At 63.8% G+C, this 55536-nt stretch carries 57 protein-coding genes (2 of these 57 running past the window's edge); 28 read left to right on the top strand and 29 right to left on the bottom strand.

All coding sequences use genetic code 11. The features are described 5' to 3' along the window. From CK221_RS11585 to CK221_RS11575, 3 genes are all read right to left on the bottom strand, one after another. Positions 1-77: the 5' end (the start) of a DUF2865 domain-containing protein gene (locus CK221_RS11585; RefSeq protein WP_095777789.1), read on the bottom strand. 1132 nt of this gene lie to the left of the window's left edge; the window shows 77 of its 1209 coding nt (coding positions 1-77); the start codon lies at positions 75-77; its stop codon lies off the left edge, out of view. A gap of 120 nt (positions 78-197) precedes the next feature. Then, the gene (locus tag CK221_RS11580; protein ID WP_095777788.1) at positions 198-2519 is read right to left on the bottom strand and encodes an NADP-dependent malic enzyme; all 2322 of its coding nucleotides are present in this window, start codon (positions 2517-2519) and stop codon (positions 198-200) included. A gap of 159 nt (positions 2520-2678) precedes the next feature. Next, on the bottom strand, positions 2679-3458 hold the full coding sequence (locus CK221_RS11575; protein ID WP_095777787.1) for an SDR family oxidoreductase: 780 nt from the start codon (positions 3456-3458) through the stop codon (positions 2679-2681). A gap of 117 nt (positions 3459-3575) precedes the next feature. On the opposite strand from CK221_RS11575, the gene CK221_RS11570 reads away from it, so the two are divergent. Together CK221_RS11570 and CK221_RS11565 are read left to right on the top strand one after the other, a co-directional pair. Beyond that, complete coding sequence (locus tag CK221_RS11570; RefSeq protein ID WP_082980470.1) at positions 3576-4406, top strand: UDP-2,3-diacylglucosamine diphosphatase; 831 nt, start codon at positions 3576-3578, stop codon at positions 4404-4406. Between the two features lie 142 nt (positions 4407-4548). Then, on the top strand, positions 4549-5763 hold the full coding sequence (locus CK221_RS11565) for an MFS transporter (protein ID WP_095777786.1): 1215 nt from the start codon (positions 4549-4551) through the stop codon (positions 5761-5763). Here CK221_RS11565 and dgcA read toward each other — a convergent pair. Further along, positions 5734-6717, bottom strand: coding sequence for an N-acetyl-D-Glu racemase DgcA (gene dgcA, locus CK221_RS11560; RefSeq protein WP_095777785.1), 984 nt, complete (start codon positions 6715-6717; stop codon positions 5734-5736). The two genes, CK221_RS11565 and dgcA, sit on opposite strands and share 30 nt — an antisense overlap. Positions 6718-6793: 76 nt before the next feature. On the opposite strand from dgcA, the gene CK221_RS11555 reads away from it, so the two are divergent. From CK221_RS11555 to CK221_RS11540, 4 genes are all read left to right on the top strand, one after another. After that, the gene (locus CK221_RS11555) at positions 6794-7981 is read left to right on the top strand and encodes an ABC transporter permease (RefSeq protein ID WP_095777784.1); all 1188 of its coding nucleotides are present in this window, start codon (positions 6794-6796) and stop codon (positions 7979-7981) included. A gap of 1 nt (position 7982) precedes the next feature. After that, positions 7983-8801 carry an ABC transporter ATP-binding protein gene (locus CK221_RS11550; protein WP_066995274.1) on the top strand — a complete coding sequence of 273 codons (819 nt, stop codon included), beginning with the start codon at positions 7983-7985 and terminating at the stop codon, positions 8799-8801. A 14-nt stretch (positions 8802-8815) separates the two neighbouring features. Continuing rightward, positions 8816-10189 carry an MlaD family protein gene (locus tag CK221_RS11545; protein ID WP_095777783.1) on the top strand — a complete coding sequence of 458 codons (1374 nt, stop codon included), beginning with the start codon at positions 8816-8818 and terminating at the stop codon, positions 10187-10189. Between the two features lie 88 nt (positions 10190-10277). Next, positions 10278-10868: an ABC-type transport auxiliary lipoprotein family protein gene (locus tag CK221_RS11540; RefSeq protein WP_095777782.1), complete on the top strand. Its 591-nt coding sequence runs from the start codon at positions 10278-10280 to the stop codon at positions 10866-10868. A 33-nt stretch (positions 10869-10901) separates the two neighbouring features. Here the strand turns inward: CK221_RS11540 and CK221_RS11535 are convergent, their stop codons facing one another. Next, positions 10902-11516 (bottom strand): 3'-5' exonuclease, encoded by a 615-nt coding sequence (locus CK221_RS11535; RefSeq protein ID WP_095777781.1) that lies wholly within the window; start codon positions 11514-11516, stop codon positions 10902-10904. 106 nt (positions 11517-11622) lie between these two features. Continuing rightward, entirely contained in the window at positions 11623-17826 is a 6204-nt protein-coding gene (locus tag CK221_RS11530) for a kinesin (protein WP_095777780.1), read from the bottom strand. 291 nt (positions 17827-18117) lie between these two features. Here CK221_RS11530 and CK221_RS11525 point away from each other — a divergent pair, with 291 nt between their 5' ends. From CK221_RS11525 to CK221_RS11515, 3 genes are all read left to right on the top strand, one after another. Then, complete coding sequence (locus tag CK221_RS11525) at positions 18118-18486, top strand: Hpt domain-containing protein (protein WP_066992375.1); 369 nt, start codon at positions 18118-18120, stop codon at positions 18484-18486. Between the two features lie 107 nt (positions 18487-18593). Then, positions 18594-18914, top strand: coding sequence for a 2Fe-2S iron-sulfur cluster-binding protein (locus tag CK221_RS11520; protein ID WP_066992377.1), 321 nt, complete (start codon positions 18594-18596; stop codon positions 18912-18914). Between the two features lie 93 nt (positions 18915-19007). Then, positions 19008-20039, top strand: a complete 1032-nt coding sequence (locus tag CK221_RS11515) for an NAD(P)/FAD-dependent oxidoreductase (RefSeq protein ID WP_066992380.1) — start codon at positions 19008-19010, stop codon at positions 20037-20039. A gap of 5 nt (positions 20040-20044) precedes the next feature. Here CK221_RS11515 and CK221_RS11510 read toward each other — a convergent pair whose 3' ends face one another. Both CK221_RS11510 and CK221_RS11505 read right to left on the bottom strand, forming a co-directional pair. Next, a complete protein-coding gene (locus CK221_RS11510; protein WP_095777779.1) occupies positions 20045-21532 on the bottom strand; it encodes an MDR family MFS transporter in 1488 nt (495 codons plus the stop codon). Between the two features lie 220 nt (positions 21533-21752). Further along, positions 21753-22373: a DUF922 domain-containing protein gene (locus CK221_RS11505; protein ID WP_066992386.1), complete on the bottom strand. Its 621-nt coding sequence runs from the start codon at positions 22371-22373 to the stop codon at positions 21753-21755. 84 nt (positions 22374-22457) lie between these two features. On the opposite strand from CK221_RS11505, the gene folP reads away from it, so the two are divergent. The 3 genes from folP to folK are packed head-to-tail and all read left to right on the top strand — an operon-like array spanning position 22458 to position 24167. After that, entirely contained in the window at positions 22458-23309 is an 852-nt protein-coding gene (gene folP, locus CK221_RS11500) for a dihydropteroate synthase (RefSeq protein ID WP_095777778.1), read from the top strand. Positions 23310-23311: 2 nt separating this feature from the next. Further along, a complete protein-coding gene (gene folB, locus CK221_RS11495) occupies positions 23312-23671 on the top strand; it encodes a dihydroneopterin aldolase (RefSeq protein WP_066992392.1) in 360 nt (119 codons plus the stop codon). Further along, positions 23655-24167 carry a 2-amino-4-hydroxy-6-hydroxymethyldihydropteridine diphosphokinase gene (gene folK, locus CK221_RS11490; protein ID WP_095777777.1) on the top strand — a complete coding sequence of 171 codons (513 nt, stop codon included), beginning with the start codon at positions 23655-23657 and terminating at the stop codon, positions 24165-24167. The genes folB and folK overlap by 17 nt, the downstream gene beginning before the upstream one ends. 65 nt (positions 24168-24232) lie before the next feature. On the opposite strand, the gene CK221_RS11485 is transcribed toward folK, so the two are convergent. Both CK221_RS11485 and CK221_RS11480 read right to left on the bottom strand, forming a co-directional pair. Continuing rightward, positions 24233-24781: a DUF924 family protein gene (locus CK221_RS11485; protein WP_066992399.1), complete on the bottom strand. Its 549-nt coding sequence runs from the start codon at positions 24779-24781 to the stop codon at positions 24233-24235. A gap of 10 nt (positions 24782-24791) precedes the next feature. Next, positions 24792-26627: a monovalent cation:proton antiporter-2 (CPA2) family protein gene (locus tag CK221_RS11480; RefSeq protein ID WP_095777776.1), complete on the bottom strand. Its 1836-nt coding sequence runs from the start codon at positions 26625-26627 to the stop codon at positions 24792-24794. Between the two features lie 207 nt (positions 26628-26834). On the opposite strand from CK221_RS11480, the gene CK221_RS11475 reads away from it, so the two are divergent. After that, positions 26835-27167, top strand: coding sequence for a hypothetical protein (locus tag CK221_RS11475; protein ID WP_245430616.1), 333 nt, complete (start codon positions 26835-26837; stop codon positions 27165-27167). Between the two features lie 69 nt (positions 27168-27236). Here the strand turns inward: CK221_RS11475 and CK221_RS11470 are convergent, their stop codons facing one another. From CK221_RS11470 to CK221_RS11455, 4 genes are all read right to left on the bottom strand, one after another. After that, on the bottom strand, positions 27237-27764 hold the full coding sequence (locus CK221_RS11470) for a hypothetical protein (protein WP_245430617.1): 528 nt from the start codon (positions 27762-27764) through the stop codon (positions 27237-27239). A gap of 126 nt (positions 27765-27890) precedes the next feature. Continuing rightward, positions 27891-28970: a TIGR01620 family protein gene (locus CK221_RS11465; RefSeq protein WP_095777774.1), complete on the bottom strand. Its 1080-nt coding sequence runs from the start codon at positions 28968-28970 to the stop codon at positions 27891-27893. Next, the gene (locus tag CK221_RS11460; RefSeq protein WP_095777773.1) at positions 28967-30436 is read right to left on the bottom strand and encodes a YcjX family protein; all 1470 of its coding nucleotides are present in this window, start codon (positions 30434-30436) and stop codon (positions 28967-28969) included. The genes CK221_RS11465 and CK221_RS11460 overlap by 4 nt, the downstream gene beginning before the upstream one ends. A 63-nt stretch (positions 30437-30499) precedes the next feature. Beyond that, entirely contained in the window at positions 30500-31003 is a 504-nt protein-coding gene (locus CK221_RS11455; RefSeq protein WP_066992417.1) for a histidine phosphatase family protein, read from the bottom strand. 255 nt (positions 31004-31258) lie between these two features. On the opposite strand from CK221_RS11455, the gene dksA reads away from it, so the two are divergent. Continuing rightward, positions 31259-31675, top strand: coding sequence for an RNA polymerase-binding protein DksA (gene dksA / locus CK221_RS11450; RefSeq protein WP_040972254.1), 417 nt, complete (start codon positions 31259-31261; stop codon positions 31673-31675). A gap of 84 nt (positions 31676-31759) precedes the next feature. Here the strand turns inward: dksA and CK221_RS11445 are convergent, their stop codons facing one another. Then, positions 31760-32470, bottom strand: coding sequence for a flagellar biosynthetic protein FliO (locus CK221_RS11445; protein ID WP_095777772.1), 711 nt, complete (start codon positions 32468-32470; stop codon positions 31760-31762). A gap of 208 nt (positions 32471-32678) precedes the next feature. On the opposite strand from CK221_RS11445, the gene CK221_RS11440 reads away from it, so the two are divergent. Together CK221_RS11440 and CK221_RS11435 are read left to right on the top strand one after the other, a co-directional pair. Then, positions 32679-35258, top strand: coding sequence for a PAS domain-containing sensor histidine kinase (locus CK221_RS11440; RefSeq protein ID WP_067319741.1), 2580 nt, complete (start codon positions 32679-32681; stop codon positions 35256-35258). A gap of 176 nt (positions 35259-35434) precedes the next feature. Continuing rightward, the gene (locus tag CK221_RS11435; RefSeq protein WP_095777771.1) at positions 35435-36142 is read left to right on the top strand and encodes a purine-nucleoside phosphorylase; all 708 of its coding nucleotides are present in this window, start codon (positions 35435-35437) and stop codon (positions 36140-36142) included. A gap of 85 nt (positions 36143-36227) precedes the next feature. Here CK221_RS11435 and CK221_RS11430 read toward each other — a convergent pair whose 3' ends face one another. Continuing rightward, positions 36228-36620, bottom strand: a complete 393-nt coding sequence (locus CK221_RS11430; RefSeq protein ID WP_095777818.1) for a hypothetical protein — start codon at positions 36618-36620, stop codon at positions 36228-36230. A gap of 382 nt (positions 36621-37002) precedes the next feature. On the opposite strand from CK221_RS11430, the gene CK221_RS30755 reads away from it, so the two are divergent. Continuing rightward, a complete protein-coding gene (locus tag CK221_RS30755) occupies positions 37003-37299 on the top strand; it encodes a hypothetical protein (protein ID WP_245430615.1) in 297 nt (98 codons plus the stop codon). A gap of 274 nt (positions 37300-37573) precedes the next feature. Next, positions 37574-37750 carry a hypothetical protein gene (locus tag CK221_RS11420; RefSeq protein ID WP_095777770.1) on the top strand — a complete coding sequence of 59 codons (177 nt, stop codon included), beginning with the start codon at positions 37574-37576 and terminating at the stop codon, positions 37748-37750. A 108-nt stretch (positions 37751-37858) separates the two neighbouring features. Here CK221_RS11420 and CK221_RS11415 read toward each other — a convergent pair whose 3' ends face one another. From CK221_RS11415 to CK221_RS11370, 9 genes are all read right to left on the bottom strand, one after another. Continuing rightward, a complete protein-coding gene (locus tag CK221_RS11415) occupies positions 37859-38113 on the bottom strand; it encodes a hypothetical protein (protein ID WP_095777769.1) in 255 nt (84 codons plus the stop codon). Between the two features lie 206 nt (positions 38114-38319). Continuing rightward, positions 38320-39123 carry a DUF72 domain-containing protein gene (locus tag CK221_RS11410; protein ID WP_095777768.1) on the bottom strand — a complete coding sequence of 268 codons (804 nt, stop codon included), beginning with the start codon at positions 39121-39123 and terminating at the stop codon, positions 38320-38322. 30 nt (positions 39124-39153) lie between these two features. Further along, positions 39154-39618 carry a GNAT family N-acetyltransferase gene (locus CK221_RS11405; RefSeq protein WP_095777767.1) on the bottom strand — a complete coding sequence of 155 codons (465 nt, stop codon included), beginning with the start codon at positions 39616-39618 and terminating at the stop codon, positions 39154-39156. Between the two features lie 35 nt (positions 39619-39653). After that, entirely contained in the window at positions 39654-42575 is a 2922-nt protein-coding gene (gene uvrA / locus CK221_RS11400) for an excinuclease ABC subunit UvrA (RefSeq protein ID WP_095777766.1), read from the bottom strand. Positions 42576-43325: 750 nt separating this feature from the next. After that, positions 43326-43592, bottom strand: a complete 267-nt coding sequence (locus tag CK221_RS11390) for a hypothetical protein (RefSeq protein ID WP_095777817.1) — start codon at positions 43590-43592, stop codon at positions 43326-43328. An 81-nt stretch (positions 43593-43673) separates the two neighbouring features. Beyond that, positions 43674-44279, bottom strand: a complete 606-nt coding sequence (locus tag CK221_RS11385; protein ID WP_066992448.1) for an ATP-dependent Clp protease proteolytic subunit — start codon at positions 44277-44279, stop codon at positions 43674-43676. 23 nt (positions 44280-44302) lie between these two features. Continuing rightward, positions 44303-44794 (bottom strand): SRPBCC domain-containing protein, encoded by a 492-nt coding sequence (locus tag CK221_RS11380; protein ID WP_095777764.1) that lies wholly within the window; start codon positions 44792-44794, stop codon positions 44303-44305. Continuing rightward, complete coding sequence (locus CK221_RS11375; RefSeq protein WP_066992453.1) at positions 44791-45105, bottom strand: metalloregulator ArsR/SmtB family transcription factor; 315 nt, start codon at positions 45103-45105, stop codon at positions 44791-44793. The genes CK221_RS11380 and CK221_RS11375 overlap by 4 nt, the downstream gene beginning before the upstream one ends. Before the next feature lie 44 nt (positions 45106-45149). Beyond that, positions 45150-45530 carry a cupin domain-containing protein gene (locus tag CK221_RS11370; protein ID WP_066992456.1) on the bottom strand — a complete coding sequence of 127 codons (381 nt, stop codon included), beginning with the start codon at positions 45528-45530 and terminating at the stop codon, positions 45150-45152. 195 nt (positions 45531-45725) lie between these two features. On the opposite strand from CK221_RS11370, the gene CK221_RS11365 reads away from it, so the two are divergent. The 3 genes from CK221_RS11365 to CK221_RS11355 all read left to right on the top strand — a co-directional run bounded on the left by CK221_RS11365 (position 45726) and on the right by CK221_RS11355 (position 47206). Then, complete coding sequence (locus tag CK221_RS11365) at positions 45726-46244, top strand: single-stranded DNA-binding protein (protein WP_067319755.1); 519 nt, start codon at positions 45726-45728, stop codon at positions 46242-46244. A 34-nt stretch (positions 46245-46278) separates the two neighbouring features. Next, complete coding sequence (locus CK221_RS11360) at positions 46279-46677, top strand: DUF2306 domain-containing protein (protein WP_095777763.1); 399 nt, start codon at positions 46279-46281, stop codon at positions 46675-46677. A gap of 103 nt (positions 46678-46780) precedes the next feature. Next, positions 46781-47206 carry an OsmC family protein gene (locus CK221_RS11355; protein WP_095777762.1) on the top strand — a complete coding sequence of 142 codons (426 nt, stop codon included), beginning with the start codon at positions 46781-46783 and terminating at the stop codon, positions 47204-47206. A 17-nt stretch (positions 47207-47223) separates the two neighbouring features. On the opposite strand, the gene CK221_RS11350 is transcribed toward CK221_RS11355, so the two are convergent. The 3 genes from CK221_RS11350 to CK221_RS11340 form a co-directional block, all read right to left on the bottom strand. Further along, positions 47224-47853 (bottom strand): MarC family protein, encoded by a 630-nt coding sequence (locus tag CK221_RS11350; protein ID WP_066992466.1) that lies wholly within the window; start codon positions 47851-47853, stop codon positions 47224-47226. A 90-nt stretch (positions 47854-47943) separates the two neighbouring features. Continuing rightward, positions 47944-48321: a VOC family protein gene (locus tag CK221_RS11345; RefSeq protein WP_095777761.1), complete on the bottom strand. Its 378-nt coding sequence runs from the start codon at positions 48319-48321 to the stop codon at positions 47944-47946. A 32-nt stretch (positions 48322-48353) separates the two neighbouring features. Then, positions 48354-48884, bottom strand: a complete 531-nt coding sequence (locus CK221_RS11340; RefSeq protein WP_095777760.1) for a hypothetical protein — start codon at positions 48882-48884, stop codon at positions 48354-48356. Positions 48885-48968: 84 nt separating this feature from the next. Between CK221_RS11340 and CK221_RS11335 the strand changes: the two genes are divergently transcribed. Further along, complete coding sequence (locus CK221_RS11335) at positions 48969-49805, top strand: AraC family transcriptional regulator (RefSeq protein ID WP_066992475.1); 837 nt, start codon at positions 48969-48971, stop codon at positions 49803-49805. 187 nt (positions 49806-49992) lie between these two features. Beyond that, entirely contained in the window at positions 49993-52788 is a 2796-nt protein-coding gene (gene gyrA / locus CK221_RS11330; protein ID WP_066992478.1) for a DNA gyrase subunit A, read from the top strand. Positions 52789-52837: 49 nt separating this feature from the next. On the opposite strand, the gene CK221_RS11325 is transcribed toward gyrA, so the two are convergent. After that, a complete protein-coding gene (locus tag CK221_RS11325; RefSeq protein WP_082953674.1) occupies positions 52838-52990 on the bottom strand; it encodes a hypothetical protein in 153 nt (50 codons plus the stop codon). 193 nt (positions 52991-53183) lie between these two features. Here CK221_RS11325 and coaD point away from each other — a divergent pair, with 193 nt between their 5' ends. From coaD to queA, 5 genes are all read left to right on the top strand, one after another. After that, on the top strand, positions 53184-53684 hold the full coding sequence (gene coaD / locus CK221_RS11320) for a pantetheine-phosphate adenylyltransferase (RefSeq protein ID WP_066992481.1): 501 nt from the start codon (positions 53184-53186) through the stop codon (positions 53682-53684). Positions 53685-53851: 167 nt separating this feature from the next. After that, on the top strand, positions 53852-54349 hold the full coding sequence (locus CK221_RS11315) for a peptidylprolyl isomerase (protein ID WP_245418596.1): 498 nt from the start codon (positions 53852-53854) through the stop codon (positions 54347-54349). A 29-nt stretch (positions 54350-54378) separates the two neighbouring features. After that, entirely contained in the window at positions 54379-54891 is a 513-nt protein-coding gene (locus CK221_RS11310; RefSeq protein WP_066992487.1) for a peptidylprolyl isomerase, read from the top strand. A gap of 11 nt (positions 54892-54902) precedes the next feature. Continuing rightward, positions 54903-55352, top strand: coding sequence for a DMT family transporter (locus CK221_RS11305; protein ID WP_066992491.1), 450 nt, complete (start codon positions 54903-54905; stop codon positions 55350-55352). Then, positions 55352-55536: the 5' portion of a tRNA preQ1(34) S-adenosylmethionine ribosyltransferase-isomerase QueA gene (gene queA, locus CK221_RS11300; RefSeq protein WP_095777758.1), read on the top strand. Its footprint extends 904 nt past the window's final position; only the first 185 of its 1089 coding nucleotides appear in the window; its start codon is at positions 55352-55354; the stop codon falls past the right edge of the window. Before CK221_RS11305 ends, queA begins: the two co-directional genes overlap by 1 nt.

Raw genomic sequence — 55536 nt, 5'->3', positions numbered from 1 at the left:
GGCTCGGTCACAGCGACAGCCGACGCCGCCAACGCTGCAAACAGCGCAGCAAGGTGCGTCAGCTTCAACCCCTTCATCCGCCTGGAATCCCGATTGCCGGTGGAAGGCTACCGCGTTCGTGGTTAACTGTTCCCTAGCTTTCGACTCAACACAAATCCGCTGGCGCGAGCTCGCACAACCCAGAGCTCACCCTCAACTCAGATCGGGGCGAGCGCCTGCGCCTTGTGCGCCGCCTCGACGACCGCCAGTGCCGTCATGTTGACAACGCCGCGCGAGGTCACCGAAGGCGTCAGGATGTGCGCGGGCTTGTCGGTGCCGAGCAGGATCGGCCCGACATGCAGCGCGTCCATCATGGCACGCAGCGCCGTCAGCGTGATGTTGGCCGAATCGAGGTTCGGGAACACCAGCAGATTGGCTTCCCCTTTCAGCCGCGAATGCGGGTAGACGCGCTGGCGCAGATGCTCGGAAAGAGCCGAGTCGGCATGCATCTCGCCGTCGCACTGCAGCTCCGGCGCGATGCGGGCGAGGATGGCAGCGGCCTCGCGCATCTTGAGCGCGCCGGGCGAATCGCGCGAGCCGAAATCCGAATGCGACAGCAGCGCAGCCTTCGGCTCGATGCCGAAGCGCTGGATTTCTTCCGCCGCCAGCACCGTCATCTCGGCGATCTCCTCCGCCGTCGGATCGACGGAGACATGGGTGTCGGTGAGGAAGATGATGCCGCGCTGCGAGATCAGCATCGACAGCGTCGAGAGATCGCGGTCCTTGATGCCCGGACGCGGCCCGATGATCAGCGTGACATTGCGGAGATGGCGCTCGAAGCGGCCTTCGAGCCCGCAAATCATCGCATCCGCATCGCCGCGCTTCAACGCAAGCGCCGCGATCACCGTGTTGTTGGTGCGCACCATGGTGCGAGCGGCTTCCGTCGTTATACCGCGGCGGCCGGCGAGCTCGATCAGCAGATCGACATAGTGCCGGTAGCGCGGATCGTCCTCCGGATTGATCAGGCCGAAATCGACGCCCGGCCGGATGCGCAGGCCGTAACGCTTCAGCCTCACTTCCACGACATGCGGACGGCCGATCAGGATCGGCTCGGCGATGCCTTCCTCAAGGACCACCTGTGCCGCCCGCAGCACGCGCTCGTCCTCGCCGTCGGCGTAGATGACGCGCTTCGCGCCGGCGGCCTTGGCCGAGGAGAACACCGGTTTCATCACCAGGCCGGAGCGGAAGACGAAGCGGTTGAGCTTGTCGACATAGGCCGCGAAATCGGCAATCGGCCGCGTCGCCACGCCGGTGTCGCAGGCGGCTCTCGCCACCGCCGGCGCGATGCGCAGGATGAGCCGCGGATCGAAGGGCGAGGGGATCAGGAAGTCCGGCCCGAAGACCGGCGTCTCGCCGGAATAGGCGCGGGCGGCGACGTCCGAGGGCTCCTCGCGGGCCAGCGCCGCGATCGCTCTGACCGCGGCCATCTTCATCTCCTCGTTGATGGCGCTCGCCCCGCAATCCAGCGCGCCGCGGAAGATGTAAGGAAAGCAGAGCACGTTATTGACTTGATTGGGAAAATCGGAGCGCCCGGTGCAGATCATGGCGTCGGGCCGTGCCGCGCGCGCCACCTCAGGCATGATCTCCGGCGTCGGGTTGGCGAGCGCCAGGATCAGCGGCTTCGGCGCCATGTGCTGCAGGAGTTCTGGCTTCAGCACGCCGGCGGCGGAGAGGCCGAGAAAGACGTCGGCGCCGGGGATGACATCGGTCAGCGTGCGCGCTTGGGTGTCCTTCACATAAGGGTCTTTCCAGCGGTCCATCTCCTCGACCCGGCCTTTGTAGGCGACGCCGAAACGATCGGTGACCCAGATATTTTCGACCTTGGCCCCGAGCGAGACCAAAAGGTTGAGGCAGGCGAGCGCCGCAGCGCCCGCGCCGGACGTGACGATCTTGATGTCGGAGATCGATTTGCCGGCGAATTCCAGCCCGTTGAGCACCGCGGCGGCGACGATGATTGCCGTGCCATGCTGGTCGTCATGGAAAACCGGAATGCCCATGCGGGCCTTCAGCCGTTCCTCGACCTCGAAGCATTCAGGCGCCTTGATGTCCTCGAGATTAATGCCGCCGAAGGTCGGCTCGAGCGCGGCCACCGTCTCGACCATGCGCTCGATCTCGGGAGCATCGATCTCGATGTCGAACACATCGATGCCGGCGAATTTCTTGAACAGCACCGCCTTGCCTTCCATCACCGGCTTGGAGGCGAGCGGGCCGATATTGCCCAGCCCAAGCACCGCCGAGCCGTTGGAGACAACGCCGACGAGGTTGGCGCGCGCCGTGTAGTCGGCGGCGGCCGCCGGATCGTCCCGGATCTCGAGACAAGGAGCGGCAACGCCCGGCGAATAGGCAAGCGCGAGATCCCGCTGGTTGCCCAGCGGCTTGGTCGCCTGGATCTCGAGCTTTCCCGGGGTGGGGTGCTTGTGAAAGAAGAGCGCGGCCTCATCGAGGTCCGATCGGGCCGTTTTCTTGCTCTCGCCGTCCATTCGCGGCCCTCCTGCTTCTTGCTTTCGAGCCTTTTAGCATGCAGCGGCGATTCTTCGCGACGCCAAATGTCGGCCCTGGCATTCACAATGCCGAGGCGAAGATAATCGATGCATTTCAGCCTGTTGGCTCGGAAACTTGCGGCGGATTGACGAAGCTCGTCAGAACGCACTGACGTAGAGCCCACCGTCGACCGGGATGTTCTGTCCAGTGAGATAGCCGGCATGAACCGAGCACAGGAAGGCGCAGATCTGGCCGAACTCTTCCGGCGTGCCGAGGCGCTTTGCCGGTACGTCGGCGCTGATGCGGGCCTTGCGCGCGGCGGCCGCTGCCGGGTCTTCCGGCGTGCCGGCTTCATGCGGGCCACGCAACCGGTCGGTGTCGAGCTTGCCGGGCAACAGGCTGTTGATGGTGACGTTGCGGTCGATGACGGTGCGCGCCACGCCGGCAAGGAACGAGGTCAGGCCGGCGCGGGCGCCCGACGACAGGTCGAGGCCCGGGATCGGCACATAGACCGACAGCGACGTGATGTTGACGATGCGGCCGAAGCCGCGCTTGGCCATGCCGTCGATGACCGCCTGGATCAGCTCGATCGGCGTCACCATGTTCTGCGTCACGCCTTCGAGGATTTTCGCGCGGTCGAGCTCGCGGAAATCGCGAAGCGGCGGGCCGCCATTGTTGTTGACCAGGATGTCGGGGGCGGGGCAGGCGGCAAGCAATGCCTTCTGCACTTCCGGCTTCGAGACGTCGCCGGCGATCTCGATCACCTCGACACCGAATTTTTCGCGGATTTCCTGCGCCGTCTTCGCCAACAGCTCGGCGTTGCGACCGTTGATGACAAGGTCGACGCCGGCTTTGGCCAGCGCAATCGCGCATCCGCGCCCCAGTCCCTTGCTCGAGGCGCAGACGATGGCCTTCTTGCCGCGAATGCCGAGATCCATGGTGATTTCTCCTTTTTCGAGGGCGGCACGCTAGCGCCTGGGCTGGACCAACCGCAACCGTCATACGGTTGTTGCATGAATCGAGGCATAGCACGCCAAAGAAAGGTGGAAATCGCGATGTCCGGTCCAGAGCCCCGCACTTTTCGCACCATGTTCATTTCCGACGTGCATCTCGGCTCGAAAGCGGCCAAGGCCGATTTCCTGATCGATTTCCTGCGCCACCATGACGCCGATACCATCTACCTGGTCGGCGACATCGTCGACGGCTGGCGCCTGCGGCGCAGCTGGCATTGGCCGCAGAGCCATAACGACGTGGTGCAGAAATTGCTGCGCAAGGCGCGCAAAGGCGCCTCGATCACCTACATCGCCGGCAACCACGACGAGTTCGCCCGCCAGTTCCAGGGCGTGCATTTCGGCGGCATCGTCGTTGCCGACCGCGCCATTCATGAGACCGCCGACGGCAGGCGGCTTCTCGTCATCCATGGCGACCAGTTCGACACTGTGGTGCACAACCAGCGCTGGCTCGCTTACCTCGGCGACTACGCCTATGACACGGCAATGCTGGTCAATCGCCTCGTGACGAGGCTGCGCCACCTGCTCGGCCTGCCTTACTGGTCGTTCTCTTCCTGGGCGAAGGTCAAGGTGAAGAAGGCGGTGAACTTCATCGGATCGTTCCAGACGGTGCTCTCCGAGGAAGCGCGGCGCTCGCATGTCGACGGCGTGATCTGCGGCCACATCCATCACGCCGCGATCGAAAGCTATGGCGACGTGCAATACATCAACACCGGCGACTGGGTGGAAAGCTGCACCGCGGTGGTCGAGCATTTCGACGGCCGCATGGAGATCCTGACCTGGGCGCATGTGCTGCCCGAAGTTCCGGCCGGCAAGGACGCGCCGGTGCGCGTCGATCTCATCGATCTCAAGGGCAGGGCGGTCAAGGCTGCCTGAGCGCCTTTCCGGCTCCGAGGTTCCTTGTCTTTCAACAGCTTTAGCCAGATCGACTGGTCCAGGCGGTTCCGCCGCGCCTTGCCGCGTGATAGGGATCGAAACGCGTTGCGGGTCGTGGAATGCAGCGTAATTGGATCGATTCATGTCGCTGCCGCCACTTTCGCCTGAGCAACTCGTCAAGCCCGCCCATTTCGAACTGCGCATGAGCCTGATCTTCGCGACATTGTTCGTGTCGCAGGGGACCCATCTGCCCTATTTTCCGCTCTGGCTGGAGGCGAAAGGCTTCCACGCCGAACAGATCGCCGTCATCCTGGCCGCGCCGATGTTCCTGCGCGTCGTGACGACGCCGATGCTCACCGCGTTTGCCGACCGGGCGAAGGACCGCGCCAATGTATATATCGCGCTGGTCGCGGCGACGATGATCATTTCGGCCGGCTATTTCCTGCCGACCACCTATGCGGGCGTGCTGGCCATCTCGCTGTTGCTTTCGATCCCCTGGACGCCGCATTCGCCGATGGCCGATTCGCTGGCTCTGTCGGGCGTCCGCCGCTTCGGCTCCAACTACACCGCCATGCGCAAATGGGGTTCGATCTCCTATTTCTGCGCCAATATAATCGGCGGCTTCATCCTGGCGGCCACCGGCCCCCAAGCAGTTCCGGCGATCATCTTTGTGGCCCTTGCCGCAGCGCTTGCCGCGGGTTTGTGGGCGCCGCGGATGGGCAAGCCTCGCAAGGCGTCGCCATTATCGGCGACCGACATTCAGCATTCGGCGCCAAGCCTCTTCAACGCCTATTTCCTCTATTTCACGCTGGGTGTCGGCATCATCACCGCCAGCCACGCCTTTCTTTACGGCTTCGTGTCGATCTACTGGAAGTCGATCGGCATCAGCGATTCCGTCGTGGGCCTGCTGTGGGCCTGGGGCGTGGTTGCCGAGGTCTGCATGTTCTTGTTCTTCAACCGCATTTTCGCCTCCGTTTCCGTCGTCAGGGTGATGGTGATCGCCGGCATCGGCTCGATCCTGCGATGGGTCGCCTTTCCGCTGGTCTGGCCGCTGGGCCTCGGCGTCGTCGGCTTCTTCGGCGTCCAGACGCTGCATGCGGTTTCGGTGGCGATGGTGCTGATCGGCCTGCAGAAGATGATCGGCGAAACGGTTTCCGAAGAGCGCACGGGCGCCGCGCAAGGCATCGCCTATTTCTTCAACGGCTTCTTCATGGCCGCGGTCACGCTGGTCTCCGGCCCGCTCTACGATCGTCTTGGCGTCGACGGGTTCCTGGCGATGATCCCGATCGCGATCATCGGCCTCGCGCTGATCGGGCTTGCCGCGCGCTCAGCCCCACAGCGCCGGCTGAGGCGGTGAGACCAGCGAGCCCTGGTAGACCAGACCCGGTTCGCGGTCGTGCGCCAAGAGCAGCGGCCCGTCGAGGTCGACGAAATCGGCGCCTTGAGCCAACAGCACTGCCGGCGCCATGGCGAGCGACGTGCCGACCATGCAGCCGACCATGATGCCGAAACCCAGCTCCCGGGCACGATCGCGAAGGATCAGCGCTTCGGTCAGTCCGCCAGTTTTGTCGAGCTTGATGTTGACGACGTCATAGAGGCCGACCAGCGCTTCGAGGTTCTTCGCCTCGTGCACGCTTTCGTCGGCGCAGATCGGCACGGGATGCGCGATTTCGCGCAAGATGCCATCACGGCCGGCCGGCAGCGGCTGCTCGATCAGCACTATGCCGTGCTCGGCTGCGAATGCGAGATTCTCGACGATGTTGTTATCGGTCCAGCCCTCGTTAGCGTCGAGTATGATGCGGCTTTGCGGGGCGGCTTGCGTCAGGGCGCGAATCCTTGCCGCGTCGTTGTCGCCGCCGATCTTGACCTTGAGCAGTGGCCGCGAGGCAGCGGCGCGGGCCTGCGCCGCCATCGCCTCAGGTTCGGCGAGCGACAGCGTGTAGGCGGTTTCAAGCGCCTTCGGCGAAACGACCCCGATTGCGTCCGCCACCGGCCTAGCGCCCAGCTTGGCTTCGAGATCCCACAAGGCGCAGTCGATGGCATTGCGGGCCGCGCCCGCCGGCATGGCCGCGAGCAAGGCGGTGCGGCCGATGCCGTCGATGATCTGGCCGCGCATCGCCTCGATTGCGGCGCGCACGCCTTCCATCGTCTCGCCGTAGCGCCTGTAGGGCACGCATTCGCCGCGTCCGACATGTCCGTTGTCGGCGATCGTCACGGTGATGACTTCGGCCTCGGTTTTCGAGCCGCGCGAGATGGTGAAAGTGCCCGCGATGGGGAATCGCTCCGCCTCGACCGAAATGACACGCGCCATATTTTTCTTCTCCGGCTGTGCGACCCGGTCTCCCGGCAAATCGACACGCCAGTCCCGTCACGCTAAACAGGACGCCATGTTGACCATCCGCAAACGCGACGCAAGCCGCACGCCCGCCGGTGATGCCAATCACCAGCCGCGCATTGCCGTCGGCGAGGAAGGCGACGTGCTCGGCTGCGCTTTCTCGGGTGTCTGGACGACGCGGACCGTGGCATCGATCGATGCCGAAATGCGCAAGATCGAAAACCGCAACAGCGCCAAGAAGCTGATGCTCGACCTTTCCCAGATCGAGAAGATGGACACGGCCGGCGCCTGGCTGATCGATCGGCTGGCGAGCGCTTTCGAGAAGAAAGGCGTCGAAGTCCATGTGCAGGGGCAGAGCGAGATCGCCTCAATCCTGCTCGGCGCGGTCGGCGACGCGGTGCGACGCGAACCCGAATCGGGGCCGGCCGGACCGCCCAACATCATCCTGCGCGCGCTGGAGCTGGTCGGCCGCCGCGTCTACGAGATGCGCGACGATTTTCTGGCCTCGATGAACATCCTCGGCGCCACCATCCGCGGCGCGCAGATGAAGCTCGGCCGCGGCCATGCCGTCAATCCGGCAGCAATCTTCAACCAGATCGACCGTATGGGCGTCGGCGCCATTCCCGTGGTGGTGCTGATGTCGGCCATCGTCGGCGCCATCGTCGCCCAGCAAGGCGCTTATCAGCTTAGCTATTTCGGTGCCGACATTTTCGTTGTCGACCTCGTCGGCGTGCTGATCCTGCGCGAGCTTGGCGTGCTGATGACCGCGATCATGCTGGCCGGCCGCTCGGGCAGCGCCATCACCGCCGAGATCGGCTCGATGAAGATGCGCGAGGAGGTCGACGCGCTGAAGGTGATCGGGTTGAACCCGATCGGCGTGCTGGTGTTTCCGCGGCTCGTCGCCTTGGTGATTGCGCTGCCGTGCTTGACGATCATCGCGAATTTCGCCGCGCTCGGCGGCGGCATCATCGCCGCCTGGCTCTATTCCGACATTCCACCGGCGGCATTCATCGATCGGCTGCGGGTCGCCATCGACCTCAGCACCATTTTTGCCGGGCTGATCAAGGCGCCGTTCATGGCCATGATCATCGGCACCATCGCTTCGGTCGAGGGCATGAAGGTCGGCGGCAGCGCCGAATCGCTCGGCCAGCACGTGACCGCGTCGGTGGTGAAGTCGATCTTCGTCGTCATCATCCTCGACGGGCTTTTCGCCATGTTCTACGCATCGATCGGGTTTTGAGATGGCGGTTGCAAGCGGCAACGGGGTCAACACGGCGCAGAACGCGGACGAGAGCGAGATCGTGCTTTCGGTCCGTGACGTCACGGTTGCCATCGAAGACAAGCTGATCCTCGACAAGCTTTCGCTCGACATCGAGCGCGGCGAGATCCTGGGGTTCGTCGGCGCCTCGGGCGCCGGCAAGTCGGTGTTGCTGCGCACCATCCTCGGGCTTATGCCGAAGCAATCGGGAACCATCAGGCTGTTCGGCGTCGACGTCGACAAGGCAAGCGAGATCGAGCGCCTGCGCATCGACATGCGGCTTGGCGTCCTGTTCCAGCACGGCGCGCTGTTTTCGGCGCTGACGGTGCTGGAAAACGTGCAGGTGCCGATGCGCGAGTATCTCGACCTGCCGAAGAAGCTGATGGACGAGCTCGCCATGCTCAAGATCGAGCTGGTCGGGCTGCCGCCGGACGCAGCGCAGAAATTCCCCTCCGAGCTGTCGGGCGGCATGATCAAGCGCGCGGCGTTGGCTCGCGCGCTGGCGCTCGATCCGGACATCGTCTTCCTCGACGAGCCGACCTCGGGCCTCGATCCGATCAGCGCGGCCGAATTCGACGAATTGGTCGTCAAGTTGCGCGATACGATGGATTTGACGGTCTACATGGTCACGCACGACCTCGACACGCTGTTCACCGCCTGCGACCACGTGGCGGTGCTCGGCAAGAAGAGGGTGCTGGTCGAAGGCACGATCGACGACATGCTGAAAAGCGAGGAGCCGTGGGTAAAATCCTATTTCCGCGGAAAACGCGCCCGGCAACTTGATCTTGCGGCTCGCGCATAGCCATAAGTGGGGCAATGGAAACCAGAGCCAACTACGTCATTGTCGGCATTTTCACGCTGGCCGCTATCCTCGCGGCGTTCGCCTTCGTCTACTGGACGGCCGCGATCGGCGAGCGTGGCGAGACGACGCTGCTGCGGGTGCGCATCCCGGGCTCGGCTTCGGGCCTTGGCCGCGGCAGCTTCGTGCTGTTCAACGGCGTCAAGGTGGGCGACGTCAAACGGGTCTATATCGATGTCGACAACCCGACCGTCGCCATCGCCGACACCGAGATCGACCGCATGACGCCGATCACCAAGTCCACGCAGGCCGATATCGGGCTCGCCGGCCTCACCGGCCAGGCCAATATCGAGCTGAAAGGCGCCGATCCCAAGGAAGTGAAGCTGCTCGACCAGGCCGAGAAAGAAGGCAGGGTTCCGGAGATCGTCGCCAATCCGTCGGCCGTGACCAACCTGCTGCAGACGGCGCAGAACATCTTCACGCGTGCCGATAAGGTGCTTTCCGAGTTGGAAGGCTTCACCAAGGATGTTCGCGGACCTCTGACGCAGACAGTCAAGAACGTCGAGACCTTCTCCAACGCGCTGGCCAAGAATTCGGACGGCATCGATAAATTCCTGTCCGCCGTGAGCTCGCTTTCGGAGCAATTGCAAAATGTGTCGGGCCGACTCGACAGCACGCTGAAGGCGGCCGAGGGCCTGCTCAATTCGGTCGACAAGGACCGGATCAAGAGCATCGTCGCCAATGTCGACACTGTCACCGCGAACCTCAAGGAAACCAGCGGGCAGTTGGACGGCGTGCTGAAGAACGTCGATGCCGCGGTGGGGTCGGTCAACGACTTCGCCAAGCAGACGCAAGGTACGCTCGCCAAGGTCAACGGCGTTCTCGATGGGATAGATCCGGCGGATGTCCGTGCGGCGCTCGCCAACATCCAGAAGGCGAGCGACAGCGCCAACAAGGCGGCCGCCGACATCGCCAAGGTCACCGACAAGATCGCCAACCGCTCCGACGACATCAACGATACGATCAAGAATGCCCGCCAGCTTGCGCAACGCCTCAACGACGCCTCCGTGCGCGTCGACGGAATTCTCGAGAAGGTCGACAAGCTTCTCGGGTCCGGTGAAGCCAATGGCGTAATGGCCGATGCTCGGGCGACGCTGAAGTCCTTCAAGCAGGTTGCCGATACGCTGAACTCTCGGCTGGGCACCATCGTCGACAATCTGTCGCGCTTCTCCGGCCAGGGGCTGCAGGATGTCGAGGCGCTGGTCCAGGCCAGCCGGCGCTCGATCAGCCGAATCGAGGAAGCGGTGACAGATCTCAGCCGAAACCCGCAGCGCATACTGACGGGCGGCGAGGGGGAGGTCCGTCAGTTTGACGGCAGGGCACGGCGTTGACTTCCGCTGCTGCGAACGCCAAGAACATGGATTGCAGCTGTAAGTTGATCGTCAGATCCGGGGACAGTGGGGATCGCGCGTGAAGTCAGTGAGAGGGTTGAAGTCCGTTGCTGCCGCGACGCTCGTGTTCACGCTTGCAGGCTGCGCGGTACTGGGGGGCAGGCCGGCGCCGCTCGACACGTTCGAGCTTTCCGCGCCTTCGCTCGACATGCGAGGCCACAGCCGCCGCCAGATCCTGATCGCCCAACCCTCGGCGCTGAAGGCGCTGGACAGCCAGAACATCGTGATCAGGCCGTCCGACCAGTCGATCCAGTTCCTCAAGGGCGCGCAATGGGCGGACCGCCTGCCGCTGATCGTGCAGGCAAGGCTCGCCGAGACTTTTCAGCGCTCCGGCAGCTTTGCCGGTGTCGGCAAGCCGGGCGAGGGTCTGGCGATCGACTACCAGATCATCGTCGAGGTGCGGTCCTTCGAAGTCCGGGTCAATGGGGGCGAACATGCCGATGTGGACCTGTTCGTGCGCATCCTCAACGATCGCAATGGCGAGGTGCGCGCCTCGAAGGACTTCACGGCCAGCGCACCGGTCTCGGGCGGCGGAAACGCCGCTTATGTCGGTGCCCTGGACAACGCGTTCGGCCAAGCGGCGAAGGACATCGTGCGCTGGACCGATTCGGTGATCTGAACGAATGCGCGTGCCTGTGCGGTGCCGCGCAAGCTACAAACACTCGAAGACGTCTGCCTGCAATTTTTCGGATTTCAACAGATGTTGCAGGGTGTAGGTCAGCGATAGCGCATCGTCGAGCGCGTCGTGTGCCCGCAACGGAACGTGGTCGACGCCATAGTAGTCCGCCAGCTTGTTGCTGGGTGTCCTCGCCAAATCTTCGATCGGCATCCCTGCCGCTAGCAGCAGCTTGACTGCATTGTCGAACCGGTTGGCTGGTATGGAAACGGGAATGCCGGCGATATAACAACTGATCGCGACCATGTTCAGCTCGTCCTTGCCCCAGGACCAAAAGCGCGCACCGTCGGAGAACCGGTCGATGTCGGCAAGAGCTTCTGCCAATCCGACTCCCTCGGTCTCCAGGGTTTCTTCAGTGATGCCGGTGAGCTGGGTGAAAAACGGATCGAGCGCGTATCCCCGGCCGAATCGGTCAATCGGTTGCACATAGGCGCGGTGCGTGCCTAATAGGGGAAACTCCCCCTCAAGTCCGAGCTTTACTGCGCCGACCTGGGCTATGACCGGATCGGGATCATGAGCCGCGCACCAAAATCTGCGTTGCGAGCCTTCGAGGCAAAGAAATTCGCAGTCGAAGATTATCGCTGTCTTCAAGGCCTTCCCGCCAATTCGAAGATGGGACCTGCGTCAAACTAAAAGTAGATTCTAAAATGAAGAAGCGGAGCAATGGCCCCGCTTCAGTGTCTGACAGGTGCCCCGCTCAGTGCAGGCGGCCGCTGGCGTGGGCCAGCATCGTGTAGACCTTGCCGGTGTCCGACGTGAGATAGGTTTGCGCCATGATGTTGTCGCGGTCGTTGCGCGATACGTCCTTGAGCAGCTTCTCGAAATCGTCGCAGTAGCGGTCGACGGCGGCGCGGAACTCGGCCTCGGCCTGATACTTGCGGCGGATCTCGTCGAAGGTCTGCTGGCCCTTCAGCGTGTAGAGCCGGCGCGTGAACACGTCGCGCTCGCCGCGGCGGTAGCGGTTCCACAGCTCGATCGAGGCGTCATGGTCGATGGCGCGGGCGATGTCGACCGACAGCGAGTTCAGCGATTCCATGACATGCAGCGGCGAACGCTGGGCAGGGGTCGCGCGCGGTGCTTCCGCGGGCGTCGCCGGCTTCAGCTCTTCCTCGCGCGAGGCGTTGGTCAGGAGATCGCGCACCCAGCCGCCCTGCTGCGTGCGGCCGTTCGGATCGCGGCGCGGCGCTTCCGCCGGGCGCTCGAGATCGAGGGTGCCGCGCAGCGTCGTCTCGCCGAGCGGTGCCTGCGGCGCCGGGCGCTCCGGCTGAGGCTGCTGCGGCGCCGGCGGGCGGCGCAGCGGCTGCTCGGCGGGGCGAGCGGGCGACTGCGGCGCGGGGCGCAGGGCGCGCGGCTCGCCGGTCTCGCTGCTGCCGCTGCGGCCGGATTTCGCAACGATATCCGACAGTTCCTTGAGCGCGTTAATCTGCTCGGCGACGGCGCGGCGGATGGCCGAGGTCGATTCCTTCGCCTCCTCCGGCATCTCGATGACGCCTTTCTTGAGCTCGGCGCGGGTGAGGTCCAGCTCGCTCTTGATGGAGCCCGCAGTGCGCCGCATCTCCTCGGTCGCGTCGGCGAAGCGGCGCGTCGCCGAATCGACGACCTCGGCGATGGCGGTGCGAATCTTCTCCGCCGATTCCATCGTCCGGCCCTCGGCATTCTGCATCGTCTGGCCCACAAGAGTCTCGAAGGAGCGCATGACTTTCTCGAGGTCTTCCGACTTCTTGACCAGGCCGACGGCGAGGTCTTCCAGCGACGACTGCCGCTCCAGCGTGTGCTCGAGATTGCTCTGCGCGGAGCTCAGCAGGTCCGAGGCGCTGGACAGCAGGCGGCTGTGCTCGTCGAACTTGGTCGCGATCGAGGCGACCTCGCGCAACGTCGCCGACGACAGATCGGTGAGCCGCGTCGTGTTGGAATCAACGAGGCGCGCCGAGCTGGCAAAGGTCTGGGCCGCCTTCTCGGTGGTCGCCGCGAAGCTCTGCGTGCTGCCGCTCAGGCGCTCCTCGACCTGGCCGAGATTGACGGCCGCCTGGTCGATCAGCTGACTGAGCTGCGCGCTGGAGGTGGTCATGCGGCCGATAAGGTCGGCAACGCTGTCGGCCAGCGTCGAGCGGGCGCCCTCGACCGCCGAGAGCGTCTCCGCGGTACGGTTGGCGAGCGCATTGACGAGGGCCGCGTTTTCGCTGCGCAGCTTCTCGGTCGCCCGTTCGGTGACCTCTTCCATGCTCTTTTGCAGCTCGGAGCCGCCCTGGGCGAAGCGCTCGACCAGGGGACGCGCCGTCTCGTCGAGAATCTTCGACATTTCGGCGGAGCGCGCCGCAAGCATGGTGTTGAGCTCGCGGGTGTTGGCGCCGATGGTCTTTGCCGCCTCGTTGGTGCTCTGGCCGATATGCTGGCCGACCGCGGTGAAGGTTTCGGCAATGACGTTGGCGCGCGAGATGAGCTGCGCCTCGGCGCTGGAGACCTGCTCGTTGAGCTTCTGGCCCATCGTTTCGGCGCCATAGGCGAGCCGGTTCTCGACGCTCGCCACCTGTTCCTCGACACGGGCCGCCGCCGCAGCGGCGCTCGAGGCCAGGCGTTCGTCGGCACCGGCAAGTGCCTGCTCGATCTCGCGGGCGTGGACGGCGAGTTCCTGGCCGGTCTGGCGGGCACGGTCGGCGACGCGCTGCTCGGTGGCGGCGAATGCGCCGACAATGGTGTCGGCATGTTCGCCGATGGTCGAGGTGCTGCTGGCGATGCGCGACACCAAACGGTTGTCGGCGTCGTCGAAGATGCGGGCAATTTCGGACGCCCGCGACGACAGCGCCTCCGAACCTTCGGCAATGCGCGAGATCAGATGCTGGTCGGCGGCGTCGAAGATGCGGCCGAGATCCGAAGCGCGGGCGGCCAGCGCTTCGGCCGATTCGGTGATGCGCATGCTGAGGCGCTCGTCCGCGCCCTCGAAGTTGCGCAGGATGTCGCCGGCGCGGGCTGCGAGCGACTGCGCCGTTTCGACCGCGCGGGCGACCAGTTTCTGGTCGGCGGCGTCGAAGGTGCCGGCGATCTCGCCAGCGCGGGCGGCGAGCTTGTCGGCGGTTTCCTCGGCACGGGCCATGAGCGCGTTGGACGCATCATCGGCGCGGGCCATCAGCATGCTCGAGGTGTCCTGAGCGCGCTCGTGCAGGCGGCGGTCGGCCTGCTCGAAGGCGTTGGCAATCTCTTCGGCCCGGGCGAGCAGCGCAGCCGAAGTCTGTTCGGCGCGTTCGGCGATCTTGCGATCGGCGTCGCTGAAGGCGGCGCCCGCCTGCTCGTGAAGCGTGCTGGTGATTTCCATCACCTTGTCGCGCAGCGCGCCGGCAACGAAGACGGCGGTCTTTTCGAGGACGCCGCGGACATTGTCGACGCCGGCCGAAAGCGCACGCTCCATGGTGCCGGCGCGTTCTTCGATGATGCCGGTCTGGCGGCTGAAGGCCTGCTCGATCTTCTCGACATCGGCAGCGATCGCCGCCGAGATGTCGCTGCTCTTGGCCGCGATCTGGTCGATATGGCCGGACACCGAACGGTCGACGTCCTTGCGCGCTTCGGCGAGCTTGACGAGGTCATCTTCCAGGGCGCGGGCCAGCATGTCGCGGCCTTCGGACAGCTTGCCGATGTGACCGGCGATGACGCCGTCGATCTCCGAGCGGCTTTCCGCCAGCTTCTGCAGATCGGATTCAAGCGCCCGCTTGAGGATGTCGCGACCCTCGGCGAGCTTTTCCACCTGGCCGGAGACCAGCCCGTCGATGCCGGCGCGGCTCTCGGCGAGCTTGGCCAGGTCGGCCTCGAGGGCGCGCGTGAGGACATCGCGGCCTTCCGCGAGCTTGTCCACCTGGGCGGCGACGAGGCCGTCGATCGAGGCGCGGCTTTCGGCGAGCTTGGCGAGGTCCGCTTCGAGCGCACGCTTGAGGATATCGCGGCCTTCGGCCAGCTTCTCCACCTGGCCAGCGACCAGACCATCGATCGAGGACCGGCTTTCGGCCAGCTTGGCGAGATCGTCCTCCAAGGCCTTGGACAGGGTCGAGCGGTCCTGGACCAGCCTGTCGGCGTGGGTCTGCATGAGGCCGCTGGCATTGGCCATGTCGGCATCCAGGACGCGCGACAGCTCGGCGCGATGGTCGGCGATCTTCTGCGAATGATCGACGATGGCGCCCTGGATGGTGTTGAGGTCCGCTTCCAGAGCGCGTTTGAGGATATCGCGGCCCTCGGCAAGCTTCTCGACCTGGCCGGCCACCAAGCCATCGATGCTGGAACGGCTCTCGGCCAGCTTGGCCAGATCGTCCTCGAGCGACTTCGACAGCACGGCGCGGTCCTGGACGAGCCTGTTCTGGTGATCGGAGATCGCGCCGCCGACGGTCTGCAGGTCGGCCTCCAGGGCCTGCGACAGCTGAGCGCGTTCCTCCTGCACCTTCTCGGAGTGTCCCGCAATGGCACCCCTGATGGTGTTGATGTCGGCTTCCAGGGCACGCTTCAAGATATCGCGGCCTTCGGCGAGCTTCTCGACCTGGCCGGCAACCAGGCCGTCGATCGAGGCGCGGCTCTCGGCCAACTTGGCGAGATCGGATTCAAGCGTCTGGGACAGCAGGCTGCGGTCCTCGACAAGCCTGCCGGCGTGGCTGTCGATCAGGCTTCGGATTCCGCTCAGGTCGCCCTCCAGCGCGCGGCTGAGTTCACCCCTGTCCTCCGCGAGCTTGGCCGAATGGGTCTCGATCAGGTCCCTTATCCCGGCGATGTCGGTCTCCAGCGCCTTGGCGAGCACGGCGCGGCCCTCGGCGATCTTCTCGACCTGGCCGGCGACCAGGCCGTCGATCGAGGCGCGGCTGTCCGCCAGTTTGCCGAGATCGGCCTCCAGCGCGCGCGCCAGAATGTTGCGGCCCTCGGCCAGCTTGCCGACATGTCCAGCGACCATTTCGTCAATTATGGTGCGGGCTTGCACGAGTTTGCCGGAGTCTTCGTTCAGCGCCTGGGAGAGGCGGTTGCGACTCTCTTGGAGCTGCTCGAGATGGGCGCCGAGCGAGGCGTCGATGGCCGCGTGGGACTCGTTGACCTTGCGCAGGTCCTCTTCCAGCGCGCGAGAGATAAGGCTGCGGCCCTCGGCCAGTTTTTGGACCTGACTGGCCACGGCCTCATCGATGCCGGCGCGACTCTCGGCGAATTTCGCGAGGTCCTCCTGCATGGCGGCGGCCATACGGTTGCTGCTGTCGGAGAGCTTCCGGCTGTGGTCTTCGATGGCTTCGTCAATGCCGGCGCGAGCATCGGCGAGGCGCTGGATGTCGGAATCGAAGGCGCGCGACACGACATGGCGGGCCGCCTCCATGCGTCCGGCGAAATCCGTGGCGCGGGCTTCGAGCATGGAAGAGGTCGACGAGATGATGTCGGCCATGTCGGCCCCGATCTGGGTCTTGCCCTGATCGATCATCGACGACAGCTGGTCCTTGCTCTCGGCGAAGGTGTTGGCGATCTCGCGCGCACGTTCGACCAGAGTTTCGTTGATCTGGCGGGCACGCGCTTCGAGCGCGGCATTGAGCTTCTGGGTGCCGGTGTCGAGTGCTTCGGCGCGGGTCTGGAACTCGCTGATCAGCGCCTGGCCGCGCTCGGCCAGCGTCCGCTCGATGCCGCTGAGGCTTGCTTCGAACTCGGAGTTCAGTGTGCGGGCGGCGCCGCCGAGCAGCGAAACCATGCCGTTGGTGCGATCGTCAAGAAGATCGGTCAGCGAACGGGTAAGGCCGTCCGTGGTGTCGGTCAGCTTGGCGATGCGGGTGTCGAGCAGGCTGGCGAAGGCCTCGCCCGAGGTCGACAAGCGGTCGGTGATCGTGTCGAGCCGGGTTTCCACCGAGTCGAAGATCGACAGCGAGCTCTCGTTGATGCGATCGATCAGCGTGTCACCCGAATTGTTGATCGTCATCGACAGCTTGGTCGAGGCATTGAGGATCGAATCGCGGATGATATCGCTGGCGGCACCGATCTCGTCGCGCAGCGTCTCGTGCGCGCCGTGGATCGAAGCGCGCACGCGCTCGGCATGGCTAACGACAGCTTCGCGCTCGCTGCCCAGCCCGTCGACCAGCGAGCGGATACGCGCTTCGTTCTCGGAATAGGAGCGCTCGATCTGGTTGACTTCGCTGTGGACGAGGGTTTCGAGCTCGACGGCGCGGGCCAAAGTGCGCTCGATGCCTTCGCCCATGGCGGCGACCTCGCGGCGAACGGCCTGACCGATCATCATGACGCGGTCTTGGGCAAGGTTTTCCGGCTCGGCGAGGCGGAAGGCCACTTCTGTCATGGATTGCGCGGCGATGCGCATTTCCTGCGCGCGCCGGATCATGGCGGCGAAGGCCCAGAACAGGATGACTGGGATGATCGCCGCGACCGCCAGGCCGATCAGCTCGGGGCGGGCGAAGAACTGGTCGAGAGTGCGGATCTGCCAGATGCTCGGCCCAAACAGCAGGTTGGCGAGGCCGCCGGCGCCTGCGATCCAGGCGAGTGAAATGAACGCGATCACCCAGTAGACGGTGCTCGAAGCGCGCCGGTTGAGGCCATGCAGAAGCGTCCGGTAATCCTTTTGGCGATCGTCATTGGCCGGCGTGAAACCGGCGGGAGCCGGCGCAAAACCGTTCGGTTGCGAGGCGCGCGATTCGACCGGGCGCAGTTCCACCGGCTTCGGCTGGGGCGCCGCCTTCGCGGCCTGAGGCTCATTTGCCGGCTCGATTCTATGGCTGCGGCCTTCGCGCGCCAGTTCATCCGCGGCCGCCGAAATCTGGGCCTCGAGATCTTCCATCGACGCCGCCATGTCGAGCCCGCCTTCGTCGCCGTTCAGGTCAAGGTCAAGCGCCTTTTCCAGTTCCGCGGCCACGTCGCTCTCGAGAGATTTGGTCGTCGTCGGTTTCTTAGCCATGCCTTCGCTACCCTGTACTAGCTGCCGCGGGACTTATGATTTTGGCCTGATTCTGGCTTGTCTGGTCCCAGACAGGAGGCTGAAAATGGACGTTCGTATCGTAATGACACACACGGGTAAAGAAAACATGCATTCCCGGCGATACGTAAAACTTTAAATATAAGGTTAACGAGAGCGTGATTTGGCTGCCTCCGTGACAACATTTTTCCCCGGCAATCGTTAACCCGTTGGCGACGGGAATCCGCCTATTTTCGGGCCGCCGGCCGGCCCTTTCTTGGAGTAGCAGTGCGTATGCGTGGCGAGATTGGTATTGCGTTTTCCATGCCCGGCGGCGACGTGTCGGGGACGGCAGGTTCGCGACCTGTGGATATGGCCCACCTTGCGCGGCAGACGATGGATGATCGCGCGCTCGAACAGGAGGTGCTGGCGCTGTTCGTGCAGCAGGCGCTTTCGGTGCGCGACAAGATCGTCGATGCCGATGCCAAGGAACGGGTGCTCCTTGCACACGGCCTGAAAGGCTCGGCCCGCGGCATCGGCGCCTTTGCCGTCGCCGAATGCGCTGCAGCCATTGAAAAGCAGCCTGAGGATGGTCGCATCCTGAGGAAGCTGGGCGTGCTGATCGATGAAGTGCGGGACTTCATCGCCGCCATCAGCCGGTAGTCCTCCAGGGAGCACATCCAGAAAAAACGTCATGCGGTGGCGCTTTCGCGCCGCAGTTGACTTGTCCGGCGGAGTGATTATCTCGGCTGCGACTCCTCAGGTGACAAATGGCCAAGCTGACTTACATCGCCAATGACGGTACTCAATTCGACGTGGAGGCCGAGAACGGCTCGACCGTCATGGAAAACGCGATCCGCAACGCGGTGCCCGGCATCGAGGCCGAATGCGGCGGCGCCTGCGCCTGCGCGACCTGTCATGTCTATGTCGACGAGGCCTGGACGGGCGAGGTCGGCGAGCCGGAAGCGATGGAGGAGGACATGCTGGATTTCGCCTACGACGTCCGGCCCAACTCGCGCCTGTCCTGCCAGATCAAGGTGCGCGACGCGCTCGACGGTCTGGTCGTGCGCGTTCCCGAACGGCAGGGCTGAACCAAGTCTCCATTTCCAATTTTGCCGTGGCTGCTTGGCAGCGAGCCAATGCTCATGCACTGTCGCCAGCATTCCCAAAATGGGGCGGAGCTGATGACGGACACGATCAAGACGGACGTACTCATTGTCGGGGCAGGGCCGGTCGGCCTATTCGCCGTGTTCGAGCTCGGGCTCTTCGACATGAAGTGCCATCTCATCGACATCCTCGACCGTCCCGGCGGGCAATGCGCCGAGCTCTATCCGGAAAAGCCGATCTACGACATTCCCGGCTGGCCGATGATCACTGCCCAGGGTCTGGTCGACAAGCTGCTCGAACAGATCCATCCCTTCAAGCCGGACTTCACTTTCAACCGGATGGTCTCAAGCCTCGAAAAGCTCGAGGACGGCAGCTTCCGCGTCACCACGGACGAGGCTGAGGTGTTCGAAGCCAAGGTGGTGGTGATCGCCGCCGGCGGCGGCTCGTTCCAGCCCAAGCGACCGCCCATCCCGGGCATCGAGAGCTACGAAGGCAAGAGCGTGTTCTACTCGGTCCGGCGCATGGAAGATTTCCGCGGCCACGATCTCGTCATCGTCGGCGGCGGCGATTCGGCGCTCGACTGGACGCTCAACCTGCAGCCAATCGCCAAAAGCGTGACGCTTGTCCACCGGCGCCCGGAATTCCGGGCTGCGCCCGACAGCGTCAACAAGATGTATGCCATGCAGGAGATGAAAGAGCTGGAATTCCTGGTCGGTCAGGTGAGCGGGCTCGCGGGCGCCGACGGCCAGCTCTCGTCCGCCACCATCAAGGGTGGCCCCGATGGCGATATCGAGGTGCCATGCACCCGCATGCTGCCGTTCTTCGGCCTCACCATGAAACTCGGGCCGATCGCCGAATGGGGGCTGAACCTGCATGAGAACCTCATCCCGGTCGACACCGAGAAATTCCAGACGTCGGTTCCCGGCATCTTCGCCATCGGCGACATCAACTGGTATCCGGGCAAGCTGAAGCTGATTCTGTCAGGGTTCCATGAGGTTGCCCTGATGGCGCAGGCCGCAAAACGCATCGTCAGCCCGGGCGAGCGCATCATCTTCCAGTACACGACCTCGTCGACCAGCCTGCAAAAGAAGCTCGGCGTCCACGATTGACGTGATCATTCGGCGAGCACGGGCGCTGCGTGCTCGTCCTTGCCGCGCAGCGGCTTTTCCGGCATCAGCGCCAGCGCGATCAATGCCAGAACAAGAGTGATGCCGGCGGTGAGGAAGATCATCACGAACGGCATTGCCGATGTCAGCTCGATATGCGTCTGCGAGCCCTCGGCGGCGAGCGGCAGGCCGTAGCCGAGCGCGACGGCGCCGAGCAGGGCGACGCCAAGCGCGCCGCCCAGTGTGCGCAGGAAGGTCAGGACGCCGGTCGCGACACCGAGATGGGCGCGATCGACCGCGTTCTGTACCGAGACGGTGCTGACCGGGAAGGTCGTGCCACTGCCGAGGCCAATGAGGGTCGTCAGGATTTCGACTTCGAGCAGCGAGGCGTGCGTCGCAATGGCACTCAGCACCCCGATGCACGCGATCGCCAAACTGACGCCGACCATGGCAATGCGCTTGTAGTGGACGAAGCGCGGGATCATGCGGCCGCTGAAGGTGGCACCGGCAACAGTGCCGAGCAGGAGACCCAGCATGGCGATGCCGGATTCGCTGACCGAGAGCCCGACAACCGATTGCAGATAGACCGGCAGGTAAACCGACGCCCCGATGTTTGCCGCCTGCAGCAGGAACATCGACAACGTGCCGGCGAGCACGATCCGGTTGCCCAGCACCTCGAGCGAGATCAAAGGCTCACTGGCCCTCAGCAGCCGCAGCGCGAACAACGCCCAGAACGCGGCCGAGCAGGCCACCAGCCCAAGGATTTCCGGCGAGAACCACGGATAGGTGCTGCCACCCCAGTTGAGCGCCAGAAGCAGCAGCGCCGTGGCGATCACCAAGAGCACTGCGCCCAGCCCGTCGATGCGGTGATGTTTGGCCGCGATCGGCAACTTCTTCAGCGGATTGTTGATGATGGCCATCGCCAGGAAGCCGATCGGCAGGTTGATCCAGAAGATCAACGACCAGTGGAGATGCTCTGCGAAGACACCGCCAAGCAGCGGGCCGGCGACGCTGGCGACCGCCCAGGTGCCGGAGATCCAGGCGGCGTAGCGGGCCCGCTCGCGTGGCGGCACCAGATCGCCGATGACGGTTTGCGTCAGCGCGAAAAGGCCGCCGCCGCCGGCCCCCTGGATCGCCCGGCCGATGACCAGCACCAGCATGTTGGGGGCCAGGGCGCTAACCAGCGATCCCAAAAGAAAGATCAGGATGGCGGCGTAGATGACCGGCCGGCGACCGTAGACGTCGGAAATCTTGCCGTAGAGCGGCGCCATCGCAGTGGCCGTCAGCAGATAGCCGGTCACGATCCAGGGCAGGTATTCGGCGTGGCCGAGCGCGCGCGCGATGGTCGGCAAGGCAGGCGACACAATGGTCTGGTCAAGCGCCGCCAGAAGCATCGACAAGAGCACGCCGCCGATGATGGCGTTCTTCTCGCTCTCGCTGATCGACGGCGGGGCCATTGTCCTCATCGTCGTGCGATTGTCGACGGTCTGGTCCATGCGTCACTCTTTCAAGGTCGGTGCGCCGTCGGCAAGAAGCAGCCGGTGCGGGGCGTCCTGCGCCCGTCATTCGTATCTCGGTTTCCAAAGTCCGCCGGACGGCAAACCCGATATATGTCGGTCGATATAGGCCGTTTTCGACCGATGCTCGAAAGTTTTTTGGAATCTGGCACCATTGTTTCGGCGGTGTTGGCTTTCGCCGGCACCACCGGTCCAATGGTCAAGCCGGCGGCAACCGCCCGCTTTGGGTGCGCTGCATCCGGTAGCGCAGGAGCCGGATGATTCGGCTCTCGAAATTGACGCTTTCGACGCGGTCGAACTGCACCTGGGCGCGATCGTGCTTGGCGAGGATGGCGGCCGAGATCTGGGCGGCCTGGGCCTTCGCGGCTTCGCAGGTCCTTTGCGGATAAGTCGCCTTCAGCGCGTCCTCGAGTTCGCGCGCGTGATTCTTGGCGATCTCGACATGGCGCTCTTCGTGGCGCTTGATGTCGGCCGACAGCGTATCCCAGAACAGCCTGACCTGCGGATCCGCCTTGCGCGGGCGCCGCCATTCCGGGAGGATCACCTTGACCTTCACGGTCACCTGCGCGTTCGCGATCCGGCAGGAATTCGCGGTCTGCGCGTAGCTGACGCGGGTGGTGAAAGCCATCTGCGTTGCGCCCGGATGCCGGGAGCCGGTGCTCTTCACTTCCGGTCCGTTTTTCGTCAGCTGTTTTTCGATGTCGTCCAGCGTGCGGCCGCCGACGCTGAAATAGCTGTAGGTCTTCACCAGATTCGCCGTGGCGGCCGGCGTTGCGGCGAGCGTGAGCATCAGGGCGCAGAGCAGGGAACGGTTCATCATGTTGCCTCTTCACGCACCTTGCTTTACGGCCGTTGCCGGCGCAACGAAATTGATTTCGCGCGGATCACGCATGGTTGATGGACAATGACGACAAGGCGGTGGCAGCTCGCGCATGGACGCCATCTCGACCTCGGCCCCAAGTCGGTCGTGGTCGGCATCCTCAACGTCACGCCGGATAGTTTTTCCGACGGGGGATTGTTCATCGCGCCGGAGAAGGCGATAGCCCAGGCGCGCCGCATGGCGGAAGAAGGCGCGGCCATCATCGACATCGGCGGGGAATCGACGCGGCCCGGTTTTGCCCCGATCAGCGCCGAAGAAGAGCAGGCGCGGGTGCTGCCGGTCATCGAGGCGCTCGCGGCATCGGGCGAGGCGCTGATTTCGGTCGACACCTATCGCGAGGACACCGCGCGGCGGGCCGTCGCTGCGGGGGCGCATATCGTCAACGATGTCTGGGGACTGCAGCGCGAGCCCGGCATCGCGAGAGTCGCAGCCGAGACCGGCGCCGGCCTGATCATCATGCACACCGGCCGTGAACGCCAGAAGCTGCCGGACGTGATCGAGGACCAGCTTCTGTTCCTCAGCAAATCGCTGGAGATCGCGCGCGCCAGAAATGTTGCCGATGACCAGGTCGTGCTCGACGCCGGTTTCGGCTTTGCCAAGGAAACGACCGAGGAAAACCTCGATCTGATGGCGCGGTTCTCCGAGCTTCAGGCGCTTGGCTTTCCGCTGATGGCGGGAACGTCGCGAAAGCGTTTTATCGGCGGCGTCACCGGGCGCGAGCCCGCTGAGCGCGCTGTCGGCACGGCGGCCACGAGCGTCATTCTGCGGCTCAAGGGAGCCGATCTTTTTCGCGTCCACGATGTCGCAATCAACGTGGATGCGCTGGCGATGGCCGATGCTATGCTGGCGCGAGGAAAACTTTCTCCCGGACGCTGACGATGTATGTCATCCGCATGAAGAACTGCGCCTTCTTTGCCCGGCACGGCGTGCTGGACGAGGAGGAGACGCTCGGTCAGCGTTTTTATGTCGACGCCGAACTCACCGTCGAGCCCAGCCGGCCGCTGGAGGACGATTCGATCGAGGATACCGTCAATTACGGCATCGCCTTCGCGGTCATCGAGAAGATCGTCACCGGGCACCGGCGTTTCCTGATCGAGGCGCTGGCGCTGGAAGTGGCGAAAGCGCTGGCGGCACGCTTTCCGCAGATCAGGAAAGCGGAAATTACGGTGCGCAAGCCGAACGCCCCGGTTCCGGGCGTGCTCGATCATGTCGAGGTGACAGTTGTCTGGCCTCAATAGCGCCGTCTACCTTAGCCTCGGCGGGAATCTCGGCGATCCGGCGAAATCCATGGCCGCGGCGCTGCGCATGCTGGACGGCGACGACAAGACGCGCGTCACCGCTGTTTCCTCACTCTACCGGACGCCGCCGTGGGGCAAGCTCGACCAGCCGGATTTTCTCAATGCCTCGGCCGGCATCGAAACCGCGCGCTCGCCACGCGGCCTGCTCGATCTCTGCCTGGACGTCGAGAGGCGCCTGAAGCGGGTGCGCGAGGAACGTTGGGGGCCGCGCCTGATCGACATCGACATTCTGGTGTTCGGTGACCGGGTGATCCACGAGATGGGTCTTGAGGTTCCCCATCCGCGCATGCTGGAGCGGGCCTTCGTGCTGGCGCCGCTGGCCGAGATCGCGCCCGACCTTGTGGTCGGCAACAGAAGCGTGTCGGAGCGGCTCGGCGCCGTCGATATTTCGGGGATCGAGCGGCTGCCGTCCGGCCGGGAGTGGTGGCTCGGCTGAGCCGTTTGTTTTCAAGCAATTTTCTGGGCGGAAAATCGCTACACATTCTGGAATTGGTCCGGCTATCAGCCGGAGAAACCGCCGCCCTCGAGAAACGTCTTTTCCTCTGGCGTCGTCTCGCGGCCGAGCATTTTGTTTCGATGCGGGAAGCGCCCGAAGCGCTGGATGATCTCCAGGTGCTCCTTGGCGTATTTGAGATAATCCGGCGCCCTCGCCGCTGTGAGTTCGAGCGAGCGTTCCTGATCCGCGAGCGACTCCGAATGCTCAAAGGGGAGATAGAGGAAGACGCGAAGCGCTTCTTCGAACTCGAGATCCTGACCAGCGGCGATCGCCCGGTCGGCGAAATGCCTGGCCAGCGGATCGGTCGCATACATATGCCCGGTGCCGCGGAAGCAGTTGCGCGGAAACTGGTCGAGCAGGATCATCAGCGCCAGCGATCCTTCGGCATGCTCGCTCCAGGCGTCGCATTCGCGCCGGGCGGCGGCGTGGTGCAGCTCGAGGAAGCAGTCGCGGAAACCCGAGTCGAACGCGTCGTTCTTTTCGAACCAGGCGTCCTCGCCGGCATCGCGCCAGAATTTGGTGACGGCAAGCGCCCGCGGGTCGAGTTCTGCCATGCGTTGCTCCTCAGCTCTTCGTCTCTGCCTTGTTCAGCACGCCGGCCGTCTCTTCGTTCAGCGCTCGGCCGGCGCGGCGCGGCTGCGCGAGCGGGGTCGGGATCGGCGTGCCGATATTGCCTTTGAGAAAGCGCTGGCCGGCGCGGATACCTTCGGCGAGCTGTGTCTCGATGCGAGCTGTGTCGCGGCGGCGGACGTCCTCGATCACCTCGGCTACCTCTTCCGGATCGACGCCCAGCGCTTCCAGGGCCGAGCCGCCGAAGACCAGCGCCGATTCAAAGGTCTCGCGCAACTGATAGTCGACGCCGGCGCGGATGAGTTGCAGCGCGGTGCCGCGGTCGAAGGCACGCGCCAGGATAGTGACCAGCGGGAATTCCGCCTTGATCAATTGCGCGATGCGCACGGCCACGTCCGGTTTGTCGACGCAGATCAGCACGGCGCGCGCGCGGCCAGCGCCTGCCGCACGCAGGATGTCGAGCCGCGTGCCGTCGCCGTAATAGACCTTGAAGCCGAAATCGGCCGCCGCCTGGATCATCTCGACCTCATTGTCGATGATCGAGACGTCGAGACCGCGCAAAAGCAGCGGCTGGCTGGCGATCTGGCCGAAGCGGCCGAAGCCGATGATCAGCACGCTGCCGGTTAGCCCGTCGGCGATGTCGACGCCTTCCAGCGATTGCTCGTCGCGCGGGGTGAGGTAGCGCAGTGCCAAGATAGCCACGGGCGTCAGCACCATGGAGATGATGACGATGGCGGTCAGAGTGGAATTGGCCTGGCCGTCGATGATGCCGACGACGGCGGCCGAGGAATAGAGCACAAAGGCGAATTCGCCGCCCTGCGCCATGAAGACGGCGCGCTCGAGCGCCTCGCGATGGCCGCTCTTGAGCATACGCGCGACCAGATAGATGCCGAGCCCCTTCATGACCATATAGGCGACGACATAAATGGCGACCAAGCGCCAGTTCTGGGCGACGACGCCAAGGTCGAGCGACATGCCGACGGCAAGAAAGAACAGGCCGAGCAGGATGCCGCGAAACGGCTCGATATCGGCTTCGAGCTGGTGGCGGAAGGTCGATTCGGAGAGCAGCACGCCGGCGAGGAACGCACCCATCGCCATCGACAGACCGGAAAGCTGCATGGCTAGCGCCGACCCAAGCACCACCAGCAGGGCGGCGGCCGTCATCACTTCGCGGGCGCGGGCATCGGCTAGGATGCGGAAGAGCGGGTTGAGCAGATAGCGACCGGCCACGACGAGGCCGATGATCGCCGCGATCCCGATCCCCACTTCGGTCAAGCGCTCAGACAGGCTGGTCTCCGCGCCCCCGGGCGCCAGGAACGCCACCAGCGCCAGAAGCGGCACGATCATCAGGTCTTCGAGCAGAAGGATCGAGACGATGCGCTGCCCCTTGGGTGCGGCGATCTCGCCGCGCTCCTCGAGCAGTTGTATGACGATCGCGGTCGAGGTCAGCACAAAGCCGGCGCCGGCGACGAAGGATTGCGCGATCGGAAAGCCTCCGGCCAGGCCGACGAGCGTCAACAGAACGGCGCAGACGCCAACCTGCAGCGCGCCGAGACCAAAGATTTCCCGGCGCAGGCCCCAGAGCCGCGACGGCTGCATTTCCAGGCCGATGATGAACAGGAACATGACGACGCCAAGCTCGGCGACGTGAAGGATGGCTTCCGATTCGGAAAAAATGCGGAGGCCGAACGGCCCGATGACCACACCGGCAGCGAGATAGCCGAGGATGGAGCCCAGCCCGATGCGCTTGAAGATCGGCACGGCGATCACGCCGGCAGCGAGCAGCGCCACTACCTGTACGAGATCGCTGCCCGATGCTTCAGCCGCCATGACTACCGTCCTTTCGTTTCAGCACTCCTTGCATGCAGCGGGAGTGCGAGGCAAGGGCAGGGGGCCTGGCAGGAAGAGCAGGGGTGTCGGCCCGAAAACGAGCGTGTGCCGTCAGACAAACTCCCGCTGCAGCTTCGTACGCAAGTTTACGCAGCCCGGTCGTTGCGCGCCGCCACAATCAAAGGTTAAGGCCGGTAGGCTTTGGCTATGGAGCTTCAGCCATTGGAGGGCAGCGGCGATGGGCCGCTGCCTTTTTTTGAGGAGATGACTGACATGAAGAAGTTTTTGCTCGTTGCCGTTGGCGTTGCGGCGCTGGCCGTTTCGGCCTGTTCGAAGGGACCGGAGTGCACACAGGAGATCGCCGCCAAGAAGGCGCAGGCCATGGCTGCCGCGCTTCAGGAAGCAATCACCAAGGATCCGAGCAAGGCGGCTGATCTGACGGCCAAGGTGCAGGCCGTGACGACGAAATATCAGAATGCCACGACGCTGGACGAAGCCTGCAAGGCATATGACGAAGTGACTGCCGCCATCAAGGGTTGAGCCAAGTCAAACGAAAGAAGGCGGTGGCCATTGGCTGCCGCCTTTTGTCTTCCTCGATCGCGCTTTTGCTCAGTTCTTCGCGATCGAGCCGACTTCGACCGTGTCGACCCGCTTTAGGCTCATGCCGATAACCGGCACCAGTTGCTTGTCGACGCGCACGGCGACCGTCACGGTCATCGAATTGTCGTCGGGGACGCGCGCCTGCATGACGCCGTTCAACTGGTTGCGGTTAATGGTGAAGACGACCTTCTGGGGATCGACGACATTGCCGCCGACAATGTCCATGCCGTTGCCGGTCGAGCCGCCCATGAAAGTGCCTTTGTAACCATCCCGGCCCCGGCGTTCGACCGTCGCCGACATCTTCTGGGTGAAAACGCCGACCCGGCAGTCGCCGTCCAGCGTCATGCCGACCTTGCCGTCCGGCGTGGAACCGTTGAAATTGCAGGTGAATTTCGTGCCCTTGTATTTGCCGGCGATGATTTCGCCAGGGCCGACCCATTTGCCTTCGACCGAGCGGAAAAACTGCTTGTCAGCGTCTGCTCCAAAGGCCCTTTCGACGAGCCCGAGCGGTACGGCGGCCGCAACCGTTGCGGTCATGACGCAGGACAAGATTACGCTTCTCATTGACAACACCCGGCACGAACGAGTCTGCTGTTGGAACCAGAGTGACCATGAAGAAGATTGGTTAATGCTTCGTCACTGGCGACCGTTTCTGCATTTACCTTACTGCTCGCTTTGGCCACCCTTTCGCGACGCGAACGAGGTCAATGCCGAGAGGAAATCGCCTAGCCCCGGTCGCTTTACCGCAATGAACGGCAGCGGGCGCGTCGTTTCCATCGCCGCGATGCCGATGCGCGCCGTCATCATGCCGTTGACGACGCCTTCACCAAGCTTTGCCGAGAGCTTCGCGGCAAGGCCGTGGCCGACGATCTGCTGCACGAAACTGTCGCCGACGGCGATCGAGCCGGTCACCGCCAGATGCGCAAGCACACCGCGCGCCAGGCGAAAGAAGCCCAGTGTACCGGGACGGCCGCCATAAAGTTCCGACAGGCGCCGGATCAACCTGCCGGCCTCGAACACGACATAGGCGACGTCGACCAACGCGCGCGGGCTGACCGCCGTCACCAGCGAGACGCGCTTCGCGGCCTCCAGGATCATCATCTTGGCGCGGGTATCGAGCGGCGACAGGATCTCGGTTTCGGCGAGCCGCACCAGATTGGCGCCATCGATAATCTCGCCGCGCAATTCGGCGAGTGAGCGGCGGCCGGCCGCAGTCTCCGGTTTTGCCGCGACAAATGCGGAAAGCTCATCGACCAGAGCGCGCGCGGCCTTGGGGTCGTCGCGCGCCACCGCATCCACGGCCCGTCGCTGTAGTTTCTCGACCTCAGCGAGGCGTGCGATGGCGAGGAACTCGCGGATCAGGACGATAAGCAGCGACAAAAGCGCGATGGCCGCCATGCCGGCCGCCAGCCAGCCCAGCCATTCGGCGCGCGCGAAAAGGTCACGGATGAGCTGATCCATCCACAAGCCGACCGCGAGCGAGACAAGCACGCCGAAAGCTCCGAAAAACAGGCGTGCCAGCAGCGAGCGCCTCCTTGGAGCGGTAGCCGGTGGCGGCGGGGCCTGCTCAATATCCGGCTGGTCGAAAACGTCGATCTCCGAGGGAATGACGACGACGACATCGGCCCTGGCGGCGCGTGGCCTGCGCACGGGCTGTTCGGCGCCACGCTTCTGCGGCGCCTCGTGCCTTGGCGCGGACTCGGGCTCGATGCGGAAGGCCGCCGGTTTGCGGGGCGGATTCATGCCAGACGATCTCCGATCAGGAACTGAAGCGCGCGGTCGAGGCGAATATGCGGCAAAGACAGCGTGACGCCTTCGGCCGTCCGCTCGAGCTTCGGCGGACGAAAGCGCACGAAACGGATCGCCGGTTCATTGTTTTCCGCCTGCTGCCCGGAAGCGTCGAACACGGGATCGACCTTTTCCGGCAAGTCACCGGGAAATATGGCTGTTTCGGCTTTGCCGTCGAATGTCTCGCCGTTGATCTTCTCGCCTTTCAAGGGCGTGCCGATGATCACCGGCAATGTCTCGCGGCCTTGCTTCACGGTGCCCTCGCGGGTCGAGCGCACCGCCGCCATGGCGACCACATCGACATCGGCGCCGCTGAAATTGGCCCGCGCCACCGCCCGGTCGGCCAGGCGGCGCACGATCGCCTGCAACCGGTCATGGCTTTCGTGGTGCAACTGGTCGGCTTTGGTCGCCGCCACCAGTATGCGGTCAATGCGCCTCGAAAACAGGTCGGTGACGAAATTGCCCCGCCCGGGTCGGAAGCAGGAGAGGATTTCGGTGACGGCCCGTTCGAGGTCGGCCATGGCGGCCGGGCCGGCGTTGAGCGCCTGCATGGCGTCGATCAGCACGATCTGGCGGTCGAGACGGGTGATATGCTCGCGAAAGAACGGTTTTACGACATGCGTCTTGTAGGCCTCGTAGCGGCGCTCCATCATCGCCTGCAGCGATCCGGGGCGGCGCCGTTCGGACAATTTCATCAGCGGCGCGAAGGTCAGCGCCGGCGAGCCTTCGAGATCGCCCGGCATCAGGAAACGACCCGGCGGCAGCGTCGAGAGCGCACGTTCGTCGAACTTGCAAGCCTTGAGATAGGCGGCGAAGCTTTCGGCGAGACGGCGCGCCGTCATCTCGTCCGCGTCGGCGTCCGGATCGACCGAGGAGGCCAGCTCCTGCCACGCCTGTGACAGGTCGGAGCGGACCGGTAGGGCGGCCAGCTCCACCGCCTCGCGCGAAAAATCGGCGAAAGATTTACCGAGCAGCGGCAGGTCGAGCAGCCATTCGCCGGGATAATCGACGATGTCGATCGACAGCTTTCCGGCCGAAAACAGCCGGTTCCAGCCGGAGGCCGACTCGTATTCGATGGTCAGCCTCAGCTCTGAAATGGCGCGCGTCGAATCCGGCCAGACACGGTCGTCGACCAGGGCCGCAACATGGTCCTCGTACTGGAAGCGCGGGACGGCGTCGTCCGGCTGCTCCTCGAGCAAGGCGCGGGCGATGCGGCTCGATTTTTGCGCTTCGAACAGCGGCAGCCGCCCGCCATGGATAAGGTTATGCACGAGAGCGGAAATGAACACCGTCTTGCCGGCGCGGGAGAGGCCGGTGACGCCCAGTCGCAGGGATGGGGAGAAGAGCCCGGCGGCCCGGCCCGACAACGTGTCGAGCGCAATCCTCGCCTCGTCGGTGAAAGTGGTCAGCGATGATGCCAAATCTGCCTCTGGGTCGCCCGTCAGGGCCCGATATAGGCCTTGGGCAAGGCGTTTGAAATGGTGTCAGAGATCGGCGGGACTGAGAAAGGCCTCGAGATAACCACGGCCCTGGCCTGCTTCACCGAGATTGCCGGGAAAACGCACGACGGCGAGTCCGGAAGTGGGAAAGCCGTGGTTGAGCATGCCTCGCGCGGTCTCATCGCCGTCGCCCGACACCGCCATGGCTAGGTCCTCGGTCATCGGATTGTGGCCGATCACCAGCAATGAGCCGGCCCCGCTGTTCTTACGAATGATTTCGAGGTAACCGGCGGCATCTTCGCTGTAGAGTGTGTCGAAGAACAGCACCCGGCCGGTGTCGGTGCGGCCCGCAAGGCCTTCAAGGGTCTGCCGTGCTCGCTTGGCGTTGGAGCAGAGCGTGACATCCGGCACGTAGTCCCGGGCCCGCATGGCGTCACCCATCGCCTCAGCGTCGGCCATGCCCGATTCGTCGAGCGGACGATCGAAGTCACGAACGCCGGGCAGCGCCCATCCGGCCTTGGCATGCCTCAACAGATAAAGTCTGCTCAACCGGCTCCCCCTTTATGTTGAATACGCTGAGCGTTTTGGCGATTAGTCACCAGAACCGTGTCGTGCACAATGGCATAGGACGCGCAACCGCGCCGAATCGCTGATGAATTCGATCCCGACCGTTGAGAAATGGCCGCCGCGAATGCCTGCTGCTGCGAAGACTAACAAATGCGTGAAACTGTTATTGTTTCCGCTTGTGCAGCCCCTTGTCCGCGAATATATAGGCGCCAAATTTGGGGTTGTTGGGTGAGTCGAATGAACGACATCGTTACCGCCGATTACGTACCCTCCGAAGACGAGCCGTTCATGAACGAACGGCAGAAATCATACTTCCGCCAGAAGCTTATCACATGGAAGAATGACATCCTTCGCGAAGCGCGTGAAACACTCGAAATCCTCCAGCAAGAAAACGCCAACCATCCCGACCTAGCCGACCGCGCCTCTTCCGAAACCGACCGAGCCATCGAACTGCGCGCCCGCGATCGCCAGCGCAAGCTCATCTCGAAAATCGACTCCGCGCTGCAGCGCATCGACGAAGGCACCTATGGTTATTGCGAGGAAACCGGCGAGCCGATCGCGCTGAAGCGGCTCGACGCCCGCCCGATCGCGACGCTGTCGATCGAGGCGCAGGAGCGCCACGAACGCCGCGAGAAGGTCTACCGCGACGACTGACGCGGGTTGGGACAGACGCAGGTTTTGCGAAAATGGCCGGATCTTTCCGGCCATTTTCTTTTTTGAGCGGCAATCGTTTGGGGGTCAGCGTTTGTGGCTGGCCAGCTCGCCGAGAAGCTTGGTCATCTCGTCATCGAGCGAGGGCTTCGCCGCCGGCTTGCTTGCCGGTTTGGAATGGGACTCCTCCAACGATGCCTCGAGCTCGTGCATCAGTGTGTCGTCGATCGAGTCGTTGGAGGGCTGCGGCGGGGCCTGCCGGCCAGTGCCATTCGTCCCATACGCAGGGAGTGGCATGACTTTCGCGGCCGGGGGAGGCGGTACCACCGGCTTTGCCGGAGGGGGCGCCGCGCGCGGGCGCGACACGGGCTCGCTCACGGGAGCCGGCGCCGGTGCGGTCGGCTGCCGGGCCGGGGCGGGTGCGGGCTGAGGCGCCCGCGGGCGCGGCGCGGCGGTCTGCTGCTGGCCGCTGTCTCCGGTCAGCGCCGGGCGGCGAGGTGCTGCCAGCCTTATGTCGCGCTCGACCACGACATCAGTCGGGCCGCCGATCAGGATGAGGTGTTCGATATCGTCGCGCCGCACCAGCACCAGCCGGCGGTGGCTGTCGACAGCGGTGGCGTCCATGACGGCGAGCCGTGTCTTGCGATTCCGGCCTCCGGCAACGAAGGTGCCGAAAGTCAGGTTGCGGACTACCTTGATGACGAGCAGGACCACGACCAGCAGAACAAGGGCCGCGAACGTCCATAGAATTGCAGCGACGTAACCCGGCCCCGCTACGCTATCCAGCCACTGCAGCATCGGTGCACCCAATCGCCTTTGAAGTGACGCGACACTAGACCTTAGGGACTAGCCTCCGCAAGGCGACATCACCCATCGTGAACAGTTTGAAACATGAATCGTTGATTTTATCGGACATTTGCCGTCCGGGCCTTTTCCGCTACAGGAGAATGTGATTCAACCGGCCGTTCGCGGGTGTCGGGGTATCGGAATCACGAGCAGGGGGCACATGGCCAAGGAAACGCGCGGCGATTTCTATCCGGTACCGATCGTCGACCAAAACACGCGTCCGGGCGCCATCGCCAGGCTCATCATCTTCATCGTCGTTTTGACCGGCGCGGCGGTCGTCTTCGGGTTGTTCCGCGAGCGCCTCGGCGATCCGTTCCTGCTCGGCATGCTTGGCGTGCTCGCCATGATCGGCGTCGGCTTTCTGTTCGCGACGGCGATCGGCTTCGTGCAGATCGCGCCGCGTTCAACCGGAGACGAGCTGTCCAAAGCGTTCGTCGATTCAATGTCGCAAGGCCTCCTGGTCACCGACACCAAGGGTCGCGTAATCTACGCCAACCGGGCCTATGCCGAGATGACGGGTGCCGCTTCGGCGGCCGACCTCAAGACGGTCGAGGGGCTGCTTTCGGACGTCCCCGAGGCTTCAATGACCATCTACCGGCTGGCGTCCGGCCTGCGCGACGGCCAGGCCGGCGACGGTGAATTCCGCCTGGCGCAATCGATCAAGCCTGGGGCCGAGCCGGGCGCGCGCTGGTACCGCGTCCGCGCCCGCGCCTTCAATGTGCCGGGCCAGCGGCTGCCGATGCTTGCCTGGCAGATCGCAGACATCTCGCAGGAGCGGGCGGAACAGGAGCGTTTCTTCCTCGACCTGCAAAAGGCGATAGACCATCTCGACCACGCGCCCGCAGGCTTCTTCTCGGCCGACCAGGAAGGCCGCGTTACTTATATCAATGCGACGCTTGCCGAATGGCTGGGCATCGACCTTGCCAGCTTCACCCCGGGCGCGGTCACGCTGCCGGAGATCGTCGCCGGCGACGGTATGGCGCTCGTCCGCTCGGTCAAGGCTGATCCCGGCGCCACGCGCAACGCCGTCATCGACCTTGATCTGACGACAATGAGCGGCCAGGCACTGCCGGTCCGCTTCATGCACCGCGTTTCGGCAAGCCGCGAAGGAGTGAACGGGCCGACGCGCACCATCGTGCTCAACCGCACCCAGGGAGAGGACGCGTCCGCCGACCTGCGCGCCTCGGAGGTGCGCTTCACGCGTTTCTTCAACTCGACGCCGATGGCGATAGCCGGCGTCGATGCCGGCGGGCGCATCCTGCGCACCAATGCGCCGTTCCTGTCGCTGTTTTCGTCCGTCGTCGACCGAGACGCTGTCGACCGGCGCGTGCGTTTCGAGAGCGTGGTGCATGAACGCGACCGGCCGGCCTTCGCCGCCGCCTTCGAGAAGGCGCGGCAGCGGCAGGCCAATATCGAGCCGATCGACTCGCTGCTACCCGGGCATGAGGAGCGCCACATCCGCTTCTACGTGAATGCCGTCGCCGACGGCGCCGGTAGCGAGGGTGCGGAGGAATCGGCCATCGTCTACGCCGTCGAGACTACCGAGCAGAAGGCGCTCGAGGGCCAGATGGCGCAGAGCCAGAAGATGCAGGCGGTCGGCCAGCTTGCCGGCGGCATCGCGCACGACTTCAACAACGTGCTCACCGCCATCATCATGGCGTCGGACCTCCTGCTCACCAACCACCGGCCGTCGGACCCGTCCTTCCCCGACATCATGAACATCAAGCAGAACGCCAACCGGGCGGCGTCGCTTGTTAGGCAGTTGCTGGCCTTCTCGCGCAAGCAGACCTTGCGGCCGGAAGTTCTCAACCTGACCGATGTGCTTGCCGATCTGCGCATGCTGCTTGCCCGCCTGGTGGGCAACGATATCAGGCTGAAGATCGACCACGGGCGCGATCTGTGGCCGGTCAAGGTCGACATCGGCCAATTCGAGCAGGTGGTGGTTAATCTCGCCGTCAACGCGCGCGATGCGATGCCCACCGGCGGCGATCTTACCGTGCGCACCCGCAACGTCATGGCCGAGGAGTGCAAATCGTTCCCGTATCGCGAGCTTATCCCGGCCGATTATGTGCTGGTCGAGGTCGAGGACACGGGCAGCGGCATCGCGCCGGAGGTGCTGAAGAAGATATTCGAGCCGTTCTTCACCACAAAGGAGGTCGGCAAGGGAACGGGCCTTGGCCTCTCGATGGTGTATGGCATCATCAAGCAGACCGGCGGCTTCATCTACTGCGATTCCGAAGTCGGCAAGGGCACGGTGTTCCGGATCTTCCTGCCGCGTCACGTGACGGAGGTGAAGAAGGCGAGCGAGCCTGCCGACACTGCGGCGGCGGCAGCTCCAGCCAAGCCGGCCGACACGGCGAAGGACCTCTCAGGTTCGGCGACCGTGCTTCTGGTCGAGGACGAGGACGCCGTTCGCATGGGCGGCGTGAGGGCGCTGACTTCGCGCGGCTACACCGTTCACGAGGCTTCCTCCGGCGTCGAGGCGCTGGAGGTATTCGAGGCACTCGGCGGCAAGGTCGACATCGTCGTGTCCGATGTGGTGATGCCGGAAATGGACGGGCCGACGCTGCTCGGCGAATTGCGCAAGCGCCAGCCGGACATAAAATTCGTCTTCGTTTCCGGCTATGCCGAGGACGCCTTTGCCAAAAACCTGCCGGCCGACGCGCATTTCGGCTTCCTGCCCAAACCATTCTCGCTCAAGCAACTGGCGACGATCGTCAAAGACGTGCTGGAATCTTAAAGCGCATCGGTGAAGCAGATCAGGCGACGCGCTTCAGATCATTGCTTGATGCAGGTCGTTTCCCCAAAAGCGCTGCGCCCTTTTAGGCGACATGTCTTAAACAGCTATCGCTTGCACATTGCAGCGAGCCTGCCATGATGGCGATCGGATGGGTCCTGTCATGGGGGTGATAGCGCGTGACGCCGCACATCGAGGCGGGCAGGGGAGATTATGCCGAAACGGTGCTGCTGCCGGGCGACCCCGAGCGCGCGCAGTGGATGGCGCAAACTTTTCTGGAGGCGCCGCGCTGCATCAATCTCCGTCGGGGCGCCCTCGGCTTCACTGGCCGTTTCCGCGGCAAGCCGGTCAGCATCCAGGCAACCGGCATCGGCGTCTCTTCTTTCCTGATCTATGCCCATGAGTTGCTGGACTATCATGGCGTGAAGACGCTGATCCGCACAGGAACATGCGGCGCATTGTCGGACGACGTTCCGCTGCGGGGCTTGGTCGTTTCAAGCGCCGTGCGCGCCGAGGGCCCGATCAGCGGGCAGGTGTTCGGACTTTACCAGCCGGCCGGCCCCGATGAGGCGCTCCATGCGCTGGCGCTGCAGCGGGCCGCCAATCTCGGCATTGCCTGCAGCGCCGGCCTGACCGTCTGCAGCGACATCTTCCATCATCCCGATGGCCGCGCCCGCTTCGACGAGCCCAGGGCGCTCGGCGCGCTGGCGGTCGACATGGAAACCAGCGCGCTCTACCGCATCTCGGCGCAGTTCGGCGCGCGCGCCCTATCGCTGCTGACCGTGGTCGACCACGTCGCCGCCGACGAGCAGACCGAGTATTCCGAACGCCAGGCGCTGTTCACCGACATGACCCGCCTGGCACTGGAAGTCGCGGTCACTGCTTAGGCGGTTTCCGCTTCAACTGCCCCTCGGCGACCCGCAGATAAAGCGGCAGGTTGTGCGCAGCATCGAAGCGAAGTTCCTTGTTCGATCAATGTTTCGTGCAGGTGGAGGCGGTAAAGGCGCCGTCCTGCTGCTTCATGATGATGTCGAAGGAGGGAGCGCCTGGATAGTCGAGCGTCGCCTGTGTCAGCGAGATCGAGTTGCCGCCGCTCGTATAGCCGCCGAGCGGGCCGAGCCAGCTGATCTCGCCATTGGCGTCCATCTGGTAGTTGTAGGTTCCCGACGTGCCGAAGGTCACTGGGCCGCTATAGACATTGCCCTTGATGGTGATGTCGCCGAGATTGATGAAGAGGCCGAGCAGATAGACCTCGCAATGATAGACGCCGTCCGGAAGCTTGCCTTCGGCGAAGTCCGCGCCGGCCTTGCCCACGGCCGACGCAAGAAGCAGCAAGCTCAGAAGAATGCGAATCGGGAAGGCCATGCGGTCGCTCATTTCGGCGGCGACCTTGCCCCATTTTGCCGCTGCCCCGCAACTGGCTGGCGAGTGCCGGCACGGAGAGGAGATTAAGCATTGGGCAATTTTATGATTTGGGCAAAATCTAGACAGAGCTGCGCAACGTTTTCTCAAACCCAGGGTGCTTGATCGGCGTCGTTTTATTCGCTTCTCAAGTGCTAAATGTTTGTATTTCATGACTATTTCTCTTGATCCCCGCATGCGTCCGCGTTTGGCACGTCGCTTGCAACCAAGTTTGATGAGATCGGATCGTCAGCCATCACCGGTTGACGAGCGGAAGGGTTGCCTTCGAGGGGAAGGCGCTCGACCGGAGCGCGGCGTATGACCGCGCCCGGTCGGGCATCGCATCGTGCCGCAGGGCAGGGAGATTTCTCCGCTGCTCACGGTCCTCGAAAATCTGAAGTCCGGCTTCGCGCCGCTTCGGCGCGGCGACCGCAACATTCCTTCGCATGTCTTCGAGGTGTTTGCGGTGCTGAGGCAGATGCCTTCGCGGCGCGGCGGCGACCTGTGCGGTGACCAGCGGCAGTTCGCCACTCGGGCGGGCGCTGGTGAAGCGGCCGAAGCTACGCACGCCGTCGCCGGTCTCGCGATGCAGAATAGATTCCTCGTGCGGACGCCTAGATCATTGCTGATTATGCACCGTTGATGACGCTTCTTAGTAACGGAATGGATCCTTGGGTCTTCGCTTCGGTTCGCGTCGTTACGCGGAAGGATGACGAAGTGTTCGACGGCTCTGGTGTGGCCAATAGCGCATGCTAGTCTTTCCATGGCCTTGGTGAGTCGGGCTCTTTCCGTATCAGTCGAGATGAAGGGGATGGCGCGGGCTCCGCCCCGCAAGGTCCGCGCAAGCAAGCTCGCCTAGCTTTCCCCGCAGTGATTGTCGGTCGATGCGTCCAACAAAAGCTTGCCAGGGGAAGGCGATGGAACGTTTTGTCGAGGACTATCAGAAGCGGCGACTGACCGAGCGCGTCGATATCATGACGGCGATCAACATCCTGATGTCGCAGGGCTACGACGAGGATGATCTGCTCGACGAAATAACCAAGGTTTTTTACGTCGACCTCGACGCCTATAACGAAGTAATCGGGCACCACTGACGGCCTGAGCAGCAAGACTTCAACCGTTCCGGAATTGCTCTGAGCTTCAAGCGCAGCGGCGGATGTCGAGCACGCGGTTGCGAGTGAAGACTCCGACATTCCGTAAGGTCAGAGGACGAACACCGACAACAGCAGTATGATGCCGAGCGCCATCATCACCAGACCTGGCCAATTCTGAGACAGGCCGAGGAAACGGAGTCCGCGTCGTCGCGGCTCCAGCGTGGGGCCTGGTGTTGCCAGGTTCGGCGCCGGACGATCCGGGGCTGTAGATGCCGGGTCACTCAGGCGTCCGCGCCTCAAAGTGGCGCCTGCCATGTAGACGACGCCTGCGATGGTAAGCAACGCACCGAGGATGACGGTCATCTTCCCTCGCTCCTTTCCGACGCTGCGGGTTTGGCGAGCGTTTCGCGAGGTCGCCGTACCGATCTTTCGGCGAGATAACCCTCCGCCCACCTCGCGATCGGCTGGGACAGAACGGTCAACATGGCCGGCAGGTTCCGACAAGCCAACTGCCGACGGCGTTCCACGCCGGGCAAACTTCCGGCGTTCCAACAAAGAGCCGCGCCAGTTTAGGCCGCCACCCGCTTCATCAGCGCCATGGCACCGAAGGGCGCGCGCACCTTGCCCTCGCTTATGAAATAGGCGAACACGTCGCGCGGCTTGACCGGCGCATCGGTCTTGGGATCGGCGCGCGGCAGGTCGGCCGGCTGCCTGCCTTCCGACCAGGTCTTGATGCGGCCTGCCCATTCGTCGAGCCCTTTCGGCGTGTAGCAATCGGGATTGTCGTCGCTGCCGGTTTGCAGGCGGGCATAGACGAAATCGCCGGTGACGTCGGCGATCGCCGGATATTTGGCGTGGTCGGCATAGACGATGGCGGCATTGTATTTGCGCGCCAGAGCCGGAAATTCCGGGACAATGAAGCTGTCATGCCGCACTTCGAGCGCATGGCGCAGCGGCACGCCGTCCTGTTTCTCGGGCAGCAGCTTCAGGAAGGCCTCGAGATCGTCCGCATCGAACTTCTTTGTCGGCGCGAACTGCCACAGGATCGGTCCCAGTTTGTCGCCGAGCGCGACAATGCCCGAGCCGAGGAAGCGCATTATCGATTCCCCGGCCTCGCCGAGCACGCGGCGGTTGGTGACGAAGCGGTTGCCCTTGAGCGAAAAGACGAAGCCGTCCGGCGTATCGTTCGCCCACTTGACGAAGGTCGGCTCCTTGAAGCTGGAATAATAGGTGCCGTTGACCTCGATGCTCGGCACCTGGCGGCTGGCATAGTGCAACTGCTTGGCCTTGGCTAGCTTGTCCGGATAGAAGGAGGTGTCCCAGGGCTCGAAGGTCCAGCCGCCCATGCCGGAGCGGATCTTTCCTTGGCTCATCGTCTTCCTCCTCCGAGTTTTGAATGCGGCTCAGGCTGCTTTGTCGACCGGCTTGGCCATGTCGACCAATATCCATCCTGGCCGGTAAGGGTTGGCGCGGCGACCCGTTTCCCGATAGCCGTAAGCCGAATAGAGCGCGATGTTCCGCTCCATGCGCGAATTGGTGTAGAGCCGCACCTCCGGCACGCCCCATGACCGCGCCTGCTCGTCGGCGAAGTCGAGCAGCGCGATGCCGAGTTTCCTGCCCTGGAAGGCCGGCGAAACGGCAACGCTGAAGATCATGGCATGATCGTCGTGCCGCTCGAGGACAAGCAGCCCGGCCAGATCGGAACCATCCTCCAGCAGCCAGACCTCTCCGCGCGTAATACGTGGCGCATAGTCCTCGGTCACCGGGATCGGCGGGGCGCCGAACAGGGCGGTGTAGGGGGCGTAGGCGTCCGTGGTTATCGCGACGACAGCTTGGAGATCACCTGCAAGCGCTTGCCTGATCTTCATTTGAGACTGTTCCAAACGCTTGCCGACCCACTCGCTCACTCGGCCGCTTCGCGCTTGCCCCCGGGGCGCCGCTCCAGAAGCTCCTTCAGGAACTGGCCGGTGTAGCTGCGCTTTTCGCGCACGATTGCTTCCGGGGTGCCGGAGGCGACCAGCTCGCCGCCACCGTCGCCGCCCTCGGGGCCGAGGTCGAGCACCCAGTCGGCTGTCTTGATGACTTCGAGATTGTGCTCGATCACCACCACCGTGTTGCCCTGGTCGACCAGCTCATGCAGCACTTCGAGCAGCTTGGCGACGTCGTGGAAATGCAGGCCGGTGGTCGGCTCGTCGAGGATGTAGAGCGTCTTACCGGTCGCCTTGCGCGACAGTTCCTTGGCTAGCTTGATGCGCTGCGCCTCGCCGCCTGAGAGCGTCGTCGCCTGCTGGCCGATATGGATGTAGCCGAGCCCGACCTGCTTCAGCGTCTCCAGCTTGTCGCGCACGCCGGGCACCGCCGAGAAGAACTCGACGCCTTCCTCCACCGTCATGTCGAGCACGTCGGCGATCGACTTGCCCTTGAACAGCACGTCCAGCGTCTCGCGGTTGTAGCGCTTGCCATGGCAGACGTCGCAGGTGACGTAGACGTCGGGCAGGAAGTGCATCTCGATCTTGATGACGCCGTCGCCCTGGCACGCCTCGCAGCGGCCGCCCTTGACGTTGAAGGAGAAACGGCCCGGCTGATAGCCGCGCGCCTTGGCCTCCGGCAGACCGGCGAACCAATCGCGGATCGGCGTGAAGGCGCCGGTATAAGTGGCGGGGTTGGAGCGCGGCGTGCGGCCAATCGGCGACTGGTCGATATCGATGACCTTGTCGAGGAACTCCAGGCCCTCGATGCGATCATGCTCGGCCGGATGCTCGCGCGAGCCCATGATGCGGCGTGAGGCCGCCTTGAACAGCGTCTCGATCAGGAAGGTCGACTTGCCGCCGCCGGAGACGCCGGTGACGCAAGTGAAAGTGCCGAGCGGGATCTCCGCCGTGACGTTCTTCAAATTGTTGCCGCGCGCGCCGACGACCTTGATACGCCGGTTCTTTTTCGCCTCGCGGCGCACCGCCGGCGTCGCGACCTCGAGCTCGCCCGACAAATACTTGCCGGTGATCGAGGCGGGCGTCGCCATGATCTGCTGCGGCGTGCCTTGCGCGATGATCTCACCGCCATGGATGCCGGCGGCCGGGCCGATATCGACGACATAGTCGGCATGCAGGATGGCGTCCTCGTCATGCTCGACGACGATCACCGTGTTGCCGATATCGCGCAGGTGCTTCAGCGTATCGAGCAGGCGGGCATTGTCGCGCTGGTGCAGACCGATAGACGGCTCGTCCAGGACGTAAAGCACGCCCGTCAAGCCGGAGCCGATCTGCGAGGCCAAACGAATGCGCTGGCTCTCGCCGCCCGACAGCGTGCCGGAATTGCGCGACAACGTCAGATAGTCGAGGCCGACATCGTTCAAGAAACGCAAGCGCTCGCGGATTTCCTTCAGCACCCGGACGGCGATCTCATTCTGCTTCTCGTTGAGCTGCGCCGGCAGATCGGTGAACCACTGGTCGGCCTTGCGGATCGACAGCTCCGTGACCTCGCCGATGTGCCTGCCGGCGATCTTGACCGAGAGCGCTTCCGGCTTCAGCCGGTAGCCGTTGCAGGCGGGGCAGGGGGTGACCGACATGAAGCGCTCGATCTCCTCGCGCATCCAGGCCGATTCCGTTTCTTTCCAGCGCCGGTCGAGGTTGGGGATGACGCCCTCGAAAGTCTTGGTCGTTTTGTAGGAGCGCAGGCCGTCGTCATACTGGAAGGTGATCTCGCGCTCGCCCGTGCCGTGCAGCACGGCCTGCTGCGCCTCGGCGCTCAGATCCTTGAACTTGTCGCCGAGCTTGAAGCCATAGGCCTTGCCCAAGGCCTCAAGCGTCTGCGCGTAATAGGGCGAGGTCGATTTCGCCCACGGGCTGATGGCGCCATCGCGCAGCGAGACATTCTCGTCCGGCACAACGAGGTTGGCGTCGATGGCGCGCTGGCTGCCGAGGCCGTCGCAGGTAGGGCAGGCGCCGAACGGATTGTTGAAGGAGAACAGCCTGGGCTCGATCTCGGGAATGGTGAAGCCGGACACCGGGCAGGCGAATTTTTCCGAGAACATGATGCGCTCATGCGTCTCGTTCTTCGACTTGTTGACCGAGTCCTCGCCCGTCCGGCTGGCGTCGAGCGGCTTGTCGGCGAACTCGGCCACCGCAAGACCGTCGGCGAGCTTCAGCGCCGTCTCCATCGAATCCGCAAGCCGTGTCGCCAGATCGCCGCGAACGACGATGCGGTCGACGACCACGTCGATGTCGTGCTTGTATTTCTTGTCCAGCGCCGGCACGTCGGCGATCTCGTAGAAGACGCCGTCGACCTTGACGCGCTGGAACCCCTTCTTCTGCAGCTCCAGAAGTTCCTTGCGGTATTCGCCCTTGCGGCCGCGCACGATCGGCGCCAGTAGGTAGAGACGCGTGCCCTCGTCCAGCGCCAGCACGCGGTCAACCATCTGGCTGACCGTCTGGCTTTCGATCGGCAGGCCGGTGGCCGGCGAATAGGGAATGCCGACGCGGGCGAAGAGCAGGCGCATATAGTCGTAGATTTCGGTGACGGTGCCGACTGTCGAGCGCGGGTTGCGCGAGGTCGTCTTCTGCTCGATCGAGATGGCGGGAGACAAGCCGTCGATCTGGTCGACGTCCGGCTTCTGCATCATCTCCAGGAACTGGCGGGCATAGGCCGAAAGGCTTTCGACATAGCGGCGCTGACCCTCGGCATAGATGGTGTCGAAGGCGAGCGACGACTTGCCGGATCCCGACAGGCCGGTCATGACGATCAGGCTGTCGCGCGGCAGGTCGAGATCGACGTTCTTGAGATTGTGTTCGCGCGCGCCGCGAATGGAAAGATATTTTTGGTCGGCCATCGCCGGTCGCCGCCTCAGGTCTGGAATTTGCTGGATTGGCGGGTTTGTCCCGGCCATTCCCTATGTAGGTAATCTCGTCGCCGCGTCGAGAGACGCCACAATCTCGACCAAAGCGTTTAACCGCCTTTCGCGCGAGCGGGCAAGCGGAAAGAACAAAGGCCGAACACCCTCCTGACAAAGCGCTGTGGAAACAGCGGCTGCAAAAACCGTCGCGACCGATCAGTCGAAGGCATTCGACTTACCTGGACGTAACCTCCGATCGATCACATTTTTCTGTAACCGGCTCTTCAACGGTTGACGTCTCGGACCCATGGGGGCAGTCTCAAAGGCGTCAACGAAGCCGGCCGTCTGTCGATGGCCTCGTCACCCAGAGGTGGCCTGCGAGACGCCGCAGGCTTCAGCGATTTGCGCTTCGGACGACATTGCCACAACGGACCAGGAGCGGAGCATGACGCCACCGGACAGTCCCTTGAGGCTCCACGAAGGCGATGGAGCCGCGGCGGGCATAGTGCCAGGGTAGGCGCGAGCGCCTCCCGAAAAACGTGACCTGCCGATTCCTACAATCAGAGACCATAGTCGGATCGTCGGCTGAAAGCCGCGTTGCATCCGAAACAGAACGCCGGCAGTCCACTCCCGGCTAAAATTGGGTTTCAGATCCATGAAAGCCCCGTCCACCTGCGGAAGCAGTGGCGGGGCTTGCATTTTGCGAGCCGGAGGTCCGTCGCTGGCGTCCGCAATGCGGGGTAAGCTTCAGTGGTTGGGAGGCCTGATGCCACCCGTTGCCATGTCGATGGTTATGCTGCCCGAAATCCTGACATCGGTGTCGCCGATCTTGAACGTGCCGTTGCTGCCGGCTGGCAGTGCGTCGTCAGGCTCGGGCTGCGGCGCGGGCTTGGCGATGCGGTAGTCGCTGCTCACGCCGGGCAGTTTTTGTGTCGAATTGTCGTCTGCAAAAGCGGCGGTGCCGACCGCAAGCACGCCGGCGACTGCGACAACGGCAAAACCCAGATTCGTCAAGGAACGCGCTCGGATCATGCGCGAACTATAGAGGCGCGCCGAAGGCGAGGCCAGACGCGCCGCAATCAATTTGCCGCGCGGTCAGGCCGCCTTCTTGCGCGTGTCGTAGACATGGTCGACGAGGCCCCAGGCCTTCGCTTCCTCGGCGGTCATGAAATAGTCGCGGTCGAGCGTGCGCTCGACCTCGTCATAGGTCCGGCCGCAATGCTTGGCGTAAAGTTCCGTCATGTGGCGCTTGGTGCGCAGGATGTCCTCGGCGTGGCGCTGGATGTCGGAGGCCTGGCCCTGGAAGCCGCCGAGCGGCTGATGCAGCACGATCCTGGTGTTGGGCAGCGCGATGCGCCGACCGGGCGAGCCTGCCATCAACAGGAATGAACCCATCGAGGCGGCAAAGCCCATGCACACCGTCGACACCGGGCAGGAGATGTACTGCATAGTGTCGTAGATGGCGAAGCCGCTGGTCACCACGCCGCCCGGCGAGTTGATGTAGATCGATATCTCCTTGTCGGGATGGTCCGATTCCAGCGACAGGAGCTGCGCGCAGACCAGCGCCGACACGCCGTCATTGATCTCACCGTTGATGAAAACGATGCGTTCGCGCAGCAGCCGCGAGAAAATGTCGAAGGCGCGTTCGCCGCGGCTCGACTGCTCGATCACCATCGGCACGAGATTGGCAAAGGCGCTCATCGCAGATCTCCTCGGTTCTTTAGTCAAGCCGCGCGCAGCATCATGCTTGGCGCGTTGGCGGCAGCTGGGCTCTTGCGCGCGTGGAGCGAAATCCCGCAGCCGGCGCCGGAAACGGCGACGACAGGTTGCGCGACCGTCGCGAAACCATCATGGACGATGCTGAGATGCGTGCCGCCGGAAACCGTGCGCGCGAGCGTGAAGGTGACAATGCTGTCGAAGATGGGACCGTCGAATGCCGGTAGCCGGTCGGCAGCGTCCACGCCCGGTCGCTCGCGCCAGGAGTAGCGCAGCAGCTTGCCGGGCTCGGCCTCGAGCACTTCGCACTCGATCGGCGCGTTTGGTCCGGCAAAGGCAAAGCGCTCGCCGATCGCCGGCTTGATGTCGTTGGGCATCAGCCAGGCGGCGAGCAGTTCCGGCTCGGTGAGCGCCCGCCAGACTTTTTCCGGCGGATCGGGAAGCTCGCATTCGAAGCTGAGCGGCGCGTTGGCCGCTGCCGGGTGTTTGGCAGTCGTCATTGGTCCATTTCCTTTAGAACCCGCTTCAAACGCTCGATGCGCTCCGGCCAGAAGGCGCGGTAGCGTTCGATCCAGCCGAGCAAGGGATCGAGCCCTTGAGGGTCGGCGCGGTAATAGGCGTTGCGACCGGCGCGCCGCTCGATCACCAGTCCGACGCCGCGCAGCACGGCAAGATGCTGCGAGACGGCCGGCTGCGACACGCTCACGCCGGCGCGCAGCTCGGACACCGTCAATTCGCCGGCCGCGAGCCGCTCGTAGACGGCGCGGCGTGTCGGATCGGCCAGGGCCCGGAAAATCTCTGCTTCGGTCATGCGCAAAGCATAAGTCAATACTTATTGGTTTGGCAAGCGCCGTTTTAGGCCGTCCAGCGTCTCACCGGCTCCGCCGCTCCGTCGAAGCTTGCCTCGAAGATTGGCGATGCGAGCACGGCATGGATGTGAAGCGTGCCGGAAGCCACGTTTCGAAAGCCATGCTTGCGGTGCGCGGGAATGATCAGGGACTGCCCGGCGGCAAGCACAGCCCGTCGGTCGTCGACCCACATTTCGGCTTCGCCGGCAATCACCGTCAGTACTTCCTCGACTTTATGCGCATGCGTTGGTGCGCCGGAACCCGGTCCGACCCACTGCTCGAATATGCAAAGGCCAGCCGCGCCATTGGCGGCGGCAACATGCATGCGGGTTTCGACCCCGGCGCGCCACGTTTCGCGCGGCTGATCCTCATGCGAAACAACGTTCATTCCGATGTCCCCTTTGTTTCCTGCTCAGGAATACTACCTGTTGCTGACATTCCTTGACAGAAACAGCGGTCAAGACTAGAACGAAAAGAGAACAAAAAACCTTGTGGGAAAAGCCAGCCTTCGCGGGCATGGGCGAACCGCAGGCTGTAAGGTGAGCGACTTAAAATTTGTTTCGGATGAGCGCGGAGAAGTACGATGGCGGGTAGCGTCAACAAGGTCATTCTGGTCGGCAATCTCGGGGCGGACCCTGAAATCCGCCGCCTGAATTCGGGCGACCCGGTCGTCAACATCCGCATCGCCACGTCGGAAAGCTGGCGCGACAAGAATTCCGGGGAGCGCAAGGAAAAGACGGAGTGGCACAATGTGGTCATCTTCAACGACCAGCTCGCCAAGGTGGCGGAGCAGTATTTGAAGAAGGGCATGAAGGTCTATGTCGAGGGCCAACTGCAGACGCGCAAATGGCAGGACCAGACCGGCAACGATCGCTACACGACCGAGGTCGTACTGCAGAAATTCCGTGGCGAGCTGCAGATGCTCGACGCGCGCGGCGAAGGCGGCGGTCAAGTCGGCAGTTATGCCGGCGGCGGCAACAGCCGGGGTTCCGATTTCGGCCAGTCGGGCCCGAACGAAGGCTTCAGCCGTGGCGGCGGTGGCGGCTCCAGGGGCGGTGGCGGTGGTTCGTCGCGCGAGCTGGATGACGAGATTCCGTTCTGAAGGTCTCGCAATCGTCGTTTGAGGGGAAGGCGCGATGTCGCTCGGACCGTTGCTGACAGCGCCTCCTCCCATTCCATGGCACGCGTTCGCCGCCTTCGCCGCGCTGGCGATAGGCGGGGCGCAACTGGCATTGCCGAAAGGCACGACACGCCACCGCGTCTTGGGCTATGCCTGGGCCGCGCTGATGCTGGTCGTCGCCGTCTCGAGCTTCTGGATCCAGCAGATACGCCTGATCGGGCCGTTCAGCCCGATCCACATCCTGTCGATCCTGGTGGTTGTCACCGCCCCGCTGGCGGTCTGGTATGCGCACACCCATAAAGTGGCCGCGCATCGCAGCGCCATGATCAAGCTCTACCTATTCGCGCTGATCGGCGCCGGCATCTTCACGTTGCTGCCCGGCCGCATCATGCACACGGTCGTATTCGGCCAATAAACAATTTCCAGCGAAAGTGCGTCGCGGTTTTCCGTCCGGAATTGCCTATAGTTGACAGTTGCAGCGATAGTCCGCTGCAAAGCAGCGTTTAAGGAAGATCATCGTGAAAGCACGCGTCAAATGGGTTGAGGAACGCACCTTTGTCGGCGAGTCCGGCAGCGGTCACAAAGTCGTGCTGGGCACGGCGCATGGGCCGGAAGGCCGGACGCCAGGGCCGAGCCCAATGGAGCTGGTGCTGATCGGCACCGGCGGCTGCTCGGCCTACGACGTGGTCCATATCCTCGAAAAAGGTCGCGAGGCGGTCGAGGACTGCGTGGTCGAGCTGGACGCGGATCGTGCCGAGACGGAACCGCGCGTCTTCACCCGCATCCACATGCATTTCATCGTCAAGGGTCGCGCGCTGTCGCGCGACAAGGTGAAAAGGGCGATCGACCTGTCGATCGAGAAATACTGCTCGGCCACCGCCATGATGGCCAAGACGGCGGCCGTCACGCATGATTTCGAGGTGGTCGATACAGCAGTGAAATAAGGCAGTAGGGATGCTGCTCAGGCAGCCATCAGCGCCCTGACGCCGTCGGCGACGAACTGCACCGCAAGCGCCGCCAGGATGACGCCGAGCAGCCTCGTCAGGATCGAGCGGCCGGTCTGGCCGAGGATGCGGTCGATGCGCTCCGCCAGCACGAACACCAGAAAGGTGAGCACAAGACAGATCGCGATGATGCCGACCAGCGCCGCTTGCGCGGCAAAGCCCTCGAAGTGTCCTGACAGCAGCACTGTCGCCGATATCGCGCCGGGACCGGCGATCAGCGGGATCGCCAGCGGAAAGGCGGCGATGTTGTGGATCATGTCCTTGGTGATGGCGACGTCGCCGATCTTCTCCTTGCGGTCCTGACGGCGCTCGAACACCATTTCGAAGGCGATGAAGAAAAGCAGGAAGCCGCCGGCGACGCGGAAGGCCGGCAGCGTGATGCCGAACACCGACAGGATCGACGCGCCGGCTACGGCGAACAACGCCATCACCAGAAAGCCGATCACCGAAGCTCGCACTGAGACTTGCTGGCGCTCGTCCCGGTTCATGCCACGCGTGACGGCGAGGAAGAGCGGTGCCAGCCCGGGCGGATCGATGGTCACCAGGATGGTGACGAAGGCGTTGAACAGGGTGTCGAAGCTCGGCATCGCTGGTCCCCTCCCGCCTGGCGAAGCCAAGCCCTGCATTCGTAGAGCAAAGCGGGAGCGGTGGGAACAGGACGGGAGGATTTCAGCCGGCTATTCAGCTTTGCTGCAATAAGCCTCGAGCCGGTAGCCGTCAGGGTCGATTACGAAGGCGGCGTAGTAGTTGTCGCCATAGGCGGCGCGCAGGCCGGGCCGGCCATTGTCCTTGCCACCCGCAAGCAAGGCCGCCGCATGGAAAGCGTCGACGCCGGCGCGTGTCGGTGCGGCAAAGCAGAAGTGCAGGCCGGAGTCCGCGTCGGCCGGGACCGGCCGGCCGGCCTCGTTGACCCAGAGTTCTACGGTCTTGGCGCCGTAGCCGAGCGAGCCGGGTGACTGGCTGAGGCACGAGTAGCTGAGGGGCTCCAAAGCGGCGTCGTAGAAGCGCTTCGAGGCGCCGCTGTCGCGGACGCCGATCGAGACATGGTCAAGCATCGTTCTCTCCATAAATACAGGTGGTTAATCGGTCAGGCTGGAGTCGAGCGCCGCGCCAAGAACTCGACCTCGGTGCGCCAGGTTTTGCCGCCGTCATGCGAACGCTCGCCAAGCCAGCGGAATGTGTTCTCGGTGATGTGCGAAAAGCTCCAGCGCACCGAGGAGCCGGTGCCGTCGGCGCCGATCTGAACGATCGTGTCGCCTTCGGCGCGGCCGAGCTGGCGGCTGTAATACTGGTTGCGCGGATCGCTCCAGAAGATATGCCAGGCGTCCGCGCCGGGGTCGTAGACGCGCAACGTCGTGCCGTAGAAGGTCCATGGCCCGAGAGAGGCTTGCATTCCGGCATTCCGCGCGGGCAGGATCCAGACGTCCTGGACCGCCTTGCCCTCCAGAACCCAGCCGAAATGCACCTCGCCGCGCCCGGTTAGCCTGGTGCCGTCCTCCAACGTGCGCGTGGCGTCGAAGGTCCAGGCGCCGATGAAACGGCCGTAGAGTTTCAGCTTTTCGGCGAGATCCGGATTGGGAGCGCCGCTGTGCAGGGCTTCGGCAAAGGGATCGGTCATGGCTGCTGCCTCGTTTGTCAGGAGAGGCGAGCAATAGGGGTATGGCGGGGTTCTGGGCTTGGGAAAAATTGCTATTTTTTCGCGATGGCGACGACTGAGAAAAACCTGGCCTCAGGGCATGGCTGGCAGGTATCCGACGTGATCTGCACGGCTCGCGCCGGCGACCGCCCGTTTGAGGAACAGCATCGCGGTTTCTGCGTCGCCGCCGTGACCAGAGGCACGTTCCGCTACCGGACGCGCCAGGGCACCGCAATGCTTGCTCCAGGCGCCATCCTGCTCGGCAATCCAGGCGCCTGCTACGAGTGCGGCCACGAGCACGGCGCGGGCGACCGCTGCCTCTCCTTCCATTTTTCGCCGGCCTATATGGAGCGCGTCGTCGCCGATGTGCCGGGCGCAAGCCGGCTCGGCTTTGCCGACCCACGCCTGCCGCCCTTGCCGGTGCTGGCGCCGTTGCTGGCGCAAGCGGAGGCGGCGCAGCAAACGGGCGACGGCGAGGCGTTCGAGGAACTCGGTCTGCGCATTGCCTGCGCGGTGGTCGGGGCTGCGGCCAACTCGTCTGAGGTTGCCTGGACACCCAGCGCCCGCGACCAGAAACGCGTAGCCGAGGCGGTGCGTTTGATCGAGCTCAACGCCGATCGCCCGCTTTCGCTGACCGAACTCGCCGACGGCACGGCGACCAGCCCGTATCATTTCCTGCGCACGTTCCGTCATGTCGCCGGCATGACGCCCTATCAGTTCCTGCTGAGGACCAGGCTGCATCGGGCCGCGGTGCGGCTGTGCGCGTCGAACGAAGCGATCTCGACAATTGCTTTCGATGCCGGCTTCAACGACCTTTCGACCTTCAACCGGAGGTTCCGGCGCGAGATGGGAGAAGCGCCCGGCGCCTACCGCTGCAAACGGGCGGGCAGACGCGGGCATTAGCCAAGGCCGTTCGAGATCGACTTGGCCTGCGAGCTCAAAGTGTGGCTTTGGCCATATCGTCGCAATCAGCGGTATCCATTTGAAATTGCCGCCGAAATTGTCTTTGGAAAAGTGTCGTAGCCATTGGAGTTTCAGCCCGGCTTCCTATATAAGCGGCGAGTGATTCCCGACTGGATTGTGACCTGATTTGACCGACCAGAAGACACCGCGCGGGCCGGAGGGCGGCCCCACCGGCATCGAGCCGATTTCGATCATCGAGGAGATGCAGCGCTCCTATCTCGATTACGCCATGAGCGTGATCGTCAGTCGGGCGCTGCCCGACGTGCGCGACGGCCTGAAGCCGGTGCACCGCCGCATCCTCTATGCCTCGCATGAGAGCGGCTATCACTGGAACCGCAAATATGTGAAGTCGGCGCGCCCGGTCGCCGACGTGATGGGTAAATACCATCCGCATGGCGATGCCTCGATCTATGACGCGCTGGTGCGCATGGCCCAGGATTGGTCGCTGCGCGTGCCCCTGATCGACGGTCAGGGCAATTTCGGCTCGATCGACGGCGACCCACCGGCGGCGATGCGCTACACCGAGTCCCGGCTGACCAAGGTTGCGCATGAGCTGCTGGAGGACATTGACAAGGAAACCGTCGATTTCCAGGACACTTACGACGCCTCCGCCACCGAGCCCAAGGTGCTGCCGGCCCGCTTCCCGAACCTGCTCGTCAACGGCTCGGGCGGCATCGCCGTCGGCATGGCCACCAACATCCCGCCGCACAATCTGGCCGAAGTCTGCAATGGCGCCATCGCCATCATCGACAATCCGGCGATCGACCTGCCTGCGCTGATGGAGATCGTGCCCGGTCCGGATTTCCCGACCGGCGGCATCGTGCTTGGCCGCTCCGGCATCTACAATGCCTATTCGACGGGCCGCGGCTCGATCGTCATGCGCGGCCGCGTCAACATCGAGGCGCGCGGCAACGACCGTGAATCGATCATCATCACCGAGATTCCCTATCAGGTGAACAAGGCGGCGATGATCGAGAAGATGGCCGAACTCGTACGCGAGAAGCGCATCGAGGGCATCTCCGACATCCGCGACGAGAGCGACCGCCAGGGCTACCGTGTCGTCGTCGAGCTCAAGCGCGAGGCGGTCGCCGACGTCATTTTGAACCAGCTTTACCGCTTCACGCCGCTGCAGACCTCGTTCGGCGCCAATATGGTCGCGCTGAACGGCGGCAAGCCGGAAGTGCTGACGCTGATCGACATGCTGAAGGCCTTTGTCGGCTTCCGCGAGGAGGTTATCAGCCGGCGCACGAAATATCTTCTGCGCAAGGCGCGCGAGCGCGCCCATGTTCTGGTCGGTCTCGCCATCGCCGTCGCCAACATCGATGAGGTGATCAAGCTGATCCGCACCGCGCCAGATCCGCAGACGGCGCGCGAGCAGTTGATGGAACGGCGCTGGCCATCGCACGACGTCGCTCCGCTGATCCAGCTGATCGATGATCCGCGCCACCGCATCAACGAGGACGGCACCTACAATCTATCCGAGGAGCAGGCCCGCGCCATCCTCGACCTGCGCCTGCAGCGCCTGACTGCGCTCGGCCGCGACGAGATCGCCGACGAGTTGAACAAGATCGGCGCTGAAATCCTTGATTATCTTGACATCTTGTCTTCTCGCGCGCGCATCCAGCAGATCGTCAAGGACGAGCTGATCGCCGTCCGTGACGAGTTCGGCACGCCGCGCCGCACGGAACTCGCCGAGGGCGGGGCGGACATGGAAGACGAAGACCTGATCCAGCGCGAGGACATGGTCGTCACGGTCAGCCATTCCGGCTACATCAAGCGCGTGCCGCTGTCGCTCTACCGGGCGCAGCGTCGCGGCGGCAAGGGCCGCTCCGGCATGTCGACCAAGGAAGAAGATTTCGTCACCCGGCTATTCGTCGCCAACACGCATACGCCGGTGCTGTTCTTCTCCTCGCGCGGCATCGTCTACAAGGAAAAGGTCTGGCGCCTGCCGGTCGGCAACCCACAGTCGCGCGGCAAGGCGCTGATCAACATGCTGCCGCTCGAGCAGGGCGAGCGCATCACCACCATCATGCCGCTGCCGGAGGACGAGACGAGCTGGGGCGAGCTCGACGTGATGTTCGCAACCACGCGCGGCACCGTGCGGCGCAACAAGCTGTCCGACTTCGTCCAGGTCAACCGCAACGGCAAGATCGCCATGAAGCTGGAGGAGGAAGGCGACGAAATCCTCGGCGTCGAGACCTGCACGGACAATGACGACGTGCTGCTGACGGCGAATTCCGGCCAGTGCATCCGCTTCTCGGTCTCCGATGTGCGCGTCTTCCAGAGCCGCAATTCCGTCGGCGTGCGCGGCATCGCCATGGCCGAAACCGACCGCGTGATCTCGATGTCGGTGATCGAACATGTAGATGCTTCACCGGCTGAGCGCGCGGCCTATCTCAAGCGTGCGGCATCCGAGCGTCGGCTTGCCGCCGGCGGTGCAGCCGAGGAGGAAGAGATCGCGCTGACCAATGAGGAGATCGGCGAGGAAGCCGAGCTTTCCGACGAGCGCTACGAATTCCTCAAGATGCACGAGCAGCTTGTGCTGACGGTGACCGAATACGGCTACGGCAAGCGTTCCTCGTCCTATGATTTCCGCCTGACGGGTCGCGGCGGCAAGGGCATCCGCGCCACGGATGTCTCGAAAGTGGCCGAGATCGGCCGGCTGGTCGCGACCTTCCCGGTCGGCAACGACGATCAGATCATGCTGGTATCGGATGGCGGCACCGTCATCCGGGTTCCGGTCGATGGCATCCGCTTCGCCAGCCGCGCCACCAAGGGCGTGACCATCTTCAACACCGCCGAGGGTGAGAAGGTGGTGTCGGTCGAGCGGATTTCGGAGCCGCAGTCGGACGAGGAAGCCGAGGAAGCGCCTTCGGGTGAAGCCGACACTGCAGAAGATCCGGGCGAGGGAAATCCCGAATAGCCTTACTGCGCGCCACCGGCCCCCGGGCCGGTGCGATCATGGCTGGAAGTCAGCGGCGATGGTACAGGTTGCGGCCTACGAAGCCATCGAGCCGCTTGGTGTTGGTCTTGATGCGCACCCGTGCCGCTTCCTGGTGCAACCCGAATGCGGTGGCGATCAGCATCACAATGGTCATTGCAGTGGCAAGCATGTAGATCAGCATTTGCGTGTTCTCCTGCGATCACAACGATAAAGATGGTGCTTTGGTTTCATCTCCTGAAGCGGCAAGCTGGTGAATGCTGCGTGAAGCGTTCGTGATTGTCGCATTCGTCTGTCGTTGACGTCCGTGAAAAGGTTCACGACCGGGTGCAGCAATGGGATTTGCCTTTGTCGGAGAGGCTCGCTAGAAGCCTGCCATGACCGAACGCACCGCCCTTTACGCCGGCTCCTTCGACCCGCTGACCAATGGTCACCTCGACGTGTTGAAGGCTTCGCTTGCCGTGGCCGACACCGTCTACGCTGCAATCGGCATTCATCCCGGCAAGACGCCGCTGTTTTCCTTCGAGGAACGCGTGAAGCTGATCGAGGCCGCGACCAAGGCGGAATTCGGCCGCGACAGCGACCGCATCGAGGTCGTCTCCTTCGATGGGCTGGTCATCGACGCCGCCAGGAAGCATGGCGCCTCGATCATCATCCGCGGCCTGCGCGACGGCACCGATCTCGACTATGAGATGCAGATGGCGGGCATGAACGAGACCATGGCGCCGGAGCTGCAGACGGTTTTCCTGCCGGCCAGCCCGTCTGTGCGCACCATTACCGCCACACTTGTCCGCCAGATTGCGTCGATGGGCGGCGACATCCGCCCGTTCGTGCCGGCGGCCGTCGTAGGCGCCCTCACTGCCAAATTCGCGAAATAGTGCATGTCGCCCAAAGGTGAATCCCGGTTTTGGGGCAACGACATGCACCCAAACAAAGACTTTCGGAGAACCTCATGCAGCTGAAAAAGCTCGCTTCGTTGCTTGTCGTGCTTGCCGGCGTTTTGGCGGCGTCCTTGCCGGCCTCGGCCGCCGACAAGGAAAACACCATGATCATCACGCTGAAGGACGGTGACGTGACCGTCGCGCTGCGTCCCGATCTGGCGCCGAAGCATGTGGCGCAGATCAAGAAGCTGGTGCGCGAGGGCGCCTATGACAATGTCGCCTTCCACCGCGTCATCGACGGCTTCATGGCCCAGACCGGCGACGTCAAGTTCGGCAACATGAAGAAGGGTTTCAATCCCGAGGCTGTCGGCACGGGCGGATCCGACCTTCCCGATCTGCCTGCCGAGTTCTCGCAGACCGAGCAATTCACCCGCGGCGTGGTCGGCATGGCCCGCTCGCAGGACCCGAACTCGGCCAATTCCCAGTTCTTCATCATGTTCGCGCCGGCGCCGAACCTCGACGGGCAGTACACCATTGTCGGCAAGGTGGAGAGCGGCATGGATCTGGTGGACAAGATCAAGAAGGGCGATGAGGCGGACAACGGCACGGTCAAGGACCCGGACCGCATGATCAAAGTCCGCATCGCTGCCGACAACAAGTAACTGCTCGATTTTCAAAAGGATTTTCTGACATGGCTGAGATCAAGGACCGCGAGAACGCGCTCATCATGGAAACGACCAAGGGCGAGGTCGTCATCGAAATGTATCCGGACCTTGCGCCCGGTCATGTCGCGCGTATCAAGGAACTGGCGCGCGAGGGCGCCTATGACGGCGTGGTGTTCCACCGTGTCATCGACGGCTTCATGGCTCAGACCGGCGACGTCAAGTTCGGCAACTCCTCGAAGCCGACCTTTGCTCCGTCGCGCGCCGGCATGGGCGGCTCCGACAAGCCGGACCTCAAGGCCGAATTCTCCAACGCCAATCACGGCCGCGGCACCTGCTCGATGGCGCGTGCGCAGAACCCGAACTCGGCGAACTCGCAGTTCTTCATCTGCTTCGACGATGCCTCCTTCCTCAACCGCCAGTACACGGTCTGGGGCCAGGTTATCGAAGGCATGGAGAATGTCGACAAGATCAAGCGCGGCGAGCCGGTGCAGGATCCCGACAAGATCGTGTCGCTGAAGGTCGCGGCCGACGTCAAGTAAGGCATAGTACGATGATGGGCGCAGTCTGGTCCCTGCTCGGCATCCTGTCCGGCGCCTTCATCGCCATCCAGGCGCCGATCAACTCGCAACTGGCGCGCGGCCTCGGCCTTCCGGTCGCGGCCGCCGCTTTCTCGTTCCTGTCGGGCGCCGTCGTTCTCGGTATCATCGCGATCGCCGTGGTGAAGCTGCAGGGCCTCTCGCTCGACTGGAAGGCGCCGGCACCCTGGCTGTTCGTCGCCGGCGGCATGCTCGGCGGATTCTACGTCACGCTCTCCACCATTCTTACGCCGCGCATCGGCGCGGCGGCGCTGATGGCCTTCCTGGTCGCCGGCCAACTGATCGCCGGCATGCTGGTCGACCGTGCAGGCTTCCTTGGTGTTGCCGTGCGCGAGGTCTCGCTTGGCCGCGTGGCCGGCGCCGTGCTGCTGCTCGTTGGAGCGCTGCTCATCCGGCTCTACTGATGCGCGTCGATCTTTTCGACTTCGACCTGCCGGAGGAGCGCATTGCGCTGCGCCCGGCGGAGCCGCGTGACAGCGCCAAGCTATTGGTGGTCAAACCGGGCGAAACGCTGCGCGACCGCACCGTCAGCGATCTGCCGTCGCTGCTGAGAGAAGGCGACGTGCTGGTATTCAACGATACCAAGGT

The sequence above is a fragment of the Mesorhizobium sp. WSM3868 genome (assembly GCF_002294785.1).
Lineage (GTDB): Bacteria > Pseudomonadota > Alphaproteobacteria > Rhizobiales > Rhizobiaceae > Mesorhizobium.
The sequence above is the reverse complement of the archived record's forward strand: the minus strand, read 5'-3'. Positions and strand labels throughout refer to the sequence as shown.

Excerpts from the sequence above, each read along its gene's own strand:
- CK221_RS11380 (WP_095777764.1), bottom strand. The coding sequence starts at position 44,794 with ATGACGACTGCCAAACACCCGGCAGCGGCCAACGCGCCGCTCAGCTTC.
- CK221_RS11410 (WP_095777768.1), bottom strand. The coding sequence starts at position 39,123 with ATGAGCCAAGGAAAGATCCGCTCCGGCATGGGCGGCTGGACCTTCGAG.
- dgcA (WP_095777785.1), bottom strand. The coding sequence starts at position 6,717 with ATGGCGCGTGTCATTTCGGTCGAGGCGGAGCGATTCCCCATCGCGGGC.
- CK221_RS11575 (WP_095777787.1), bottom strand. The coding sequence starts at position 3,458 with ATGGATCTCGGCATTCGCGGCAAGAAGGCCATCGTCTGCGCCTCGAGC.
- CK221_RS11475 (WP_245430616.1), top strand. The coding sequence starts at position 26,835 with ATGGAGCTTCAGCCATTGGAGGGCAGCGGCGATGGGCCGCTGCCTTTT.
- CK221_RS11515 (WP_066992380.1), top strand. The coding sequence starts at position 19,008 with ATGACGGACACGATCAAGACGGACGTACTCATTGTCGGGGCAGGGCCG.
- CK221_RS11510 (WP_095777779.1), bottom strand. The coding sequence starts at position 21,532 with ATGGACCAGACCGTCGACAATCGCACGACGATGAGGACAATGGCCCCG.
- CK221_RS11315 (WP_245418596.1), top strand. The coding sequence starts at position 53,852 with ATGATCATCACGCTGAAGGACGGTGACGTGACCGTCGCGCTGCGTCCC.
- CK221_RS11405 (WP_095777767.1), bottom strand. The coding sequence starts at position 39,618 with ATGAAGATCAGGCAAGCGCTTGCAGGTGATCTCCAAGCTGTCGTCGCG.
- CK221_RS11480 (WP_095777776.1), bottom strand. The coding sequence starts at position 26,627 with ATGGCGGCTGAAGCATCGGGCAGCGATCTCGTACAGGTAGTGGCGCTG.
- CK221_RS11470 (WP_245430617.1), bottom strand. The coding sequence starts at position 27,764 with ATGACCGCAACGGTTGCGGCCGCCGTACCGCTCGGGCTCGTCGAAAGG.
- CK221_RS11440 (WP_067319741.1), top strand. The coding sequence starts at position 32,679 with ATGGCCAAGGAAACGCGCGGCGATTTCTATCCGGTACCGATCGTCGAC.
- CK221_RS11335 (WP_066992475.1), top strand. The coding sequence starts at position 48,969 with ATGGCGACGACTGAGAAAAACCTGGCCTCAGGGCATGGCTGGCAGGTA.
- CK221_RS11530 (WP_095777780.1), bottom strand. The coding sequence starts at position 17,826 with ATGGCTAAGAAACCGACGACGACCAAATCTCTCGAGAGCGACGTGGCC.
- uvrA (WP_095777766.1), bottom strand. The coding sequence starts at position 42,575 with ATGGCCGACCAAAAATATCTTTCCATTCGCGGCGCGCGCGAACACAAT.
- CK221_RS11350 (WP_066992466.1), bottom strand. The coding sequence starts at position 47,853 with ATGCCGAGCTTCGACACCCTGTTCAACGCCTTCGTCACCATCCTGGTG.
- CK221_RS11430 (WP_095777818.1), bottom strand. The coding sequence starts at position 36,620 with ATGGCCTTCCCGATTCGCATTCTTCTGAGCTTGCTGCTTCTTGCGTCG.
- CK221_RS11375 (WP_066992453.1), bottom strand. The coding sequence starts at position 45,105 with ATGACCGAAGCAGAGATTTTCCGGGCCCTGGCCGATCCGACACGCCGC.
- CK221_RS11550 (WP_066995274.1), top strand. The coding sequence starts at position 7,983 with ATGGCGGTTGCAAGCGGCAACGGGGTCAACACGGCGCAGAACGCGGAC.
- CK221_RS11525 (WP_066992375.1), top strand. The coding sequence starts at position 18,118 with ATGCGTGGCGAGATTGGTATTGCGTTTTCCATGCCCGGCGGCGACGTG.
- CK221_RS11365 (WP_067319755.1), top strand. The coding sequence starts at position 45,726 with ATGGCGGGTAGCGTCAACAAGGTCATTCTGGTCGGCAATCTCGGGGCG.
- folB (WP_066992392.1), top strand. The coding sequence starts at position 23,312 with ATGTATGTCATCCGCATGAAGAACTGCGCCTTCTTTGCCCGGCACGGC.
- folP (WP_095777778.1), top strand. The coding sequence starts at position 22,458 with ATGACGACAAGGCGGTGGCAGCTCGCGCATGGACGCCATCTCGACCTC.
- CK221_RS11385 (WP_066992448.1), bottom strand. The coding sequence starts at position 44,279 with ATGAGCGCCTTTGCCAATCTCGTGCCGATGGTGATCGAGCAGTCGAGC.
- CK221_RS11570 (WP_082980470.1), top strand. The coding sequence starts at position 3,576 with ATGTCCGGTCCAGAGCCCCGCACTTTTCGCACCATGTTCATTTCCGAC.
- CK221_RS11370 (WP_066992456.1), bottom strand. The coding sequence starts at position 45,530 with ATGAACGTTGTTTCGCATGAGGATCAGCCGCGCGAAACGTGGCGCGCC.
- CK221_RS11420 (WP_095777770.1), top strand. The coding sequence starts at position 37,574 with ATGGAACGTTTTGTCGAGGACTATCAGAAGCGGCGACTGACCGAGCGC.
- CK221_RS11345 (WP_095777761.1), bottom strand. The coding sequence starts at position 48,321 with ATGCTTGACCATGTCTCGATCGGCGTCCGCGACAGCGGCGCCTCGAAG.
- CK221_RS11565 (WP_095777786.1), top strand. The coding sequence starts at position 4,549 with ATGTCGCTGCCGCCACTTTCGCCTGAGCAACTCGTCAAGCCCGCCCAT.
- CK221_RS11360 (WP_095777763.1), top strand. The coding sequence starts at position 46,279 with ATGTCGCTCGGACCGTTGCTGACAGCGCCTCCTCCCATTCCATGGCAC.
- CK221_RS11325 (WP_082953674.1), bottom strand. The coding sequence starts at position 52,990 with ATGCTGATCTACATGCTTGCCACTGCAATGACCATTGTGATGCTGATC.
- CK221_RS11305 (WP_066992491.1), top strand. The coding sequence starts at position 54,903 with ATGATGGGCGCAGTCTGGTCCCTGCTCGGCATCCTGTCCGGCGCCTTC.
- CK221_RS11555 (WP_095777784.1), top strand. The coding sequence starts at position 6,794 with ATGTTGACCATCCGCAAACGCGACGCAAGCCGCACGCCCGCCGGTGAT.
- CK221_RS11520 (WP_066992377.1), top strand. The coding sequence starts at position 18,594 with ATGGCCAAGCTGACTTACATCGCCAATGACGGTACTCAATTCGACGTG.
- CK221_RS11545 (WP_095777783.1), top strand. The coding sequence starts at position 8,816 with ATGGAAACCAGAGCCAACTACGTCATTGTCGGCATTTTCACGCTGGCC.
- CK221_RS11310 (WP_066992487.1), top strand. The coding sequence starts at position 54,379 with ATGGCTGAGATCAAGGACCGCGAGAACGCGCTCATCATGGAAACGACC.
- CK221_RS11415 (WP_095777769.1), bottom strand. The coding sequence starts at position 38,113 with ATGACCGTCATCCTCGGTGCGTTGCTTACCATCGCAGGCGTCGTCTAC.
- dksA (WP_040972254.1), top strand. The coding sequence starts at position 31,259 with ATGAACGACATCGTTACCGCCGATTACGTACCCTCCGAAGACGAGCCG.
- CK221_RS11505 (WP_066992386.1), bottom strand. The coding sequence starts at position 22,373 with ATGATGAACCGTTCCCTGCTCTGCGCCCTGATGCTCACGCTCGCCGCA.
- CK221_RS11580 (WP_095777788.1), bottom strand. The coding sequence starts at position 2,519 with ATGGACGGCGAGAGCAAGAAAACGGCCCGATCGGACCTCGATGAGGCC.
- CK221_RS11445 (WP_095777772.1), bottom strand. The coding sequence starts at position 32,470 with ATGCTGCAGTGGCTGGATAGCGTAGCGGGGCCGGGTTACGTCGCTGCA.
- coaD (WP_066992481.1), top strand. The coding sequence starts at position 53,184 with ATGACCGAACGCACCGCCCTTTACGCCGGCTCCTTCGACCCGCTGACC.
- CK221_RS11485 (WP_066992399.1), bottom strand. The coding sequence starts at position 24,781 with ATGGCAGAACTCGACCCGCGGGCGCTTGCCGTCACCAAATTCTGGCGC.
- CK221_RS11340 (WP_095777760.1), bottom strand. The coding sequence starts at position 48,884 with ATGACCGATCCCTTTGCCGAAGCCCTGCACAGCGGCGCTCCCAATCCG.
- CK221_RS11465 (WP_095777774.1), bottom strand. The coding sequence starts at position 28,970 with ATGAATCCGCCCCGCAAACCGGCGGCCTTCCGCATCGAGCCCGAGTCC.